The organism is Gluconobacter sp. Gdi, from assembly GCF_014132155.1.
Lineage (GTDB): Bacteria > Pseudomonadota > Alphaproteobacteria > Acetobacterales > Acetobacteraceae > Gluconobacter.
On record NZ_BLJQ01000010.1, the window covers coordinates 1 to 55942 of the forward strand.

At 61.5% G+C, this 55942-nt stretch carries 54 protein-coding genes and 1 pseudogene (1 of these 55 cut by a window edge); 18 read left to right on the forward strand and 37 right to left on the reverse strand.

Annotation, left to right across the window (positions count from 1 at the left end; all coding sequences use genetic code 11):
* Window positions 1-419: 419 nt before the first annotated feature.
* A complete protein-coding gene (locus tag JN414_RS16955; protein WP_237390073.1) occupies window positions 420-560 on the reverse strand; it encodes a hypothetical protein in 141 nt (46 codons plus the stop codon).
* 703 nt (window positions 561-1263) lie between these two features.
* Window positions 1264-2235, reverse strand: a pseudogene (locus JN414_RS13360) (aldo/keto reductase); the annotation flags it as partial.
* 113 nt (window positions 2236-2348) lie between these two features.
* On the opposite strand from JN414_RS13360, the gene JN414_RS13365 reads away from it, so the two are divergent.
* Entirely contained in the window at window positions 2349-3242 is an 894-nt protein-coding gene (locus JN414_RS13365) for a LysR family transcriptional regulator (protein WP_062454929.1), read from the forward strand.
* A gap of 280 nt (window positions 3243-3522) precedes the next feature.
* On the opposite strand, the gene JN414_RS13370 is transcribed toward JN414_RS13365, so the two are convergent.
* Together JN414_RS13370 and JN414_RS13375 are read right to left on the reverse strand one after the other, a co-directional pair.
* On the reverse strand, window positions 3523-4413 hold the full coding sequence (locus JN414_RS13370; protein WP_202208387.1) for an alpha/beta fold hydrolase: 891 nt from the start codon (window positions 4411-4413) through the stop codon (window positions 3523-3525).
* A 184-nt stretch (window positions 4414-4597) separates the two neighbouring features.
* Window positions 4598-5548 (reverse strand): LysR family transcriptional regulator, encoded by a 951-nt coding sequence (locus JN414_RS13375; protein WP_062454930.1) that lies wholly within the window; start codon window positions 5546-5548, stop codon window positions 4598-4600.
* 92 nt (window positions 5549-5640) lie between these two features.
* On the opposite strand from JN414_RS13375, the gene JN414_RS13380 reads away from it, so the two are divergent.
* The gene (locus JN414_RS13380) at window positions 5641-6582 is read left to right on the forward strand and encodes an NAD(P)H-binding protein (RefSeq protein WP_062454931.1); all 942 of its coding nucleotides are present in this window, start codon (window positions 5641-5643) and stop codon (window positions 6580-6582) included.
* 73 nt (window positions 6583-6655) lie between these two features.
* Here the strand turns inward: JN414_RS13380 and JN414_RS13385 are convergent, their stop codons facing one another.
* On the reverse strand, window positions 6656-7879 hold the full coding sequence (locus JN414_RS13385) for an MFS transporter (RefSeq protein WP_062454933.1): 1224 nt from the start codon (window positions 7877-7879) through the stop codon (window positions 6656-6658).
* A gap of 108 nt (window positions 7880-7987) precedes the next feature.
* Between JN414_RS13385 and JN414_RS13390 the strand changes: the two genes are divergently transcribed.
* The 6 genes from JN414_RS13390 to JN414_RS13415 all read left to right on the forward strand — a co-directional run bounded on the left by JN414_RS13390 (window position 7988) and on the right by JN414_RS13415 (window position 12755).
* Window positions 7988-8644: a TetR/AcrR family transcriptional regulator gene (locus JN414_RS13390; RefSeq protein WP_062454935.1), complete on the forward strand. Its 657-nt coding sequence runs from the start codon at window positions 7988-7990 to the stop codon at window positions 8642-8644.
* Window positions 8645-8781: 137 nt separating this feature from the next.
* Window positions 8782-9543: an SDR family NAD(P)-dependent oxidoreductase gene (locus tag JN414_RS13395; RefSeq protein ID WP_062454937.1), complete on the forward strand. Its 762-nt coding sequence runs from the start codon at window positions 8782-8784 to the stop codon at window positions 9541-9543.
* Between the two features lie 31 nt (window positions 9544-9574).
* Window positions 9575-10009 (forward strand): SRPBCC family protein, encoded by a 435-nt coding sequence (locus JN414_RS13400; RefSeq protein ID WP_202208388.1) that lies wholly within the window; start codon window positions 9575-9577, stop codon window positions 10007-10009.
* A gap of 14 nt (window positions 10010-10023) precedes the next feature.
* The gene (gene bdcA, locus JN414_RS13405) at window positions 10024-10737 is read left to right on the forward strand and encodes an SDR family oxidoreductase (RefSeq protein ID WP_062454941.1); all 714 of its coding nucleotides are present in this window, start codon (window positions 10024-10026) and stop codon (window positions 10735-10737) included.
* A 49-nt stretch (window positions 10738-10786) separates the two neighbouring features.
* Window positions 10787-11677 (forward strand): aldo/keto reductase, encoded by an 891-nt coding sequence (locus JN414_RS13410; RefSeq protein ID WP_062454943.1) that lies wholly within the window; start codon window positions 10787-10789, stop codon window positions 11675-11677.
* Between the two features lie 151 nt (window positions 11678-11828).
* Window positions 11829-12755: a LysR family transcriptional regulator gene (locus JN414_RS13415; protein WP_003618886.1), complete on the forward strand. Its 927-nt coding sequence runs from the start codon at window positions 11829-11831 to the stop codon at window positions 12753-12755.
* Here the strand turns inward: JN414_RS13415 and JN414_RS13420 are convergent.
* The 11 genes from JN414_RS13420 to trbB form a co-directional block, all read right to left on the reverse strand.
* Window positions 12709-12927 carry a DUF2274 domain-containing protein gene (locus JN414_RS13420; protein ID WP_003618883.1) on the reverse strand — a complete coding sequence of 73 codons (219 nt, stop codon included), beginning with the start codon at window positions 12925-12927 and terminating at the stop codon, window positions 12709-12711. The genes JN414_RS13415 and JN414_RS13420 overlap by 47 nt on opposite strands.
* A complete protein-coding gene (locus JN414_RS13425; RefSeq protein WP_237390074.1) occupies window positions 12924-14018 on the reverse strand; it encodes a TrbI/VirB10 family protein in 1095 nt (364 codons plus the stop codon). Before JN414_RS13425 ends, JN414_RS13420 begins: the two co-directional genes overlap by 4 nt.
* A 62-nt stretch (window positions 14019-14080) precedes the next feature.
* Window positions 14081-15067 carry a P-type conjugative transfer protein TrbG gene (gene trbG, locus JN414_RS13430; protein ID WP_202208389.1) on the reverse strand — a complete coding sequence of 329 codons (987 nt, stop codon included), beginning with the start codon at window positions 15065-15067 and terminating at the stop codon, window positions 14081-14083.
* Window positions 15067-15747, reverse strand: coding sequence for a conjugal transfer protein TrbF (gene trbF / locus JN414_RS13435; RefSeq protein WP_062454950.1), 681 nt, complete (start codon window positions 15745-15747; stop codon window positions 15067-15069). The genes trbG and trbF overlap by 1 nt, the downstream gene beginning before the upstream one ends.
* A 2-nt stretch (window positions 15748-15749) precedes the next feature.
* Window positions 15750-17009, reverse strand: coding sequence for a P-type conjugative transfer protein TrbL (gene trbL, locus JN414_RS13440; protein ID WP_062454952.1), 1260 nt, complete (start codon window positions 17007-17009; stop codon window positions 15750-15752).
* 4 nt (window positions 17010-17013) lie between these two features.
* Complete coding sequence (gene trbK-alt, locus JN414_RS13445) at window positions 17014-17286, reverse strand: putative entry exclusion protein TrbK-alt (RefSeq protein ID WP_062454954.1); 273 nt, start codon at window positions 17284-17286, stop codon at window positions 17014-17016.
* A complete protein-coding gene (gene trbJ, locus JN414_RS13450) occupies window positions 17286-18032 on the reverse strand; it encodes a P-type conjugative transfer protein TrbJ (RefSeq protein WP_062454956.1) in 747 nt (248 codons plus the stop codon). Before trbJ ends, trbK-alt begins: the two co-directional genes overlap by 1 nt.
* Window positions 18029-20455 (reverse strand): conjugal transfer protein TrbE, encoded by a 2427-nt coding sequence (gene trbE / locus JN414_RS13455; RefSeq protein WP_202208390.1) that lies wholly within the window; start codon window positions 20453-20455, stop codon window positions 18029-18031. Before trbE ends, trbJ begins: the two co-directional genes overlap by 4 nt.
* Window positions 20456-20462: 7 nt before the next feature.
* Window positions 20463-20729 carry a VirB3 family type IV secretion system protein gene (locus JN414_RS13460; RefSeq protein ID WP_062454959.1) on the reverse strand — a complete coding sequence of 89 codons (267 nt, stop codon included), beginning with the start codon at window positions 20727-20729 and terminating at the stop codon, window positions 20463-20465.
* Window positions 20729-21055: a TrbC/VirB2 family protein gene (locus JN414_RS13465; RefSeq protein ID WP_012553511.1), complete on the reverse strand. Its 327-nt coding sequence runs from the start codon at window positions 21053-21055 to the stop codon at window positions 20729-20731. The genes JN414_RS13460 and JN414_RS13465 overlap by 1 nt, the downstream gene beginning before the upstream one ends.
* A complete protein-coding gene (trbB, locus tag JN414_RS13470; RefSeq protein WP_062454961.1) occupies window positions 21052-22020 on the reverse strand; it encodes a P-type conjugative transfer ATPase TrbB in 969 nt (322 codons plus the stop codon). The genes JN414_RS13465 and trbB overlap by 4 nt, the downstream gene beginning before the upstream one ends.
* A 211-nt stretch (window positions 22021-22231) precedes the next feature.
* Here trbB and JN414_RS13475 point away from each other — a divergent pair, with 211 nt between their 5' ends.
* Window positions 22232-22402: a hypothetical protein gene (locus tag JN414_RS13475; RefSeq protein WP_202208391.1), complete on the forward strand. Its 171-nt coding sequence runs from the start codon at window positions 22232-22234 to the stop codon at window positions 22400-22402.
* A 34-nt stretch (window positions 22403-22436) separates the two neighbouring features.
* On the opposite strand, the gene JN414_RS13480 is transcribed toward JN414_RS13475, so the two are convergent.
* Window positions 22437-23084, reverse strand: coding sequence for an SOS response-associated peptidase (locus tag JN414_RS13480; RefSeq protein WP_062454963.1), 648 nt, complete (start codon window positions 23082-23084; stop codon window positions 22437-22439).
* 12 nt (window positions 23085-23096) lie between these two features.
* Window positions 23097-25199, reverse strand: coding sequence for an ATP-dependent helicase (locus JN414_RS13485; RefSeq protein ID WP_202208392.1), 2103 nt, complete (start codon window positions 25197-25199; stop codon window positions 23097-23099).
* Between the two features lie 156 nt (window positions 25200-25355).
* On the opposite strand from JN414_RS13485, the gene JN414_RS13490 reads away from it, so the two are divergent.
* From JN414_RS13490 to JN414_RS13500, 3 genes are read left to right on the forward strand one after another with little or no spacing between them, the layout of a single operon-like run.
* A complete protein-coding gene (locus JN414_RS13490) occupies window positions 25356-26120 on the forward strand; it encodes an ImuA family protein (RefSeq protein ID WP_062454965.1) in 765 nt (254 codons plus the stop codon).
* The gene (locus tag JN414_RS13495) at window positions 26035-27558 is read left to right on the forward strand and encodes a DUF6504 family protein (RefSeq protein WP_169795778.1); all 1524 of its coding nucleotides are present in this window, start codon (window positions 26035-26037) and stop codon (window positions 27556-27558) included. Before JN414_RS13490 ends, JN414_RS13495 begins: the two co-directional genes overlap by 86 nt.
* Window positions 27555-30731 carry an error-prone DNA polymerase gene (locus JN414_RS13500; protein ID WP_202208393.1) on the forward strand — a complete coding sequence of 1059 codons (3177 nt, stop codon included), beginning with the start codon at window positions 27555-27557 and terminating at the stop codon, window positions 30729-30731. Before JN414_RS13495 ends, JN414_RS13500 begins: the two co-directional genes overlap by 4 nt.
* Window positions 30732-30892: 161 nt before the next feature.
* On the opposite strand, the gene JN414_RS13505 is transcribed toward JN414_RS13500, so the two are convergent.
* Together JN414_RS13505 and JN414_RS13510 are read right to left on the reverse strand one after the other, a co-directional pair.
* Window positions 30893-32311, reverse strand: a complete 1419-nt coding sequence (locus JN414_RS13505; protein WP_202208394.1) for a DHA2 family efflux MFS transporter permease subunit — start codon at window positions 32309-32311, stop codon at window positions 30893-30895.
* 48 nt (window positions 32312-32359) lie between these two features.
* Entirely contained in the window at window positions 32360-32926 is a 567-nt protein-coding gene (locus tag JN414_RS13510) for a hydrolase (RefSeq protein ID WP_061487167.1), read from the reverse strand.
* 108 nt (window positions 32927-33034) lie between these two features.
* Between JN414_RS13510 and JN414_RS13515 the strand changes: the two genes are divergently transcribed.
* Window positions 33035-33691, forward strand: coding sequence for a TetR/AcrR family transcriptional regulator (locus tag JN414_RS13515; protein WP_042061684.1), 657 nt, complete (start codon window positions 33035-33037; stop codon window positions 33689-33691).
* Window positions 33692-33862: 171 nt separating this feature from the next.
* On the opposite strand, the gene JN414_RS13520 is transcribed toward JN414_RS13515, so the two are convergent.
* The 8 genes from JN414_RS13520 to JN414_RS13555 form a co-directional block, all read right to left on the reverse strand.
* Window positions 33863-34624 carry an SDR family NAD(P)-dependent oxidoreductase gene (locus JN414_RS13520; RefSeq protein WP_063908633.1) on the reverse strand — a complete coding sequence of 254 codons (762 nt, stop codon included), beginning with the start codon at window positions 34622-34624 and terminating at the stop codon, window positions 33863-33865.
* 102 nt (window positions 34625-34726) lie between these two features.
* On the reverse strand, window positions 34727-35626 hold the full coding sequence (locus JN414_RS13525) for a LysR family transcriptional regulator (protein WP_063908634.1): 900 nt from the start codon (window positions 35624-35626) through the stop codon (window positions 34727-34729).
* A gap of 178 nt (window positions 35627-35804) precedes the next feature.
* Window positions 35805-36860: an ArsO family NAD(P)H-dependent flavin-containing monooxygenase gene (locus tag JN414_RS13530; protein ID WP_063908635.1), complete on the reverse strand. Its 1056-nt coding sequence runs from the start codon at window positions 36858-36860 to the stop codon at window positions 35805-35807.
* Window positions 36861-36868: 8 nt separating this feature from the next.
* Window positions 36869-37567, reverse strand: a complete 699-nt coding sequence (gene arsH / locus JN414_RS13535; protein WP_061487269.1) for an arsenical resistance protein ArsH — start codon at window positions 37565-37567, stop codon at window positions 36869-36871.
* A gap of 23 nt (window positions 37568-37590) precedes the next feature.
* Window positions 37591-38886, reverse strand: coding sequence for an arsenic transporter (locus JN414_RS13540; protein WP_304599244.1), 1296 nt, complete (start codon window positions 38884-38886; stop codon window positions 37591-37593).
* Window positions 38886-39308, reverse strand: coding sequence for an arsenate reductase (glutaredoxin) (gene arsC, locus JN414_RS13545; RefSeq protein WP_086611968.1), 423 nt, complete (start codon window positions 39306-39308; stop codon window positions 38886-38888). The genes JN414_RS13540 and arsC overlap by 1 nt, the downstream gene beginning before the upstream one ends.
* Window positions 39305-39658, reverse strand: coding sequence for a helix-turn-helix transcriptional regulator (locus JN414_RS13550; RefSeq protein ID WP_035379755.1), 354 nt, complete (start codon window positions 39656-39658; stop codon window positions 39305-39307). Before JN414_RS13550 ends, arsC begins: the two co-directional genes overlap by 4 nt.
* 77 nt (window positions 39659-39735) lie before the next feature.
* Window positions 39736-40431, reverse strand: coding sequence for a VIT family protein (locus JN414_RS13555; protein ID WP_086611969.1), 696 nt, complete (start codon window positions 40429-40431; stop codon window positions 39736-39738).
* Between the two features lie 157 nt (window positions 40432-40588).
* On the opposite strand from JN414_RS13555, the gene JN414_RS13560 reads away from it, so the two are divergent.
* Together JN414_RS13560 and chrA are read left to right on the forward strand one after the other, a co-directional pair.
* A complete protein-coding gene (locus tag JN414_RS13560; protein WP_086611970.1) occupies window positions 40589-41194 on the forward strand; it encodes a cytochrome b in 606 nt (201 codons plus the stop codon).
* A gap of 150 nt (window positions 41195-41344) precedes the next feature.
* Window positions 41345-42565, forward strand: coding sequence for a chromate efflux transporter (gene chrA, locus JN414_RS13565; protein ID WP_202208396.1), 1221 nt, complete (start codon window positions 41345-41347; stop codon window positions 42563-42565).
* A 63-nt stretch (window positions 42566-42628) separates the two neighbouring features.
* Here the strand turns inward: chrA and JN414_RS17265 are convergent, their stop codons facing one another.
* Window positions 42629-43072: a helix-turn-helix domain-containing protein gene (locus tag JN414_RS17265; RefSeq protein WP_375781686.1), complete on the reverse strand. Its 444-nt coding sequence runs from the start codon at window positions 43070-43072 to the stop codon at window positions 42629-42631.
* Window positions 43073-43252: 180 nt separating this feature from the next.
* Here JN414_RS17265 and JN414_RS13575 point away from each other — a divergent pair, with 180 nt between their 5' ends.
* From JN414_RS13575 to JN414_RS13585, 3 genes are read left to right on the forward strand one after another with little or no spacing between them, the layout of a single operon-like run.
* Window positions 43253-43543, forward strand: a complete 291-nt coding sequence (locus JN414_RS13575; protein ID WP_086640368.1) for a hypothetical protein — start codon at window positions 43253-43255, stop codon at window positions 43541-43543.
* A complete protein-coding gene (locus JN414_RS13580; RefSeq protein WP_202208398.1) occupies window positions 43536-46010 on the forward strand; it encodes an AAA family ATPase in 2475 nt (824 codons plus the stop codon). Before JN414_RS13575 ends, JN414_RS13580 begins: the two co-directional genes overlap by 8 nt.
* Before the next feature lie 11 nt (window positions 46011-46021).
* Complete coding sequence (locus tag JN414_RS13585) at window positions 46022-48421, forward strand: hypothetical protein (RefSeq protein WP_202208400.1); 2400 nt, start codon at window positions 46022-46024, stop codon at window positions 48419-48421.
* Between the two features lie 247 nt (window positions 48422-48668).
* On the opposite strand, the gene JN414_RS13590 is transcribed toward JN414_RS13585, so the two are convergent.
* From JN414_RS13590 to JN414_RS13625, 8 genes are all read right to left on the reverse strand, one after another.
* Window positions 48669-49094, reverse strand: coding sequence for a CopG family transcriptional regulator (locus tag JN414_RS13590; protein WP_202208402.1), 426 nt, complete (start codon window positions 49092-49094; stop codon window positions 48669-48671).
* 5 nt (window positions 49095-49099) lie between these two features.
* Window positions 49100-51082, reverse strand: a complete 1983-nt coding sequence (locus JN414_RS13595; RefSeq protein WP_202208403.1) for a conjugal transfer protein TraG — start codon at window positions 51080-51082, stop codon at window positions 49100-49102.
* A gap of 205 nt (window positions 51083-51287) precedes the next feature.
* Complete coding sequence (locus tag JN414_RS13600) at window positions 51288-52094, reverse strand: hypothetical protein (RefSeq protein ID WP_202208404.1); 807 nt, start codon at window positions 52092-52094, stop codon at window positions 51288-51290.
* A gap of 5 nt (window positions 52095-52099) precedes the next feature.
* Entirely contained in the window at window positions 52100-52909 is an 810-nt protein-coding gene (locus JN414_RS13605; RefSeq protein ID WP_202208405.1) for a hypothetical protein, read from the reverse strand.
* A gap of 262 nt (window positions 52910-53171) precedes the next feature.
* The gene (locus JN414_RS13610; protein WP_202208406.1) at window positions 53172-54923 is read right to left on the reverse strand and encodes a DUF3363 domain-containing protein; all 1752 of its coding nucleotides are present in this window, start codon (window positions 54921-54923) and stop codon (window positions 53172-53174) included.
* 111 nt (window positions 54924-55034) lie between these two features.
* Window positions 55035-55172 (reverse strand): hypothetical protein, encoded by a 138-nt coding sequence (locus JN414_RS13615; RefSeq protein WP_202208407.1) that lies wholly within the window; start codon window positions 55170-55172, stop codon window positions 55035-55037.
* Window positions 55169-55870 (reverse strand): lytic transglycosylase domain-containing protein, encoded by a 702-nt coding sequence (locus JN414_RS13620; RefSeq protein WP_202208408.1) that lies wholly within the window; start codon window positions 55868-55870, stop codon window positions 55169-55171. The genes JN414_RS13615 and JN414_RS13620 overlap by 4 nt, the downstream gene beginning before the upstream one ends.
* Window positions 55857-55942, reverse strand: the 3' end of a protein-coding gene (locus tag JN414_RS13625) for a DUF736 domain-containing protein (RefSeq protein ID WP_202208409.1). 253 nt of this gene lie beyond the right edge of the window; the window shows 86 of its 339 coding nt (coding positions 254-339); its start codon lies off the right edge, out of view; the stop codon is at window positions 55857-55859. Before JN414_RS13625 ends, JN414_RS13620 begins: the two co-directional genes overlap by 14 nt.

The window sequence follows — 55942 nt, forward strand, 5'->3', positions numbered from 1 at the left end:
ATCTGTTCATCCGTCAGCCAAAACAGGTCGCTCATCTCCAGTCTCCTCACAGAGCCTGAATCAGATTTCCGTAATCAAATCAATGGGTCCTGAGCCTAAGGCCCCTTCCCCGCTGAATATTTTCACGAGAAAGGGCGATATCTTCATCAAGCGTTTTTTTTCCAGAACCTCGTTGCTGCATTTCTCCGCGAGGTCCATCCAGCCTGGCGCATGGCTTGAGCAAGTGCCCGTTGATGGATCGTAGATAGTGGCCATTGATAATGAAGTAGCTCTTCGACCACCATTGTGAAGTGATATGGTCCGTCTGAGAGGCAGCCCAGATTTCGAGCACTTCGGGCATCCGGGCGTCCAGCCGCTCCTCGAATGACGGAAGCTGCAGAGAAGGAGGAAGTGCTTGCTCCTGCTCTTCCCGTGGAGGGTCAATTCTGCTTCCGGGTCAGCAACGCCCCGGCCTCGATTTCTTCCCACGCTTTGCGTAGCCCGATGGGCTCCCAATGTGAGCGGGAGTAATGCTCCGCTAGGTTCTCCTGAGTGATCGCCATCCACCGACCTTGCATCACGTTGAAAATTTCAATTCGTTCGGGAAAGCATTTCCATCTACGGCTTTCCCTTGGCCATTCCCTGTGCTTTGCTTCACTATGAACCGGAGCGTTGCTGTGGAGCATAAGACTGCCTGCTGGCCTTAGCCCGAACATTCTTCCAGACATGGCCCGGATCACCAAAGTCTCGAACGGACAGCGGACAAAATTCCAGGATATTTCCTGTAGTGGCCAGACGCCACCGCCAGGTAATGATGCTCCATACCAAAAGACGGTCAGGTCAGTCTCTAGGTCATATCTAGTATTGCGTGCAGCTTGCCTGGTTTGGCCCCGACAATATTCTCACTGCGTTATCACGCATGATGATATTCTTCATTGGTTTCTACGTTTCGTTCTGAACGGATGTGAAAACTGTCTGAAGCGGCCCTGTTGGCCATGGCATAGCGTGAACGCGCGTAATCCCCCGGCCTTCTTTCGAAGGTCGGGACGCATGTAAGTATCTGATGAGCCAGTGTTTCATGGCGATCAGACGTCGATTGTGAGAGAATTATGATGGAAGTGGTTGCGGGGGAAGGCAGCCAACGATACTTGCGATTGGTGGATCGCGAGATACCCCGTCTTGCCGCGTGAGACAGAGATTATGCCAAAGTGTAAGCACAGAAGTAACCTCCGGCGAGGCCGTCCATCCCCGCTCGACGCAGGAACGGCCCTTCAACGCTCGACGAAGGGCCTCCATTACGGCGGGGTAACGCTCGCCCCGGAGGGTAATGGAGGAGAGACGCTTCTCGATCGTCCGAAGATCTTGCCCGGAGAGCCGGACATTCACTGCGCCTAGATCGTCTTCGAGATGAGCCAGCTTCCGTGCGCCGGGGATCGGCACAATCCAGGGCCTGCGCGCCAGCAGCCAGGCGAGCGCGATCTGCGCCGGTGTCGTGCCCTTGTTCCACGCGATCTCTCTGACCAGATCGACGATCGCCTGATTGGCCCTCCGGTTCTCCGTATCGAAGCGCGACGTCGCGTTGCGGAAATCGCCTGTCGGGAAGGTGGTCTTTTCGTTGATCGTGCCAGTCAGGAAGCCCTTGCCGAGCGGGCTGAAGGGCACTAAGCCGATGCCCAGTTCCTCCAGCAGCGGAATGATTTCCGTCTCGGGTTCGCGCCAGAACAGCGAATACTCGCTTTGCAGTGCCGCCAGAGGCTGCACCGCATGCGCCTTGCGGATCGACTCGCCCCCCGCTTCGGACATGCCGAAATGCCGCACCTTGCCAGCCGCGATCAGGTCCTTCACCGTCCCCGCCACGTCCTCCACGGGCACATCGGGATCGACGCGATGCTGATAAAGCAGGTCGATGGTGTCGGTACGAAGGCGCTTCAGCGACCCTTCCACCGCGCGGCGGATAGTCTCGGGGCGGCTGTCTGGCCCGTCCGCGATCACGCCGTTGCGGAAGCCGAATTTTGTGGCGATCACGACCTGATCGCGGATCGGCTGCAACGCCTCGCCGACGACGTCCTCGTTTGTGAAGGGACCATAGACCTCCGCCGTGTCGAAGAACGTGACGCCGCGATCATGCGCCGCACGGATGAGCCTGATCGCCTCGCCGCGATCTGTCACCGTTCCGTAGCTGTGGCTGAGGCCCATGCAGCCGAAACCGATTGCGGAAACCTCAAGGCCACTCTTGCCAAGTACACGCTTTTCCATCGCTTATTCTCGCTTCCGGGATGTCGCCTACAAATTCCTCCCCCACTCTAACCGCTGCCCTTTATGGCGACTATGGCGTAAGATCGGCATGAACCTGTGAGCATGACGCATCAATGTTGCGAGAGAACACGAACGACCTTCTGGCCTTCATGGCGGTCGCCCGCGAACGGAGCTTCACGCGCGCGGCCGCGAAACTGGGCGTTTCGCGATCGGCTCTGAGCCACACGATCCGTAACCTCGAAGAGCGTCTGGGCCTGCGGCTACTGGCGCGCACGACCCGCAGCGTCGGCCTAACCGAAGCCGGTGCGCGTCTGCTGGACACCATCGCGCCGCGCTTCGACGAGATCGAGGCGGAACTGCTCGCCATGAGCAGCCTCGGAACCAGACCAGCCGGCACCATCCGCCTCACGGCGACCGAGCACCCTACCTACACCATCCTCTGGCCTCGGGTGTCGGAACTGCTGCGGCAATACCCGGACATAAAGGTCGAGATCGTCGTGGATTACGGCTTGCGGGATATCGTCGTCGAGCGCTTCGACGCCGGCGTGCGCGTGGGCGAGAGCATCGCCAGGGACATGATCGTCGTGCCGATCAGCCCCGCTCTGCGCTCCGCCGTCGTGTGCAGCCCGGCCTATCTCGCGCGGCACGGCGTGCCCGCGACGCCGCAGGACTTGACGACGCACGCCTGCATCAACATGCGCCTGCCCACCCACGACACGATTTTCGAGTGGGAGTTCGAGAAGCGGGGCCAGTCCCTGAACATGCGTGTCGATGGCCCGGCAGTGGTCAACACGCTCGCACTGCGCCTCAACGCCGCACTCGACGGCGTGGGCCTTGCCTACATGCCGGAGGATTACGCCATGCCCCATATCGAGGCGGGCCGACTCGTCCGCGTTCTGGAGGACTGGTGCGATCCTTACCCCGGCTGTCACCTGTTTTACCCGAGCCGCCGGCAGATGACACCGGCTTTCGCCCTGCTGGTCGAGGCGCTGCGGTATCGGGCGTAAGTTGCCGGCATCCGGCGACCACACCCTACGTAATCCTGCAGTCCCAACTCTGATCGCTGATGTCAGGCAGACAGCATAGGTCGTGAGCGATCACGGTCGGTGCCCACGTGGCGGCCACGGACGTGGCCGGGGAACCGAAGACCTGGAAAGCATAGGGATGAGACTCCCGCCGCGACAATACTGTCGCGAAGTGAAGACCGATTATCGCGAGAACAAAAGAAAGCGGGCATCTTGATCTTCTTCTTCCAGGGCATATCTCCGGCTAGGAAAAGGCATCTGTTCAGAGAAAAGCGCCAATGCTCCTCAACAATTCCTCCGGCGCTTCTTCCTGGGGGCTGTGACCACAGTCGATAGCGTGTCCCCGCACATCCGTGGCTTTTTCGCGCCACGTTTCCACGACATCATAAAGTGCGCCGACGGTCCCTCGTGCGCCCCAAAGAGCAAGGAGCGGCGCTTCGACACGGCGGTCGGCATCCTCCGCGTCATGAACGAGATCAATGCCTGCCGCTGCACGATAATCCTCACACACGGCATGCCGCATCCGGGCATCGGCATAGCAACGGCGGTATTCCGCCATCACCCGAGGATCGACGGCCCCTGAAATCTTGATTTGTCCTGCTATATGGGTTTCCAGGAAGAACTCCGGATCGGCACCGATTAGCCTTTCAGGCAACGGATAGGGCTGGATCAGAAAGAACCACCAGAAATAGCGCCGCGCAAACTCCATGTCGGTCCGGGCGTACATTGTCGCTGTCGGCGCAATGTCGATCAGCACCAGCTTTTCCACCGCCTGCGGCGCATCGAGCGCCAGGCGATGAGCCACGCGTCCACCGCGGTCATGCCCGACAAGCCGGAAGCGCTCAAAACCAAGCGCTCTCATGACGCCAATCTGATCGGCGGCCATGGCGCGCTTGGAATAGTTGATGTGTTCAGGGCCGCCATCGGGCTTTGCGCTGTCACCATAGCCTCGGAGATCAGTCGCCACGACGGTAAAACGCTCCGCCATTACCGGCGCGACCTTATGCCAGGTCAGATGCATCTGTGGATGGCCGTGAAGAAGGAGAAGCGGAGGCCCGTTCCCGCCTATGGCGGTACGGATACGAGCTCCGTTCACATCGGTATCCTGCCACGTAAAGCCGGGCAGCAATTCCGGGAATGCCCTGACGACCATAATCCCACCTGATTTTTTCGACGACCACACCAGTAAGCGGGACGTTACAGGACTATCTCTTCGTCTTCGGGTAAAAAGCCGTTTATTTATAGTCTTTCGTCATTCTCGATATCCCCGCTCCTGTCGCGCGACATACCCGTACGCAAATTTCCGGGACGTATTATTATTGCAGGCGCGCCTCTGCTCAACCGGGCCCATCCGCAGCGTCTCGCCCACCGACGCCACCAGCCGCCTGCATCACCGGCCCGGACCGGCAATACCGTCCCAGAGCCGCCACAAGATGCCCAAACGCCGCATCGATCCGGCGGCTGTGACGCAGATCTTCATGCGCGACAACCCAGGCCTCGAGTTCGGCGACCACCACGCCCGGCAGCACACGCACCAGATCCCGCTCGCCGACCGGCACTTGCGTCAAACCGATCCCCAGTCCCGCGCGTACCATGGCAAGCTGGGCCGGATGACTGTCGGTGCGGAGCGCGAAATACAGCTTCTGCCCCAGCGTCTTTTGCAATTCCCGTGTAAAATCTTGATCCATCCGGGATCGGTCCGAGCCGATCAGCGTGTGCCGGGCCAGATCCGTCGCACCTTCCGGCACCCCATGCCGCTCCAGATAAGAGGCGGTCGCGAAAAACCCGAGCGGGATACGTCCCGCCCGTTTCGCCACCAGCGCCCCATGACGCGGACGATGCATCCGGATCGCGATATCCGCTTCCTGCCCCCGCAGATCGGCGTTCTCATTGCTCAACACCAGCTCGAGGTCGAGCCCCGGATGGCGCTCCCGCAGCGGAGCCAGCAGAAGCGGCATGACCTCGATGCCGACGAATTCGGCGACGCTGATCCGCACCGTTCCCGCAATCTCGCCCCCGGACGCGGACACAGCGCGATAGAAAGCCTCCGACGCGAAGGCCATACGCCGGACATGGATCGCCAGTTCCCGCGCTTCATCCGTCGGAACCAGCCCATTCACAGTGCGCGAGAAGAGCGGCTGACCGATCGCACCTTCCAGCGCCTCGATCCGGTGACGCACGGTCGGCTGGGTCAGGCCAAGCCTCCGCGCCGCCGCCGACAGGCTTCCCGTATCGAGAACAGCGAGGAAAGCCCGTTGGCCGTCCCAGTCCGGAGAAAGAGTGCTCATTATTTTTCAATGAGCAGCATGACGATCTTTGTCAATTTCCTTCATAACCGTCCCGGTTCATCCTCCCGGCGGAAACGCAGGGAGATCGCAGCATGGCGAAAACAATTCTCGTTCTGGGGGCAACCGGCGGCATTGGCGGCGCCGTCGCACGGGTCATGATGCGTCGCGGCTGGCAGGTGCGGGCAATGGTACGTGATCCAGCCCATGCCCGGGCGGGCTGGGGTGACGATGCGAGGCCCCACTGGGTGCAGGGCGATGCCATGCGCCGTGACGATGTGGTGCATGCCGCGACCGGTGTCGATGCAATCCTGCACGGCGTCAATCCGGCGGGCTACCGCAACTGGCAAACAACGGTGCTGCCGATGATCGACAACACGATCGCCGCCGCTAGGGCTGCCAGCGGAGCGCGCATTGTCCTTCCGGGGACGATCTACAATTATGACGCCGCCACAACGCCGGTGATCGACGAGACGACGCCGCAAAATCCGCCCGGCCGCAAAGGCAAGATCCGCAAGATCCTCGAACGCCGCCTGATCGACGCCGCCCCGGAGGTTCCGAGCCTGATCGTGCGGGCGGGCGACTATTTCGGACCTGGCGCGCGCCAGAGCTGGTTCGCTCAGGCGTTGGCGAAGGCGCCGCTGAAGCAGATCACCTATCCCGGCCTCACTGGTATCGGTCATGCCTGGGCCTGTCTGCCCGATCTGGCCGAGGCGATCGCGCGGCTGCTCGAACTGCCCCCCGGCATCCTCTTGCCCGTCGAGTGCGTGCAGTTTGGCGGGTTCTGGGACGCCGACGGCGCCCGGATGATCGACGCGATCCGCCGCGCGGCAGGCAGGCCGGATCTGCCGGTCCGGCGTTTCCCGTGGTGGTTGATGCGCCTTCTCGCTCCGTTCGGGGGTTTCCCCCGCGAGGTGATGGAGGTGCTGCCCTACTGGCGCTATCCGGTCCGGCTCGACAACACTCGCCTCGTCCGGTTGCTGGGATCAGAGCCTCATACCGACATCGATCAAGCCGTCAGAAACGCCCTGAACTGACCCGGAGTCTTAACGTCGCAATATTTGGCATACGCATTTTGGCTCGCGGGAGCAGAGCTGTCTGCAACTTTAGTTAACCTGCATCATGACTGCCCCCCTGCTTGAGTCGGTGGCCAGATCGAAATCCATGCGATCGCGCTGTCCATGCGATCAGGAAACCGACGGCGACGAGCACCATCACGGCCCATGGGAACGACGCCGCGCCCCATGTATCGAACAACACACCACCCAGAAGGCCACCTCCGGCTATGGCACTGTTCCACGCCACGACATTCATCGACAGCGCGACGTCCGCGCCAGCGCCGGCCGCATCGGCCAGCGCGGTCTGGAGCAAGGTTGCGGCCCCGCCGAATGTCAGCCCCCATATCGTGACACCAATCACGATCACAGTCGGCGACGCTGATTCAATGGCGAAAGCCACTGACACGACTGCGAATAGGGCCAGACTGAGCAGAACGGACAAGCGTAAAGCATGATCGACCGTGCGGCTGGTCAGCAAGATGCCCGCCAGCGCGGCAATCCCGAACAGCAGCAGAATGCGATCCGCCTGCCCTACTAGTCCGGCAGGTGCGATGAACGGCACAATGTAGGTGTAGAGCACGTTGTGCGCGAGCATCCACGCCATCACGACCCCCAGAACGGGCTTCACACCCGGCATGCCCAGAACATGCCGGAATGGCAGACGCTCGTGATGTGCAGCGCCCGGAAAATCAGGAACCTTTGCCAAAACCCACGCAATCAAAAGCACTGTCAGACCCGACATGATCCAGAACGTCAGGCGCCAGCCGACAACAGCCCCCAGCCATGTGCCTGAGGGAACCCCCAGAGAAAGCGCGATTGGTGTGCCTACCATAGCAATCGCAAGAGCTTGCCCCTGCTGAGCGCGCGTTACCATCCTGCGCGCGTAGCCGGCCAGCAACGCCCAGGCGAGACCCGCCGCCGCACCCGCTCCGTAGCGGGCCATGAGAGTCGCGCCATAATGCGTCGAAAACGCGGTGATGGAATTGAACACCACGAAGCCGATGATCGCCAGCAGGAGAACCCTCCTGCGCCGCCATCGCTGCGTGGCGAGCGTCAGCGGGATCGCCGCACTCAGAGAACCGACGGCATAGGCCGTCACCATCTGCCCAGCGAATGCCGGGGAAACATGCAGACCAGCGCCGATCTCGGGCAAAAGACCCGCCGGAAGAGTTTCTGTCATAATGCAGATGAAGCCGGTCATGGCCAGCGCGAGCAGACCGGAAACAGGCAAGCGCTCGTCGGTTTTTTTCGCGGAGGGTACGATGGTCGGTGTCATGAGCCACTCAATATATGGAACGAATGATACATATATATGCGGACCATAAAATCTTGGCAATAATTTCTGGATCGATTAATATGAAAGTCTTTTCAAAGGAGCACTAGCATGGCGCGGACTGGCCGTCCCCGTGAGTTTGACCGCGACAAGGCGATCGACGCCGCCACGGCGCTTTTCTGGGCGCAGGGTTATGAACCGACGTCCCTGACCCAGCTCAAGGCCACCATGGGCCATATCTCGCCCGCGAGTTTCTATGCCGCGTTCGGTTCTAAGGAAGCCCTGTTCCGGGAAGTCGTGCAGCATTATCTCGCAACGTATGGTCAGGTCATGGCCCCCTTATGGGATGAAAGCCTGCCGCCACGTGAGGCCATCGAACGGACGTTACGCGGCTCAGCGCGCATGCAGGCGGCCCGTACGCATCCGACCGGCTGTCTGGTCGTGTCCGGCGCCAGCAATTGCTCACCCGAGAACGAACCTGTCCAAGCCCTTCTCGCCGCAGAACGACAGCGTACGCGGGCAGGTATTAAGGCCTGCGTGGAGCGCGGCATAGCCAGAAATGAATTGAAGGCCTCCCCGTCAACAGATGTCCTGCCCGATATTCTCGCTACTTTTTTTCATGGCATGACATGCGAAGCGCGGGATGGAATGACTGTTGACACTCTGGATGCTGCCATCACATCCCTCCTTACGTTGTGGGATATCAACACGGTCAAACCTCTCAAAAATCGACAAAAAAACACCGAAAACACGGGGGTCAGACTGTAGCCTTCTACAAAAACCCCCAACTTTCATATCGTCCGGTCCACAATTCCTTGACGTCGCTTCATGTCCATATTATGGATCGGGTGATACGGAAGTTGGGTTCCCGAATAGGACGCCATCTTTCCGCGAGGAGTCCGTTTATGAACACACCCAAAATCGCCCTTATCACGGGTGCCAATCGCGGCATCGGCTACAGTATCGCGAGGCATCTGACGGATGCTGGCATTAATGTCGTCGGCACTTATCATGCCAATGAAGACGAGGCGAAAGCTGCCGAAATCGCCCTCAGCCATGAAAAAGCGAAGTTGCGTATGCTGCAACTGGACATCGCGAACCATACGTCGTTCACGGATTTTGCTCAGCGGGTGAAAGCCCTTCTCGCAAACGAGTTCGGGCTGCAGGGACTAAATTATGTTGTCCAGAACGCCGGCAACATCATTCACACGCGCTTCGATGCCGCCACTTCCGAACAACTCGACAATCAGTACAACATCCACTTCAAGGGCCCTTACCTGCTGACAGTGGCGCTCCTGCCACTGCTTCGCGATGGCGGCCGTATTCTCAACATCACCTCTGCCGCGACCCGCTTTTATCTGACGGATCATGGTCCCTATTCGGCCATGAAAGCCGCAACCGAGGTCATTTCGCTCTACATGGCGAAGGAACTGGGTGAGCGGGGGATTACCGTCAATGCCGTCGCACCTGGCGCGGTCGCATCGGATTTTGGCGGTGGGCTGGTCCGTGACGATGCCACGGTAAACAAAAGCCTTGCAGACATCACGCCGCTGGGACGTGTCGGGCAACCCGATGACATCGGAGCCGCTGTCCGTGCTCTTCTTTCTGACGACATGCTCTGGGTGAACGGTCAACGCATCGAAGTGACGGGAGGGCAGTCGCTATGATGGCCGGACAGACACGAACAGGAGCCGCATTATGATCCATGTGATGGCCAGCAGCGTTCTTCCTGCCTCCGTTTCGTCCGTCTGGGGGCTGATCCGCGATTTCGGCGCTCTTGGGAATTGGCTGCCAGATGTGAAAAGCTGCGTGATCGAGGGCGATGAGCCCGGCGACCGGGTGGGCGCGATCCGCCGTCTTGAAATGGGCGACGTTGGTGTGATCCGGGAACAGCTTCTCGCATTATCCGACGTGGATCATGCGGTGACGTTCTCGATTATCGAGTCCGCCCTGCCGATCAGTAATTATCGGTCGACAATCAGCCTTCTTCCCATAACGGATGGTGACCGCACGTTCATTCAGTGGCGGGGAGAGTTCGAAGCGCCCCTCGAACATGCCGCCAGTATGGAGGCCAGGATGCCGACAGGTATCTATCAGCCAGCATTCGACAGCCTGGCAAAAATCTTAGCGTAGCAGGAAATGCCGTCATGAACAATTTTGAGGGAAAATCCGTCCTCGTGCTTGGCGGCAGCCGCGGGATTGGGGCCGCCATCGTGCGCCGTTTCGCTTCGAAGGGAGCGAAGGTTCTTTTCACATATTGGTCTTCCCCGGACGATGCCGAAGTTTTGGCGGCTGAGACCGGAAGCAAGGCCCTCCGCGCCGACAGTGGCGACCGGGACACTCTCATCGCGCTGATCGCTTCGCTCAGTCCTCTCGACGTGCTGGTCGTCAACTCTGGAATTCTTGGCGCGGGCGATCCGCTGGAGATCCCCCCGGATGACATCGACCGGCTGTTTCGTATCAACATCCATGCGCCTTACCATGCCGCCATTGCTGCTGCCCGGACCATGCCCGCCGGGGGCCGCATCATCTTCATCGGGTCCGCCAATGCCGACCGTATGCCGATGACTGGCCTTGCAGCCTACAGCGCCAGCAAGGCCGCACTGAAAGGCATGGTCAAAGGACTGGCTCGTGATTTCGGAGCGCGCGGCATCACCGTCAATGTCGTCCAGCCCGGCCCCACTGATACAGACATGAACCCTGCCGATGGACCGCTGAAAGACGTGATGCACGACTTCATGGCGATCAAACGCCATGCCACGGGCGCGGAGATTGCGGGGCTGGTCGCGTATCTTGCCGGACCAGAGGCCGGCATCATCACGGGCGCCGCCTACAACATCGATGGTGGCTTCGCGGCCTGACGAAATGACTGATCCCTTAACCACCCGCTGGAAATAAGGACCGAGGACCATGACCGATACAGCTTCCAACGCTGCCAGCTCCGGCACCTTCACGATCGGCGGCGATCTCGCCGTTCATCGGCTCGGTTTCGGCGCCATGCGCATCACGGGCAAAGGCATATGGGGACCGCCCGCCGATCACGACGAGGCCATCCGCACGCTGAAGCGCCTTCCCGAACTCGGCGTCAACTTCATCGACACGTCGGACGCCTACGGGCCGGATGTTTCGGAATGGCTGATTAAAGAGGCGCTTCACCCATATCCCAAAGGTCTCGTGATCGCCACGAAGGGCGGGCTGACCCGGTCGGGGCCAGATATCTGGAAGCCGGTCGGACGACCGGAATATCTTCTCCAGCAGGTGCATAAAAGTCTGCGGAATCTCGGCGTCGAGCAGATCGATCTGTGGCAGTTGCACCGGATCGATCCCAAAGTCCCGGCGGATGAGCAGTTCGAGGCGGTCCGGTCCTTCATCGATCAGGGACTGATCCGCCACGCGGGACTGAGCGAGGTCTCCGTAGAAGAGATCAAAGCGGCATCGAAGTTCTTTGACGTGGCGACCGTCCAGAACCGCTACAATCTCGTTGATCGCAGCAGCGAAGACGTGCTCGACTACTGCACGCCGCAAAACATCGGATTCATCCCGTGGTTCCCCCTCGCGGCCGGCGACCTCGCCAAGCCGGGATCGATTTTAGACACCATGGCAGGCAAATACGGCGCTCACCCGAGCCAGATCGCTCTGGCCTGGGTCCTGAAGCGCAGTCCAGTGATGCTGCCAATCCCCGGGACCTCGAAGGTCGCGCATCTTGAGCAGAATATCGCCACTGCAGACATCACCCTGTCTGAGGAAGATTTCGCGGTGTTGGACGCGGAGGGACGCAAGGCGCTTCAAGCGGCATCTTGACCTCAATGTCGCACATCACCCGACGTATCAATTCATAAGAGAAGCCTTAAATCCATGGCCGGACGATATCTACACAATCCACGTGGAACACATGTCGGACAAGCACGGATGGAACAAATAGGAACCGAGGCAGAAAGGGATCATAACGACCATGCGCACTGCGGAACTCCGCTATTTTCTGGCTTCTGTTGAAGCTGGAAGTTTCGGGAAGGCCGCATCATCCCTTCAACTGCGAGTATCGACGGTCAGCCGAGCAATTGCTCGACTTGAGGATCAACTGGGTGTTGCGCTCTTTGAACGAACCTCCTCTGGCATTAAACTTACGACTGCGGGACGCATAGCATTACGCTGTGTCCGTCGCGTCCTGCGCGAGACAAATGCACTCACGGAAACACTCGACCGAAGTTCCTTCGGAGAAATCGGAGAGGTGCATCTCGGTTTTCATCTTCCACCTCTAAACGCCGTCCTGACAAGTTTGCTCGTCGAATGGCGGACAACCTATCCCGGCATAAGTGTCACACCACACGAACCGGGTGAAAGAACACTCCATTCCGCACTGATCGAACGTCATATCGACGTTGCCTTGCTTCCTGAATTAGCCCTTTCTCAACACCACCCGCATACTCCAATTTACTTCGAGCCCTTGATGGCGGCCGTGCCAAATACTCACCGCCTCGCCGAAAAAACAACAATTCAATGGACTGACCTCAAAAACGAAAATCTGCTTCTATGGTCGTGGGGAAAAGATAGGATCGGTCGTGATTTCTTTGCTACGCGGCTACCCGGCATTAATGTGCGCATTTTTGAAACGGGCAACATGACCCTGCTCGCTTTCGTGCGGGCAGGATACGGCGTCACTGTCGCAGCGCAAACTTATTCGACTCTCAACCTCCCCGGCCTGAAATTCATCCCAATCGACGAGGAAGATGCCGGGTTCAAGATCAATCTGGTCTGGCGTGCCGAAAGCGAAGATCCCGTCGTAGGAAAATTTGTCGCCTTCATGCGTGACCGGGCAAAGCCCTATTGGCGAGTTACCTCTCCCCGCGCAGCTTCCGAAAGCCCCTATCCGCCCCCATGAAACGAGCGAGCATTGGTGAGATCAGCTTCGCTACTGCGATCTCGGCCTGACCGCTCTCACGCGCCAGCAACCGCCCGTATTCAACCAGATCGCGATGTACGGTGGCCGGTAGCTCAATGGTCAGCCGCACCGGTTTGTCATTCTCAATCGGCCCAAGCCTGAGCTTTGTCATCGGGGAGCCTCCTGTCTGTAGGGGGAAAGAACCAGATCGCGATGCACCATGACCCGGACGGGAAAACCGCGCCGGATCGTATTGGTGGGCTGGATATTGAGCGAGCGTCCGACCATCTGCTCACCGATCTGGTTAAATCCTTGCGATCCGCCGGTGCGCAGCGCCTGGGCGATGCCATTGCTACCGCCAATATCGGCTTCTGAACCCACGCTCAGCATCGTCGAAACCAGAGCGGCCTTGAACACCTCCCCCCAGTGATTGTCGGTCTGGTCCTGCAACCCGGCGTAGCCCGCCGCATCGGCGGCAGGTTCGTTTTCTAATACGATCGAATCCCCGACCCCGCGTATCAGCCGGGTCCAGACCAGCAGCACGCGGGTCTGGCCGTAGGCGATCTGGGAGTCATAGCGGCCGATCAGTTTCGCGCCCTGCGGGATCAGCAGGATATGGCCGGTCGGACTGTCATAGACATTCTCCGTCACCTGCGCCGTGACCTCACCGGGCAGGTCGGAGCGGATGCCGGTAATCAGCGCGCCGGAAATGATCGATCCCGCCTGGATTACATACGGGCTGGGAGCAGGCGTCAGGCGCACAGCACTCACGGTACGCTGGTCAACCGGGCTATCGAGAAACACCTGGTTGCGATCGGTCGAATTAACGGGGAATGGAACTGTGGGCGGGTCGGCCGTCACCGAGGCAGTGCTGTTTCGCCCGACCTGCGTCTGGGTAAAGAGATGGCTGACCCGTGCGGCTTCCTGCTCCTGGGCCATGCGCTGCTTCTCGGGATCAGCCGGTGCGGCGGGTGTCGCCATGCCGGGAGCACCCACGCCTGCCTTGAGGAACGGCCTGCCGAGATCGCCGGGCAGCGGTGGCCCGAGGCGCGGCAGGTGGGTATAGTCTCCCGGCAGGTTCGCCAGCCCGTCCGGTGTGGTGCGATTGCCGGTATTATAAAGCTCGGCCTTGCCCGTTCGGGGTGCGGGCTTCAGCGCCACATAGAGCGCACCCCCGACACCGAGCACCGCCACCAGCGTCAGCCCCATGATCACCTTGCGCGACAATCGCGTGACCGGCGGTCGCGTGACGCGCAACCGCATCTCGCCCGGCGGCCTGACGGGAGGCGCCGGTTTTCCCGCTTCCTCCGCTCCGGTGCTCCCGCTCACGACCGACGGGCTCCATCGGTGCGCACGATGCGCACCACCTGCTGATGCTTCGCCCCCAGTCGCAATTCGGCTGCCGCGAACAGGCGATCGACGATCATCCGGTTGCCGCGCACCCGGTAATTCACCAATTGTCCGTCGCCCTGTGGGCCGATCACCCACAGCGGCGGCATTTCCCCCTGGGCGATGCCGGTCGGAAACTCGATGAACACCTGCCGCCCATCATCGAAGGCCCTCAATGGCCTCCACGGTGCCTCGTCACCCTCGATCCGGTAGCGGAAATTCAGCGCATCGAGATCGATGCCCGTCGCGACCGGAGTGCCAAGATCAGAATCCCGATCCTGGCCGCGCAGGGCAACGATCTGGTCCTGCGGATAGTCCCAGGATACCGAGGCCATATAGGTCCGCTCATCGGAGCGCAGTTCCAGATGATAGGTGCGCCGGTCGGTATTGATGACCAGGTTGGTCGTCAGGTCCGGACGGGTCGGCTTGAGCAGGATATGAATCCGTTTCGACATCCCTGCCCCGCTCTCGGTGTCGCCGATAATCCAGCGCACGGTATCGCCGGCGGCGACCGGACCCGAACCGACCAGCTTCTCGCCCGGCTGCAGCGCGATATCGGTGATCTCGCCGGGTGCGGCGTAGAGCTGATAGAGCGCGCCCTCAGAAAAGGGGTAGACCTGGATCGCATTCAGATAGCCGGCCCGCGTCGGTTGGATCCGCGCCGCACTGTTGGCGAGCTCGACCCGCTGATGCGGATCCGTCGGGTCCGGAGCCGCATGCCGAAAGGGAATCGGCTTGAGTTGCCCCGGCAGCGGCAAGGGCTCGGGCAGTGCGACCACCTGCACCGGCTTGGGCGGCTCCGGGGTGAGAACCGCCTGCCGGGGCGTATCGTCGTACCGGATGGCAGGCGGCTTCCATGAGGAGCAGGCTGCAAGGGGCGCCAGCAGGATCATGAACGGCGCGATGGTGTTGAAGGTGCGCATCAGCCGAGTTCCCTGGACCAGTTGAGGGCATGGATGTAGATGCCAAGCGGGTTCTTGCGCAGCCGCTCGGCATCGGTCGGGGTGTTCACAACAATGGTGAGGATCGCGCTCCAGCGCTCGGTGGCGGCCAGCGCGCCGTCGACATAGCGGCGCTCGATCCATTCCACCCGGAAGCTGTCGTCGGAAGCGCGGATGACGCTGGCGATCTCGACCGCCACCTGCATCTTGCCGATCCGGCTGAAGGGATCGTTGGTGCGGGCATAATCGTTCAGGGCCAGCGCGCCGCGGTCGGTGACGTAGTTGTAGGCGTCGAGCCAGTTCTGCCGCAGCACCACCGGATCGGCCGGGATGCCGCGCACCTCGGCGATGAAGCGTGCCAGATACCAGGCGATCTGCGGATCGGTCGGCCGATAGGCGGCCGTCGCCGGACCAACGGCCTGCGCCTGGCCGAGATGGTCGATCTGCACCACCCAGGGGGTGATGGTGCCGCGCGCCGACTGCCAGACCAGCCCGGCGGCGAGGCCACCGCTCAAAGCCAGGCAGCCGAAGAAGGCCAGCCGCCAGTTGCGCGCCTGGACACGGGCCGAGCCGATGCGGTCGTCCCAGACCTGTCCGGCCCTGTGATAGGGCGTCTCGGGTTCCGGTGTTCTTCCGAAACGCACATTGGGGCGGCGGAACATGGCTATTCTCCCTCCGAAAGATCGACGTCATGGCCGCCGCTGGGCCGGTCGCCGCCCTTGATCGCCTGCGCGGCCGCTTCCGCTCCGCCCTTGATCCGGTTGTTGCGCTGCATCCGGCTGGCCCAGGCCGGTGGCTTGCCGGCAGCACTCGCTCCGCCGCCGGCACCCGAGGCCGTGGCACTACCCGCGCCACCGGTCGCGGCCGCCCCGCCGGCCTGATAGCTGGTGCGGACACTGGCCATGGCGCGGCGCAACGGGCTGGCGGCGGCGGACAGTCCGGTTTTGGCCACTCCTGCCGCGCCGCCAGCGCGATAGGCGGCGGTGGTGCCACCGGCGACAAAGGCGCCGCCACGCACGGCCGCTGCCGCAGCGCCCACGGCCAGTCCGGCGCCAGACGCGGCGGCCACGCCGGCACCGACGACCCCAGCGGCTGTAGCAACCGCAGACCCGGCACCCAACTGCGGACCACCGGCAATCAACCCGTTGGCCAATGCCGGGCCGAACACGGTCAGACCGAGGAGCGTCAGGGAGGCGAGGATCAGGGTAAGTGCGTCATTGATCGTCGGCGGGTTGTTGAAACCGCTGGTGAACTGGCCGAACACGGTCGAACCGATGCCGACGATGACGGCCAGCATCAGCACCTTGATCCCGGACGACACGACATTGCCCAGCACCTTCTCGGCGAGGAAGGCGGTGCGGCCGAACAGCCCGAAGGGCACCAGCACGAAGCCTGCGAGGGTGGTCAGCTTGAACTCGATCAGCGCCACGAAAAGCTGGATCGCCATGACAAAGAAGCTGATGACCACGATCAGCCAGGCGAGCAGCAGCACTACGATCTGGATTGCGTTATTGAAGATGGCGACGAAACCGACCAGCGAGGAGATCGAGGTCAGGATCGGCTTGCCGGCATCAATGCCGACCTGTGCCAGCCGACCGGGCTGGAGCAGCTGCGCCTGGGTGAGATGGCCACCGCCGGCCTCGATGCCCAGCCCGGCAAAGGACTCGTAGATGATTTTCGCGAGCCCGTTGAAGTTGCCGATGATGAACGCAAACATCCCGATGAACAGGGTCTTGCGGATCAGCCGCGCCAGCACGTCCTCATCCGGCGCCAGCGCCCAGAACAGTCCGGCCAGCGTGATATCGATGGTAATCAGCACACCGGCGAGCCAGTGGACGTCGCCCTGCACCAGCCCGAACCCGGAATCGATATATTGGGTGAAGATGGCAAGGAAATTGTCGATGACGCCGGTGCCCTGCTGCATGGCGTCACCGTGCCGCGTCGGGCGCGAAGAAGCGCTTGCGGTTCTCGGCCCATACCGCTTCGCAGGCCGGATCACCGTCGGCCTTCATGCCCAGCGCCTGACAATGCGCCAGACCGGTGGCCAGCCAGTCACGCGATCCAGGTGGCCCGAGATCCAGCACACCGACGTCACGGGGAACGTGCCGGAGATGCAGGGTCGCGGCCACGATGATCAGAACAACCAGCCCGACGGCCACGAGCCGGAAGATGACCGGCGGGGAAAGGCGCGGCGGGCGCATCAGTGGAACATCTGTGCGTTGCCAGGCGTGTAGCCGGCCCCGTAATTCAGGAAATTCGCAAGCTGTGCCCTGCCCTGCTCCTCACTCTCCACCTGCCGGGCACCTTCCAGCGCCTGGGCGCGGCCCATCGCCGCCGTCACAGCGGTGAGGTCGGCAAGCTGGCGGGTTTGCAGCGCCATGAGCTGGTTGCCCGACTGCGCGGCCTGCAAGGCACCGGTCGCCCCCTGGCTCGACGTGACCAGATCGTCGATCTGACTGCCGGTACTGTCGAGATTCTGCACGGCACCGGTCTGCACGCGCAGATCGTCCAGATAGGCCCCCCTTGCATTCTGCCATCGCGTCTGCGCGTCACCGGTCATCTGGGCCGCCGAACCTGGGCTCGCAAGCGCCTGCGGATAGGTCTGGCTGAAGGCCTGATCGATGCTGGTCAGGTTATAAGAGAGCCCTTGCGCCTGGCCGACGATTGCTTCCGTCTGCGCGATCGACTGCTCCAGCGGTGCCAGCACGGAGAACGGCAGACTGGCGAGGTTGCGCGCCTGGTTCTCCAGCATGGTCGCCTCATTGGTGAGGCTCTGCGCCTGCTGGTTGACCTGCTGCAGTGCCCGAGCGGCAATCAGGACGCTCTGCACATGATTGGCCCCGTCATAGACCGCCCATTGCGCATGGGCCGGCACGCTCACGGCAAGCGGCAACAGAAGAACAGCACCGGACACGAAAACTGATTTCATTATCAGCCGATTTCTCATGACCCTGCTCCCGGATTGAGCATCTCCACCGCCCACTCGACGCCTTTGTGCACGAGCCATGCCGCCGCGAAACCATCGCGCCCGTCCCGGGCAAAGATCCGGTCGATGGCGGCCTGGTCGTCGGGCGACGACGCGGCGGTGAAGGCCAGCGCCACCTCGGACAGGCCGAGATCGAACAGCCTGTTGCCTCTGCGGGACTGGCAGTAATAATCGCGCTTGGGTGTGGCCCGGCTGAGGATCTCGATCTGACGGTCGTTCAGCCCGAAGCGGCGATAGATCGTGGTAATCTGCGGCTCCAGCGCCCGATCATTGGGCAGGAACACGCGTGTCGGGCAACTCTCGATCAGCGCCGGCGCGATCGGACTGGCATCGATATCGGCCAGCGACTGGGTGGCGAAGATGACGGAGGCGTTCTTCTTGCGCAGCGTCTTCAGCCATTCCCGGAGCTGGCCGGCGAAGGCGCGATCGTCCAGCGCCAGCCAGCCCTCGTCGATGATCAGCAGCGTCGGGCTGCCGTCAAACCGGTCCTCGATACGATGGAACAGATAGGACAGCACGGCGGACGCGGCACCCGAGCCGATCAGCCCCTCGATCTCGAAGGCCTGGATATCGGCGACGCCCAGCCGCTCATGCTCGGCGTCGAGCAGGCTGCCCCACGGGCCGCCAACACAATAGGGCTGAAGCGCCTGTTTCAACGCCAGCGACTGGAGCAGCGCCGACAGACCGGTGAGTGTCCGTTCCGCGACCGGCGCCGAAGCCAGCGAGGTCAACGCCGACCACAGATACTCCTTGAGGTCGGGCGCAACCGTGACGCCCTCGCGCTCTAGCAGCGTCGCCACCCATTCCGCCGCCCAGGCCCGCTCGCCCGGCTCGTCGATCCGCGCCAGCGGCTGCAAGGCTACGGGGTCGCTCATGTCCTGCGCCAGCGCACCGCCGAGATCGTGCCAGTCGCCACCCATCGCCAGCGTTGCTGCGCGGATCGAGCCACCGAAATCGAAGGCGAAGATCCGGGCACCGGCATAGCGGCGGAACTGCATCGCCATGAAAGCCAGCAGCACGGACTTGCCGGCGCCGGTCGGCCCGGCGATCAGCGTGTGCCCGACATCGCCGACGTGGAGTGCGAAGCAGAACGGGGTCGAGCCCTCGGTGCGGGCATAGAATAGCGGTGGTGCCGCGAAATGCCCGTCCCGCTCCGGCCCCGCCCACACTGCGGAGAGCGGGATCATATGGGCGAGGTTCAGGGTCGAGACACAGGGCTGGCGGACATTGGCGTAGACGTGCCCCGGCAGGCTGCCAAACCAGGCTTCGAGCGCATTGACGCTCTCGCGCATGCAGGTGAAGTCGCGGCCCTGGATGGTCTTTTCCACCAGCCGCAGCCGATCGGCGGCGACGGTCGGATCCTCGTCCCACACCGTGACGGTAGCGGTGACATAGGCCTGTCCGACCTGGTCGGTTCCGAGTTCCTGCAAGGCCGCATCGGCGTCGGCGGCCTTGTTGGCGGCGTCGGAATCCAGCAGCACCGAGGCCTCGTTGGTCATCACCTCCTTGAGGATGGCCATGATCGACTTGCGCTTGGCGAACCATTGCCGTCGGATCCGGCCTACCACTTTCGTCGCGTCGGTGCGGTCGAGACAGATCGCCCGCGTCGACCAGCGATAGGGAAAGGCCAGCCGGTTCAGCTCGTCCAGCAGCCCCGGCCAGGTCTGGGTGGGAAAGCCGGTGACGGTGAGCGTGCGCAGATGGGCGTCGCCCAATCGGGGCTCCAGGCCGCCGGTCAGTTCCTCGTCGACCAGGATGGCATCGAGGTGCATCGGGATCTCGGGCACCCGAACCCGCTGCATCCGCGTCGAGACGCAGGAATGGAGATAGGTCAGGGTTTCGCCGTCATCGAGCCAGTCTGCCTCGGGCATGAAGCCATCGAGCAGGGCCAGCACCCGATCGGTCTGGTCGATGAAACCCGCGACCACGGCCTGCCAGTCGGAGCCGCCACGGGCGCGGTTCTCGTAGAGCCAGGCCTCCGCGCGGGCGGCGTCGTCCGCCGGCGGTAGCCAGACCAGGGTGAGGAAATAACGGCTTTCATAATGCGCCCCCTCTTCCTCGAACTGCGCCCGGCGTTCGGCGTCGACCAGTTCGGAGGCTGGATCTGGGAACGGGCTGGAAGGATAGCCCCGCGCCTGGCGGCGCTGCGCTTCAACGAAAATGGCCCAGCCGGAGCCGAGACGGCGCAGGGCGTTGTTCAGCCGCGACGTGATCGCGACCAGTTCGGACGCGGTCGAGGAGTCCAGGTCCGGGCCGCGAAAGCGCGCGGTGCGCTGGAAGGCGCCATCCTTGTTCAGCACCACACCTTTGGCGACCAGAGCTGCCCAGGGCAGGAAATCGGCCAGCCGGTCACGGCGATGGCGGTATTCGGCGAGGTTCATCATGGCGCCCTCACCCGACCAGATGGGTGGGGTAACGCAGATGCCGTCGCACCACGTCGACAAAGGCGGGATCGCGTTTTGCCGCCCAGACGGCGGCGAAATGACCCACTAGCCAGAAGAGGCCGCCTGCGATCCAGAGCCGCAGGCCGAGCCCGATGGCGGCGGCCAGCGTGCCGTTGACGATGGCCACCGTGCGTGGCGCCCCGCCGAACAGGATCGGCTCGATCAGGGCACGATGCACCGGGGCGGTGAATCCGGGAATGCTGTCCGGCTCCATCAGGTCAGCGCCCCGCCCGCGAAGGAGAAGAAGGACAGGAAGAAGCTGGACGCCGCGAAAGCGATCGACAGGCCGAAGACGATCTGCACCAGACGGCGGAAGCCACCAGAGGTTTCCCCGAAAGCCAGGGTCAGGCCGGTCACGGTGATGATGATCACCGACACGATGCGCGCCACCGGCCCCTGCACGGATTCCAGGATCTGGTTGAGCGGCTCCTCCCACGGCATGTTGGAGCCTGCCGCGTAGGCCGGGGCCGACAGCAGGGCGAGCGAAAGGGTGGCACCTGCCACTTCGAGATGGCGGCGCAGGACAATCATGCGGGTCATGACGGATCTCCGGCGGGTGTGAGGATGTAATCGCCCTCCGGGGTCAGGCCCCGGACCGTGGCAAGTTCGGCCAGCCGACGCGCGCTGCCACGTCCGGACAGGACCGCGATGACATCGATGGTCTCGGCGATCAGGACGCGCGGGACGGTAACGACGGCTTCCTGGATCAACTGCTCCAACCGACGCAGCGCCCCGATCGCGGACCCCGCATGCAGGGTGCCGACCCCGCCGGGATGGCCGGTGCCCCAGGCCTTGAGCAGGTCGAGCGCTTCCGCTCCGCGCACTTCGCCGATCGGAATCCGGTCGGGGCGCAGACGCAGCGAGGAGCGCACGAGGTCGGAGAGCGAGGCGGCGCCGTCCTTCGTGCGCAGGGCCACCAGGTTCGGGGCCGCGCATTGCAGTTCGCGGGTGTCCTCGATCAGCACCACCCGGTCGCCGGTCTGCGCGATCTCGGCCAGCAGGGCGTTGACCAGGGTGGTCTTGCCGGTGGAGGTGCCGCCGGCGACCAGGATGTTCTGCCGCTCGACGACGGCGCAGCGCAGAAACGCGGCCTGTGCGCCGGTCATGATGCCGGCCGCCACATAATCGTCGAGCGAGAACACCGCGACGGCCGGACGCCGGATGGCAAAGCAGGGTGCGACCACCACCGGGGGCACCAGCCCTTCGAACCGCTCCCCGCTTCCCGGCAGTTCGGCGGAGACACGCGGACTTCCGGGATGCACCTCGACCCCGACATGATGGGCGACCAGGCGGACGATCCGCTCGGCATCGGCGGCCGCGATCCGGGTGCCGGTGTCCTCCATCCCTCCAGCCAGCCGGTCGATCCACAGCCGGCCATCGGGGTTGAGCATCATCTCGACGATCGACGGATCATCGAGATGCCCGGCGATCGCCGGGCCGAGCGCGGTGCGCAGCATGCGCATACCTCGAGCGACGGCTTCGGAGCGGAAGGGAGCGACGGTCATCGGAAACCCGCGATTGGCCTCCCGAGGGAGGCGATGGATCAGCGGGGTCGATTAGAAAGAGGCATGAACACGGAAGCGCAACAAGTCTCTTGGGTCATAGGGCGCCGGGATAGAAGAACTTGCATAGGAGTAGAGTGCGTTTGGGCGGTGACGGGGCGACAGGGCGCTGCTACCGTTTCCGGAATCGACCATCACATGGACCTGCGCCCGCATGAGCGAAGCCTTCATTGCCGCTGTTCTTCGGGACGTTCATCATCCACAAGACCAAGGCCGGCCAGACCGTGCGCTTCAAGGCCAGTCCGGTGCTGAAGAAGGTAGTGTGATCTGTCAGTCGGTCTCGTCGGCAGGTTCGAAAAAAGAGCCGGAAAGTCATAGAACTTGAAGATGGGGAGCGGACTGCACCCCCACCATAACTGTCATCCGAACGGACGCGGCTCTTCGACACGAGGCATTACGCCATCCGGCAAAGGCCGCTGAAGGCGCAGAGCCTCCGCCACCGGCGCGTTCATCCACACATCCAGCTCATCCGGCTGCGTCAGGATCACCGGCATGGCCTTCGGATGGATCGCGCCTACTTCCCGGTTCGCCTCTGTGGTCAGGAACCCGAACAGATCGTCCGTCGTTTCGCCATCTGCCAGTTTTCGCACTGAGGTCCACCGGCACCAGATCCCGGCAAAGAAGGCCAAAGGTTCTCCATCGTTGCGGGCAAACCACACGGGCCGTGATTTCCCGTCGGACAGACGCTCCGGTTCCGAGAACGCCGTCAGCGGCACCAGACAGCGATGTTGCACGCCTTCCCAGCGCTTCCACCATGTCGAGGTCGGATTGCGGATGTTGGTCACACCCCGATCGACCTTGTGCCCCTTGAGATAGCCGGGTGGGGTCGGCATGCCCCAGCGCGCCATGACCAGTTCACGGCCGTTCACGCCATTCCGCACGATCGATGCCATCGTGTTCGGATAAATCTCGGGCTGTAGCTGGAGATTCCCCGTGCGATCCTCAAGGACTTTCGCGATCTCGCGGATCGCCTGCGGGTTCGAGGTCATGGAATAGAGATTGCACATCGGCCTGCTCCCTTACGACCACATGCCGCGCAGGCGGGCGGCCATGTCGATCCGCACCGACTTCACCGCCTCCTGCCGCGCCTGGTCTTCCGGCTTCACGACCGGCCACGACACAGCCTCGAACAAGGGCAGCATGTCCCGGTCGATGAAACGGGTGCGGGAGGCATAGACATGCCGGTCGCCCCTGCTGTGCTGGCCATGCACATAGAAGCGCTGCGGCACCATGATATCGAGACTGTCCTTCGCCCGCGTCATGGCGACATAGAGCAGGCGGCGTTCCTCCTCGATGTCATCCTGCTCGCCGGTGGCCAGATCGGATGGAATGCAGCCGTCGACGGCATTCATGACGAACACGTTCTTCCATTCCTGCCCCTTGGCGGAATGAATGGTGGAGAGGATCAGATAATCCTCATCCAGCAGCGGCACGCCGGCCTGATCGGACGTGGCGTCCGGCGGGTCTAGCGTCAGTTCGGTCAGGAACTTCTCGCGTGACGGATAGCCCCCGCCGATCTGCTCCAGTTGCACCAGATCGGCCAGACGCGTGGAAGCATCCTCATGCAGCCGCTCCAGATGCGGCTCATACCAGTATCGCGCGGCTGCGATCTCGCCCGGCCAGCCGACCTGATGGCTGCCAAGAGCGGTGAGTGTATTCACGAAACCCGCCCAAGCGTCGCCACTGCGCTGCGGCGCTTTCACATCCTTTAACGCTTCGAAGGGATGGGCATTCTCGCCCATCGTATCCAGCACCCGCCGGGCCGAACTCGGCCCCACTCCCGGTAAAAGCTGCAACACCCGGAAGCCCGCAATGCGGTCACGCGGGTTCTGAGCAAAACGCAGCAGGGCCAGCACATCTTTTACATGCGCACTGTCGAGAAACTTCAGGCCACCGAACTTCACGAACGGAATATTGCGTCGGGTCAGTTCCACCTCCAGCGTGCCACTATGGTGCGAGGCCCGGAACAGCACGGCCTGCTGCTTCATTGGTGTCCCGGCCTCCCGCTCTTCCAGCACCCGATCGGCGATGTAGTTCGCCTGGGCGGTGTCGTCCCAGATGGTGACCAGTCGTGGTTTTTCCTCCGAAGCCCGCTCGGTCCACAGATCCTTGGTGAACCGCTCTGCCGCCTCGCCAATCACAGCATTGGCCGCATCCAGAATGGGTTTTGTCGAGCGATAGTTCCGGTCCAGCATCACGACGCATGCCGGAGGATCGAAGGACGCCGGAAAATCGAGAATGTTGCGCACGGTCGCGGCCCGGAAGGCGTAGATCGACTGCGCGTCATCACCCACCACCGTCAGGCCGCGTCCGTCCGGCTTCATGCCCAGCAGTATCTCCGCCTGCAGCCGGTTGGTATCCTGATACTCGTCGACCAGCACATGATCCCATTTGCCACCGATGTCGGCGGCCAGCACCGGATCGCTGACCATCTGCGCCCAGCACAGCAGCAGATCGTCGTAATCCAGCACGCCCTGTTCCTGCTTGGCTGTGACATAGCCGGCAAAGAGCTGTTTGAGCTGGGATTCCCAGCCCGCGCACCACGGATAGTGCTTCAGCAGCACATCGGCGAGCGGTGCGCCGGAATTCACCACACGGGAATAGACGGCCAGACACGTGCCCTTGCCGGGAAACCGCTTCCCGGTTTTGGAAAATCCCAGATCATGCCGGATGAGATTCATCAGATCAGCGGAATCCTCGCGGTCATGGATCGAAAAAGCCGGGTCCATGCCAATCTGCTGCGCATACTCCCGCAGCAGCCGGGCACCGATGGAATGAAACGTCCCAGACCAGGCCAGCGCGTCGGCGAGAGGACCGGCTTTGTCGCCGAGCACCGCCTTACAGATGCGCTCGACACGCCGTGTCATCTCGACACTGGCACGCCGTGAGAAGGTCAGCAGCAGGATCCGGCGCGGATCAGCCCCCGAAGCGATCAGATGGGCCACCCGGTGCGCCAGCGTGTTGGTCTTGCCCGATCCGGCGCCCGCGATGACCGGCAGCGGGGATGACTCCGCCCCGCCTGCCAAGACTCCGGTCCCATGCGTGACCGCCTGTCGCTGGGCGTCATTCAGACGGGACAGATAATCGTCGCTCTTTGGGATGGGAGAAGTCTCTGAATTCAATTCTTTAGCGCACTTTCATCAACGATTCCGAACCGGCATCGGACACCAGCATGGCGGATGCGGAGCGAATTTGCATTGACTTCCATAGCCCAATCGGAACAAATCAGGAACATATAATCATGAAATACTCCTGCACAAGGGACGCCGAGCCGTGACATGACTGCTGAAATCCATAAAAAACCCGGTCTGGAAACGCTGCGGGCCGCAATCAGCCGTCTCGAAGGACACAGCGACCGACGCCGCACGGTGCTGCCCTTTGGTGTGCGCGAGATAGACGCCCGTCTGCCCGGTGGCGGTCTGACGCTGGGCGCCCTGCATGAGGTTGCCGGCGGCGGCAATGACGCCCTGCACAGTGCGGCGGCCGGTCAGTTCTGCGCCGGCATAACAGCCCGCACGCGCGGCAAGGTGCTCTGGATTGTCACCCGTCAGGATATGTTCGCCCCCTCCCTGAAACAGGTGGGGCTGGCAGCACGGCGAACCATTTTTGTCGAGGCCAGTTCGGATGTCGATGTGCTGGCCTGCTTCGAGGAAGGTCTGCGGCATGGCGGCCTTGGGGCTGTGGTCGCCGAGGTGGCACGTCTGTCCATGACGGCATCCCGCCGTCTGCAACTGGCGGCTGAAACGTCTGGTTCGCTTGGCATCGCGATCCGCCGCTGGCGACGGCAGACGGATGCGGCGGATTTTGGCCAGCCGACTGCCAGTGTGACCCGATGGCGGGTGTCCCTCCTGCCTTCCGTATCGTTACCGGTGCCCGGTGTGGGCCGTCCCCGCTGGCTGCTGGAACTGATCCGTGCCCGTGCGGGCGAATGTGCCGATTTTGAAGTGGAGGCCTGTGATGGCAAGGGTCGTCTCTCTTTATCTGCCACTCTGGTCGACCGACCGGATCAGGAAGCGGCTGGGCAAAGACGCGCCCGCGCCTGAAACGCCGTTGGCCCTTGTCGGACGGGAAGGACGGCGACGAGTTGTCCGGTCGGTCGATCTTGCTGCCCGCAAGCTGGGGCTGCGCCCAGGCATACCTGTGGCCAAGGCTCAGGCGCTCTATCCCGATCTGGTGCTGATGGATGCCGATCCCGAAGGCGACCGGCTCGGACTGGAAAAACTCGCTTTGTGGTTCCAGCACCGTATCGCGCCCATTGTGGCGGTCGATACACCGAACGGCCTGGTTCTGGACACGACCGGGGCGGATCACCTGCATGGTGGCGAACTTCCCATGCTCAAGGATATGGTCCACCGCATGGCAGGAGCCGATTTTTGCGCTCGGGCTGTAGTCGCGGACACCTGGGGGGCGGCCCATGCGCTGGCTCGTTATGGCCGGTTAGCGATTGCGGCTGTCCCTTCAGATAAAACGACCTCTGCTCTGGCTGATCTGCCCGTTGAAGCTCTTCGCCTGCCCTCACCTATCATTGAGGGTCTGGCCACGCTGGGCGTATCCCGCATCGGACCACTGGCCGCCATGCCCCGCGCACCGCTGGCCTTGCGGTTTGGCCCCGACATCACCCGCAGGCTGGATCAGGCGTTCGGGCGTATTGGTGAAGCTATCGTGCCAGTCCGCCCGGTTGATCCGATCGAGGCCAGCCGGAATTTCGCTGAACCTATCGGCGCGGCGGAGACCATTGCCCGTTATATCGGTAAGCTGGTGCTGCTGCTCTGTCAGGGGCTGGACGAACGCGGCCAAGGCGTGCGCCGTCTCGACCTGCTGCTGCATCGCGTCGACAGCCGGACCGAAGCGATCCGGGTGGCCACGGCCATGCCGGTGCGGGACGTCAAACGCCTGACCCGGCTGCTGTGCGAGAAGATCGAGACCATCGATCCGGGGTTCGGCATTGAGCGCATGGTGCTGATTGCCTCTCTGGCCGAACCGATGGACCGGCGGCAGACCGTCTCCTCCCTGATCGCCGAGGAAGATGCCGATGTGTCCGACCTGGTCGACACGCTGGCCAACCGTGTCGGGACGCAGGCGCTCTATCGCTTTGCCCCGGTGGAAAGCGATCTGCCCGAACGCTCCTTTTGCCGCGTGCCCGCACTGGCTCCGGAGGAGATAAAGGACTGGCCTGAACATTGGCCACGTCCGACACGCCTGTTGGCGCGGCCCGAGCCGGTGCAGGCGATGGCGGAACTGCCGGACCAGCCACCGCTGTTCTTCATCTGGCGCGGCGTGCGGCGGAAAGTGAAATGCGCCGACGGGCCGGAGCGTGTCTTTGGCGAATGGTGGAAGAATGACGCTGAACTGACCATCGCCCGGGACTACTTCCGGGTGGAGGATACCAGCGGCGAGCGTTTCTGGCTCTACCGGGCGGGTGACGGCGAGCATGGCGAGACCGGCTCGCAGGGCTGGTTCCTGCATGGGATCTTTGGATGAACACCTCGGCACTGCGTTACGCCGAACTGCAGGTGACGACGTATTTCTCGTTCCTGCGTGGAGCCTCGTCGCCCATGGAACTTTTCGAACAGGCCAGGGCGCTGGGGATCGAAGCGCTGGGCATCTGCGACCGGAATTCCCTGGCGGGCATGGTGCAGGCATACGGAGCGGCGAAAGCGTCCGGCGTCCGGCTGGTCGTCGGCTGTCGCCTCGACCTGGCCGACTTTCCGCCCGTGCTGGTCTATCCGACCGACCGCGTGGGCTACGGCCGATTGTGTCGTCTACTCACCATAGGCAAGGCCCGAGCCGGCAAAGGGAAATGCCATCTGCTCTGGGAAGACTTGATCGCCTGGGGTGCGGGTCTGATCGTCGTCATGATCCCGGACACGGCGGATGATGCCTGCGTCCTGCATCTGCGCAAGCTGAAAGAAGCTTTCGTTGATCGGGCCTACATGGCGCTCACCTTGCTGCGTCGTCCCAATGACCAGATGCGTCTCTACGAACTGGCGAACCTGGCGCATCAGGCCCGCGTGCCGACCGTCGTGACCAACGACGCGTTGTTCCACACCCATGACCGGCGCATCCTGCAGGATGTCGTCATCTGTATACGGCATAACACCACCATCGACGAGGTGGGTTTCGTGCGCGAGCGCCATGCCGATCGCTATCTCAAGCCGCCGCAGGAGATGGCCCGGCTGTTCAGCCGTTACCCTGAAGCGGTCGCCCGCACCATGGAGATTGTGGAGCGCTGCCGTTTCTCCCTTGACGATCTGGCCTATCAGTATCCGGATGAAGTGTCCGTACCCGGCCAGACGCCGCAGCAGGCGCTGGAAACCCTGACATGGGAAGCCGCCGCACGCACCTATCCCGAAGGGATTCCGGACGAGGTTCGCAAAAGCCTGAACCATGAACTCGGCCTGATCGGGCGTATGGCCTACGCGCCCTATTTCCTGACCGTGAACAGCATTGTCCGCTATGCCCGCTCTCAGGGCATCCTCTGTCAGGGTCGTGGGTCAGCCGCCAACAGTGCGGTCTGTTATGTGCTGGGCATCACCGCCATCGACCCCGCCCGCAACTCCCTCCTGTTCGAGCGCTTCGTCTCTGAAGAGCGCGGCGAACCGCCGGACATTGATGTGGATTTCGAACATGCACGCCGTGAGCAGGTTATCCAGTGGGTCTATGAGCATTACGGGCGTGACCGGGCAGCCCTGACGGCCGTGGTCATCCGCTATCGCGCCAAGGGGGCCTTGCGGGATGTTGGCAAGGTCATGGGCTTGCCAGAAGACCTGATCCGCACACTCTCGGGCCAGATTCATGGTTGGGGGCGCAAACTGGACGATAACGCCCTGACTGACAGCGGTATTGATCTGTCAGACCGCCGTATCCGCCTCACGCTGGATCTGGCCCGCTGCCTGATTGGTGTACCTCGTCACCTGTCACAGCATCCCGGTGGTTTTGTGCTGACACATGACCGGCTGGATGAACTGGTGCCGATCGAACCGGCATCCATGGAGGACCGCCAGATCATCGAGTGGGACAAGGACGATATCGACATCCTGAAATTCATGAAGGTGGATATTCTGGCCCTTGGCATGCTGACCTGCATGAAAAAGGGGCTGGACCTGCTCGCGGAACACAAGGGCCAGCATTTCACGCTCCAGACAATCCCGGCCGAGGATCCGCGCACCTACGCCATGATCAGGAAGGCCGACACGATCGGGGTGTTCCAGATTGAATCCCGCGCGCAGATGTCCATGCTGCCACGGCTCAAACCGCGCGTCTTTTATGACCTCGTCATTGAAGTCGCGATCGTAAGGCCCGGACCAATTCAGGGCGATATGGTGCATCCGTATCTGCGTCGCCGCGAGGGCCTTGAGCGCGAAGACTATCCGACACCAGAACTGGAAGCGGTTCTAAGTAAAACGCTAGGCATCCCGCTGTTTCAGGAACAGGCGATGCAGGTGGCCATGATCTGTGCGGGATTCACCGCCGCCGAAGCGGATCAGTTGCGCCGGGCCATGGCGACCTTCAAAAATACCGGCACTGTCTCGCAGTTTCAGAGACGGCTCATCGAAGGCATGCGCGCCAACGGTTATGATGAGGATTTCGCCGAACGGATCTATCAGCAGCTCGAAGGCTTTGGCTCCTACGGATTTCCAGAGAGCCATGCCGCTAGTTTCGCCATTCTGGCCTATTCGTCGTCCTGGATGAAATGCACCCATCCGGATGTGTTTCTGGCCTCGCTCCTGAACTCCCAACCGATGGGATTTTACGCGCCAGCGCAACTGGTCCGCGATGCGCGGGAACATAGTGTGGAAATCCGACCCATTTGCGTCAATACCTCACGCTGGGACAGCACACTGGAAGGACCGGAAAGACCTGACGGGATGTTCGCCGTGCGGCTGGGCATGAGTCTGGTGAAGGGGCTGGCTAATGACGATGCCGCCTGCATTGTTGCCGCAAGGGCGTCACGTCCGTTTACCTCGGTCGATGACCTATGGCGTCGGGCTGGCGTGAAAGCAGCAGCTTTGAACCATCTGGCCGAGGCCGACGCGTTCCGCCCTTCGCTCGGGCTGGCACGGCGCGAGGCGCTCTGGGCGATTAAGGCCTTACGGGACGAACCGCTGCCCCTGTTTGCGGCAGCGGAAGTAACGCGGGAAGCAGAGGAGCCGGATGTGTTGCTCCAACCCATGCGGGATGGGGCAGAGGTGGTGCGGGACTATAATCGGCTTGGCTTGAGCCTGCGGGATCATCCCCTAACTTTTCTGCGCAAGGATTTACAGGAACAGGGCATCCTACCCTGCCGACAGGCCCTGAACGCCAAGGACGGCAAGCGTCTCACCGTAGCGGGACTGGTGCTGGTCCGGCAGCGGCCTGGCTCCGCCGAAGGTGTGGTGTTCATGACGCTGGAGGATGAGACGGCCAACATGAACGTCATCATCTGGCCGGATCTATTCGACGCCAACCGGCGCGTCGTGCTAGGCGGGCAAATGCTGGCCGTGAAAGGCATGCTGCAGAAGGAGGGCGAGGTCGTGCATCTGGTCGCGAAAGAGATCACGGACCTTTCCGGATTGCTGGCAGATGTTGGGAACCGGTGCCTGCATGAGGTCGGTAGGGCACAACAGGAAGCTAGATCTGAACGGATGACGGTGAAATCAAGAAACTTCCACTAGCCCCTGCGCTTACGTGATAATTCTGCTGGTCGACGATGTCGGCTTCCGCCCTCATGTCGGACAATCCGAAACACAAACGAATGACCGCAAAGCGGACGATGCAGGCCCATCTTGCCTGGGTGATTTTTATTCTCTCAGGCGAGTATCAATGCCCGCCAGATTCAGTTCGATCCGAACTGGCGTTTCTTTTCCGAAGGCCTGATGAAGCGCGTGGCGAGCAGCAGGACGCCATGAAATAACGCGAGCAGCCCAAATGTTTCGCCATAAACCTCCGATGCGACATGGGACGGGCCGACCGTCGCAAGCCGCCACCCAAGGAACGTGGCGCATGCTGTGATCAATGTCGGTCCTCCAATCCTTTGCATGATGTTCAGCGCGGTCGTTGCCATCGGGATATCCGCGCGTGCGATAGAAGCATATCCCGCGCTCATCGCCGGAATACCGACGGCGCCCCCACCTCCGCCACGCAGCAGCAACGCTATAGTGAGCAGGACGACGTTCAGACCGTTATAGGAGAGCAGCATCAGGATCACTGTTCCGACAAAGGACAAAAGAGCCCCGCAACCGGTCAGATCGCGCGCGTCAAACCGCTCACTCAGACGGCCAATGAGCGGATAGACGCACATCATCCCCAGACCCAGGGGTGCCATGAACAGGCCCGTCCGCTCGGGCGAGATACCGCAGGCGTGGATCAGCCATACGGGTAGAAGCATCTGACCAGCGAACGACACCCCGTTCGTCAGAAACATGATGACCGCCGACACCGAAAAGGCAGGCGCACGCAGCAGGCGCAGGTCGATCAACGCGTCATCGCCCTTGCGTCGCGCGGATCTGACATACAGGACGAACAGCACGAGGGACGCGCCTAAGGTCGCCTGTCCATAAGGCCGGGCGACATGATCCATGCCGTAGAGAAACGAGACGAGAGCGGGCGCGAGAAATCCGAGCCCTGTCAGGTCAAGTGGACGGGGGCGCTCGTCATGCCGATCGTCAGGGAGAAACAGGACGGCGAGGATAAAGGCCGCGAGCCCGACCGGAACATTGAGAAGAAAGATCCATCGCCAGGACGCGACGGAGAGAATGGCACCGGCGGCGACGGGTCCAAGAAGCGGCGCGAGCAGAACAGGTGCCGTCATTGCGCTCGCAACCCTCGGCATCTGTCGGCCCGCGACACGAGCAACCGTCATCTGCGCCATAGGGGCAAGCAGACCGCCCGCCATACCTTGCAGCAGACGGAATACGATCAGGGACGGCGCAGACCACGCCAGCGCACACAGGCCTGATGTCAGCGTGAAGGCACCGAAGCACCATAAATAGACCGCTCGCCCCCCGAGGCGGCTTACGAGCCATCCATTCAGGGGCAACGTCAGGGCGAGCGCCAGCAGATAGCCGCTGACCACCCATTGAATGTGCGAAAACGGCGCGTGCAGGGTCGTAACGAGATCGGGAAGCGACACATTGACGATCGTGGCGTCCAGTTGCGCCATGAAAGACCCTATCGCCGCGACGCTCACGATTTTCCAGATGCCCGGAGGCAGTTGATCCGGGTCTGAGCCTGGCGCCGACGTTCTGGCGTTCATGAATGATCTCGCCGGGAACCGCGAGACGCGCAGACATGAGCCATGCGTTTACGCATCCAGCGCGATCGCGTCGCTCGTCGTCACCCGGCCGAGGCGAGGAAAAATCTCCTCGCAGGCAAAGCGCTGCATGTCTTCGGTGAATGTGGACATGACATCCTCGACGAGCACGACGTTGTATCCATGCTCATGCGCCGCTCTGGCGGTAGATTCCACACCCAGATTGGTGGCGATTCCGCCGAGCACGATGGTCGTGATACCACGTCTCCGTAACTGAAGATCGAGATCCGTGCCGTAGAAGGCACCCCACTGCCGTTTCGTGATGCGCAGATCGGTTGGTTCGGCAAGCCCGTCGACCAGTTCCATCCAGTCGGGTGCAAAACCGCCTGGCGGCGAAAAGGAGCGATCGACGACCGTATGCACCGCGTCCGCAAAGTCCAGCGCGAACGCGACGTTGACCAGAATGACCGGAGCGCCGGCAGTTCGGAAACGCGCCGTGAGTTCTTTCGATCGCTCAACAATCAAAGCACCCGGTGTCGGAGCCAGGGGAAGCCCCGTAATGCCCTTCTGGAGATCGATCAGGACAAGAGCCGTCTTGGTGGCTTGAAGCGAAATCATGGAGAAACATCCCTGTCGGCGTTAGAACCGCCATCCCGAACCATTGTCCGGAACACGCGGTAACGTTAGTAAGTTGAGTAGACACTCAAGCAGGAGCATTATTTGAGGATGGACTCAAATTCGTCAAGGGGTAAAAGAACGTCTCTTCAGCCGCTGCGTGCGGCTGGGCGTCAGCGCGTTGAGGAATTGCTGGAGGCCGCGTCTGATCTCATGGCGGAACGAGGGTACGAGGCCACGACCATGGCGGAGATCGCCGCGCGCGCCGGGGCGAAGATCGGCTCGCTCTATCGTTTCTTTCCAAACAAGGAGGCGGTCGCGGACGCTTTGGTGCAGCGGCATATCGCCGTTCTGGAAGACGAATACGCGGCACTCGCCAAACGTGCCGCCACGCTGTCGCCCGAAGCATTGGCGGACGTCCTGATCGAGTTGCTTGTCACGCTTTATCCTCGCGTGAAATCCCTGTCCGCGCTGATGGAGGCCCGGACCGACAGGATGGAGATTCGCGAACGTGCACGAGGACATGCGATAGCTGGAATTGCGGCTGCGTTGCGTGTCTGTGCACCAGGGTTGGGTGAGATGCTGGCGAAAGACATTTCTGCGGTCGTTCTGAACACTATGAAAGTGTTGCGCGGTATGCTCTCGAAGGACGCGCCCACGATGCCAGGTGCGCCTGACGAATTGCGGCGGATGCACCGTCTTTATCTCGCGGACCGGCTGGAGCCGTTTCGGCGCACTTTAGACAGTATAACGGAGGCGGAGCCATAATTTCGCGGATTGGTGCAGTATTCGCCCCACGACCTAAGAGCCTTGGCGCTGTCCCGGAGAGCGAGATGTCATGGCAGCTTACGCCCTCATACCGGTCATCCGCTCGGTCGTAGCTTGTTCCGCAAAGCAGACGTTGCCATGACGAGTAGGGAGAAAGCGGAAATGATCTGGTCAGGCGGGAAGGATTACGCTTTTCCCACCGTCTGCCATTGTGATCGATCCGACCATGAAGCTGGCCTCGTCAGATGCGAGAAAGGCGATTACCTTCGCGATTTCCTCTGGTTGAGCAGCTCGTCCGATGGGGGCGTGTTTGCCATAGTCCGCAAGGGCCGATGGGCCGTCTGCATGAATATGATTGAGAATATTGGTCACGGTATCTCCCGCGCCCACTGCATTCACTCGGATCCCATGATCAATGGCTTCCACTGCGAGTGTCCGGGTGAACTGGGCAAGGGCACCCTTCGATGCGGCATACGCTGCGATTGATGGAAAGGTCTGAAAGCAGGCATAGGACCCGACATTGACGATAGCTCCGTTACCGTTCGGGATCATCGCACGCATCGCCTCACGTGAGTGCAAGAATACACCCCGAATATTTACGGCGAAGATACGGTCCCAGTCCTCAAGAGTCATGTCTACTACAAGCTTGTTAATGATAATGCCTGCGTTATTAACGAGAATATCCAGCCGACCGAACTGCTCGACCGCCGTTGCCACGGCCAGTCGGGCCGCGCCTTCTTCTGCTACGTCTCCGACGAGTGGAAAGATGCCAGGCCGAGCAAGGGCGCTGATACCGGGATCACGGTCTTCCGCAATAACCGATGCGCCACGCGCATGAAGTAATTCCACAGTTGCGCGACCGATCCCGCTTGCGGCGCCGGTAACAATCGCGACTTTGCCTGCAAAATTTCCTGCTGTGTTTTCCAGATTCATACAAACCTCCTGTGATGTCGAGAACATCATCTGGCATGGCCGTATCGTTATTTTAATACTGCATATTCTGGATGGGTTATGTGGCGTGGCAGGTACAATCTGTCACGGTTTATTCGCACCGCGCACGGCGGTAATGAAGGTCTTTACAGCAGTCGAGCGATGACGATGCGGGGGATAATAGAGCGCAAAGCCTGGAAAAGCGGCGGAATACTCTGTCAGCAGGGGAACAAGATGGCCGGCCGCGATAAGTGGCTGGACCTCGCTCTCAACCCATAATGCGATGCCGGCACCAGCAACGGCGGCATCAAGAGCCGCCCGCTGATCATTGAAGGTCAGCGGACCGGATACGGCCACGGAGAACCAGACGCCGTTTTCGCAGAATTCCCAGTTGTACAAGGCATCATGTCCCGGCCAGCGAAAACCGATACAGAGATGATCGCGAAGCTCACGCGGATGGAGTGGCGCCCCGTGTTGATCGAGGTAGGACGGGGCGGCAACGGCGATTTGTCGCAAACCGGGCTGAAGCGGGAAAGCAATAACATCCTGATCCAGCATCTCCCCAAGCCGTATGCCTACGTCGAACCGTTCCTGTACAATATCCACGCCAGCATCGTCGATCTGCACCTCGACGCTGATCCTCGGGAAACGTCGGACAAAATCGGGTAAGAGCGGTTTTAGAAAGAGCTCGTACCCAAGACGTTGCGCGTGAACCCTCACCGGACCAGCGATTTCGCCACCCATCGCACCGGCTTCGCTTAAAGCTGATTGGATTTCTCCAAACGCTACTCCGAACCGCGCAGCCAGACGCTCACCGGCGAGCGTGGGGCTGACACTGCGTGTCGTCCGGTTCAGAAGCTGAACGCCAACAAAGTTTTCCAGTCGGCGGATCGTTTCACTGAGCGCCGAACGCGACACGCAAAGTTCTCTGGCAGCGGCGACGAAACTGCCTTGATCAATAATACAGCACAGCGCGCGGAGATCAGAATAATAGCGGTCGGACATACCCCTCCCTAACACAAAACCGGTTTTTCTGGTTCGGTTTTCCGGCCGGTTTATGGGGCTACGGGCTATCGACCGTAGCAAGTCAGACGATCTGCCATTTGGGAGCATTGCCTACAGACGAAATCGCCCTCTTCTCGGCCGTGTTCAGATTTGCTCAAAGTTTCGATAAGCAGACCTTCTATATCGGCGACGCAAGCCAGGCCGCCAGTTGCCGGACCATGGATCTGGCGACACGGCCGGCGCCCAGCAGCGTGGCGGATGCGGGCCCACACCAGGAGCCATAACCCAGCAGCCAGAGACGTGGCTCCCTGACGGCCTGCTGCCCGTTAACACGGATCAAGCCGTCCGGCTCGATCACGTCGAGTGATGCAAATACACCGAGCGCGGGTCGGAAGCCGGTACACCAGATGAACCTATCGATGGCTTCTTCCCGCCCGTCGGGCCAGACGACGCCCGTCGCCGTCACACGTACAAACGGGCGCACCGCGTGGAGCACGCCTCGCTCCCTGGCGGCGCGCACAGGTGGGACCATGACGATATCGCCAAAGCCGCTGGTGGGCATGGCCGACGGGCCGCCGAGAACGCGAGCGGTCGCCCGCTCGAACAAGACCCGTCCGTCCACGTCATCGGGCAGAAAGATGGGATCATGCAGCGTGACCCATGTTGCCTGAGCGACAAGCGACAGCTCCGCCATAATCTGTGCCCCGGAGTTGCCCCCACCCACCACCAGTACACGTCGGCCAGCAAAGGGCGCGGCATTCCGGTAATGGCTGGAATGGAGTTGCGTCCCGCCGAAGAGGTCACGCCCCGCGACATCGGGAACAAAGGGGGCTGACCACGTACCGGTCGCCCCGATAACCGCACGGCCAAGAAAATCACCCGCGCTGGTTCTGACAGTCAGAAGTTTTCCGTTCGCGCGCTCCACACACTCGACCATGACCGGACGGCGGATCGGCGGCGCATAGCGCGCCTCGTAGCGGTGCAGATAGTCCAACACCTCGTCACGGGTCGGATAGCCGCCATCCGGCGTGTCTGGCATCGGCCAGCCGGGCAGCGAACTGTAGGACGCGGGTGAAAACAGATGCAGGGAGTCCCAGCCATGCACCCATGCACCACCCGCCTGCGTCCCGTTATCAAGAATGACGTAACGCAGTCCGGTCCGTCGTAGAAAATACGACGCGGCGAGGGCCGCCTGACCGCCTCCCACGATCACAACATCGAACTGTTCCGCCATTGCCCGGCTCACAGACTTTCCGGGAGACGGAATTCCGCCTTGCGTTCGCTGTAGCGATCAACGAGGTAGTCGGCCCGGTCGCGCAGCAGCCATGTGAACTTCATCAGCTCCTCCATGACGTCCACCATCCGGTCATAGAGGGGGGACGGTTTCATGCGGTCATCGTCGCCGAACTGCGTATAGGCCATTGGCACGCTGGACTGGTTGGGGATGGTGAACATCCGCATCCACCGACCCAGCACCCGCAGGGCATTGACGGAATTGAAGCTCTGCGATCCGCCCGAGACCTGCATGACGGCCAGCGTGCGGCCCTGCGTCGGACGGATCGAGCCTTCGGTCAGGGGCAACCAGTCGATCTGGTTCTTGAACACGGCAGTGATGTTGCCGTGCCGTTCGGGGCTGCACCAGACCTGGCCTTCAGACCAGATCGAGAGTTCCCGCAGTTCCCGCACCTTCGAATGACTTGCGGGCACGGAATCCGCTACCGGCAGGCCGGTCGGGTCGAACACCCGTGTCTCGGCCCCCAGCACCTTCAGGATGCGTTCTGCCTCAAGCACCAGCAACCGGCTGAAGGATCGGGGGCGTAAAGAGCCATAGAGCAGAAGGATACGCGGCGGATGGTCCACACGCGGTTGCGGTTCCAGCCGCGCGAGATCGACCTGTTCAAGATATTCGGGGTGAAGGGCCGGCAAGTCAGGTTCAGTCATTGTGATATCGGTCCATTCATGCATTACGGCTGGCTGATTAGAGGCAGCCACAGGGCCAGCGCCAGGAGTGTGACCAGCAGGACGGGAGGTGTGATCACCAGACCCACCTTCATATATTGCCCCCACGTGACCCGATGGTTCCTGGACGCCAGCACATGCAGCCAGAGCAGTGTCGCGAGACTGCCGATCGGCGTGAATTTCGGCCCGAGGTCGCAGCCGATGATGTTGGCATAGACCATCAGGTCGCGTGTCAGCGGCGTGATGTCGTGCGCCTGCTGGATCGCCAGTGCCCCGACCAGCACACTCGGCATATTGTTCATGATGGACGACAGAACAGCCGCCAGAAAGCCGGCGCCGATGGTGGCGATGAACGGCCCCTGATGGCCAAGCCAGACCAGTGCGGCCGCAAGGTAGTCGGTCAGCCCGGCATTGCGCAGCCCATACACCACCAGATACATGCCCAGCGAGAAGATCACGATCTGCCATGGTGCGCCCATCAGCACCTTGCGAACAGGGATCACCCGGCCATATCCGGCGACGAGCAACAGGGTTCCGGCGGCCAGACAGGCTACAACACAGACCGGGATATGAAACGGCGCTGTCAGGAAATAGGCCGCCAGAACGAGGACCAGCAGCGGAAATGCCGCCCGAAATACATGGTGGTCACGAATTGCCGCAGCGGGTGCTGGCAGTTCGGCGACGGGATAGGTCGCAGGCACCTGCCGCCGGTACCACAGCCAAAGCACAGCCAGCGTCGCGCCCAGCGCCACCAGATCGACGGGGACCATGATCGCGGCATAGCGATCAAACGCAATGCCAAAGAAATTGGCGCTGACGATGTTCACCAGGTTGGAAATGACAAGCGGCAGGCTGGTGGTATCCGCGACGAACCCAGTGGCGATAATAAAGGCCAGCGCCGCGCCATGGCTCAGGCGCAGTTGCGTCAGGATAGCGATGACAATGGGCGTCAGCAGCAGCGCCGCGCCGTCATTGGCGAAAACCGCTGCAATGGCCGCTCCCAGCACCACGATCAGCGGGAACAGCGTCCGGCCTCGCCCTTTGCCCCAGCGCACGACGTGCAGCGCGGCCCAATGGAAGAATCCGGCCTCATCCAGCAACAGCGAGATGACGATCAGCGCGATGAAGGTGAAAGTCGCGTCCCAGACGATGTGCCAGACGACAGGAATGTCATGCCAGTGGATCACGCCAGATGCCAGGGCCGCGGCGGCACCCGCCATGGCGCTCCAGCCGATGCCCAGCCCCCGAGGCTGCCAGATGACAAAAACCAGCGTGACAACGAAAAGCAGAAGAGCCAGCATCAGGAGATCCGCTTTCCGGATTCATCGACGATCTTCTCGCCGTCCTCTTTGACGAAAGCACCTCTCTGCGGGTTAGGCAGGATGTCCAGAACCGTCTCGGACGGACGGCAGAGTGCCGCACCGAGGGGGGTGACGACGATCGGCCGGTTCATCAGGATCGGATGCGCCATCATGGCGTCGATCAGCGCATCATCGCTCAGGGCCGGATTATCGAGGCCGAGTTCGTGAAAGGGCGTGCCCTTTTCCCGCAGGACCGAGCGCACCGGAACGCCCATACGGGCGATCAGACTGACCAGTTCCGCACGGCTTGGTGGGGTTTTCAGATATTCGATGATGCAGGGGTCCTCGCCGCTGCTGCGGATCAGCGCCAGCACGTTGCGCGACGTGCCGCAGGCTGGGTTGTGGTAGATCGTGATGGTCATGAGCAGGATTCCCGGGATGGGCAGCAGGAGGACAGGGTCGCGATCAGGGGCGCGCAGAGTTCGGGGTTGCCCGCACAGCAGTCTCTGACGAGGAAGAGCATCAGGTCGCGCAAGCGCGGAAGGCACGCACGATAGACGATCAGCCGGCTATGGCGTTGCGAGGTCAGCAGACCGGCGCGGGTCAGGGTGGCGAGATGGGCCGAGATCGTGTTTTGCGGGACACCGAGATACCGCGCGACCTCGCCCGCAGGCAGGCCGTCCGGTTCGTGGCGTACCAGCAGGCGGAAGATCTCCAGCCGTGTGGACTGCGACAGGGCGCTCAGGGCAGCGAGGGCGGATTCTGTATCCATAAATCGACGTTCACGGATATATTGGATGAAGTCAACACTACCGAGGGCATGCACCGTTCAGAGCTTGCAACGTGGTGTCACACGCCGAACAGGCGGCCGATTCCGCCCGTGACGATCATCGCAACAATACCCCAGAACGTCACACGCAGTGCTGGACGCAAAGGCGCCGCACCGCCGGCAAGCGCGCCAACGACGCCCAGAACAGCGAGAACCACGACGGACGTCAGGGACACGCCCCAGGACACCCATGCCACAGGGGTCAGAACCGCCGCGAGCACGGGCAGCAAGGCTCCAGATGAAAAGGCGGTTGCCGAGGCGAATGCCGCCTGTATGGGTCTTGCCGCCGTGGTCTCGGACAGACCCAGTTCATCCCTGGCATGGGCGCCGAGTGCATCATGCTTCATGAGGGCGACGGCGACCTTGCGCGAGAGATCTCTATCCAGTCCTCTTTTCTGATAGATCCCAGCCAGTTCGGTGACTTCCCCCTCCCAGTCCGTGGCCAGCTCCTGTTTTTCGCGGGCGATGTCAGCGTGTTCGGAATCGGCCTGGGAACTGACCGAGACATACTCGCCAGCCGCCATGGACAGGGCGCCCGCGACAAGCGCGGATAGTCCCGCGATGAGAATGCTGCCGCGTGTCGCATGAGAGCTGGCAACGCCGACGATGAGGCTGCCGGTCGACAGCGTTCCGTCATTGGCGCCGAGAACGGCCGCGCGCAGCCACCCCAGTTTCTCGACGGCATGGCGTTCGGCCAGAGGATGGAGACGCGACATAAGGTGACCTGTTGCTTCTGATAAATACAAACCAGATTTAGGCCCCTGTTTTTGCCACGGCAATAGGCATTTTATTCTGATATTGCGAGCTATTTTCAATAGTATTTATATTTTCGTAAAATATTCTCTGTTCAGAATCCTGTCAGGTAAGCATGATATGGAAGTGAATCCAGGGTTCCTTTTCACCGAGACGCATATGCCTTGTTCAACGCCGGACATTACCGACACCCTGCGCTACGACAGGCCGACGATCGTCCTTCACTGGACCACCGCCTTTCTGGTGCTGCTTCAGTTTGCTCTTGGCGAAACCTGGAACTGGCCGGCAAAACCCGTCCATCATCTGATGGTGGTCGCGCATCTGACCGTCGGTATCCTGCTGACGGTGATCATGGCGTTCCGCATAGTCTGGCGTCTGACGAAAGGCCGGCATCTGTCGGACCTTCTCCGTCCAGTGGACCAGGTATGCGCTCTCGGGGCGGAGTACACACTCTATGGGCTGCTTCTGGCGGAAATTTTGCTGGGCTACTTCTGGCGATGGGGTGCCGGGCAGACGATGAGTTTTTTCGGCCTTCTGATCCCATCCCCGTTTGCACGGTTCCCGGCGGAAACCGTGACGTGGCTTCACACGCTGCATGAGTGGAACGCCTGGCTGATCATGGGCTTTGCGACAGGCCATGGCGCAGCGGCACTTTTTCATCAGTTTGTCCTGAAGGACAAAGTGCTTGGACGTATGCTGCCGCAGTGTTCCTTGCCCCGTCAGTGAGGTCCTGTCCGTATGACTGGGCACACCGTGATGCTGGGCCGCCAACAAGCCAGAAGTGATGATTGCCTGTTGTCATCGGCAGCCACACATGAATGCCGGTGCATGGGAATTGTCTCCTGTCGAACGGGAAAATAAGAAAGTAACGACCGAATGACGATCGTGCCGCGTGGCGTGGGACCAGAAAGACCGGGGTCGGTTCTTGAGGTGCTCCTGATCTTCCTCAGACTGGGCGTCACCTGCTTCGGCGGGCCGATCGCGCATATCGGGTATTTCCGGGACGAATTCGTCGTCCGGCGCCGGTGGCTCAATGAGCGCGCCTATGCCGATCTCGTCGGGTTGTGCCAGTTCCTGCCCGGTCCCGCGAGCAGCCAGGTGGGATTTTCCATTGGCCTGATGCGGGCCGGTTATGCAGGCGGTCTTGCGGCGTGGGCGGGATTCACCCTGCCTTCGGCGCTTATCCTCATTCTCTTCGCCTATGGCGCGAACGCTGTTGCCGGTCCGAATGCCGCAGGACTTCTTCATGGATTGAAACTCGTTGCCGTCGCAATCGTGGCACAGGCCGTCTGGGGCATGGCGCGCACGCTGTGTCCGGACCGGGCGCGTGCTTCGATCGCGGTCACGGCCGCGCTCATCGTTCTGTTCGCCATCTCACCGCTTGCCCAGATCGCGGCCATCGTTCTCGGGGGCCTCGCCGGCCTGTGGCTTTGCCGCTCTGTGCAGACGTCAGATGGTGAGCATATTACAGTGCCCGTATCGCATCGTGCAGGGATCGTCGCACTGGCTCTCTTTCTGGCGCTGCTCTTCGGTCTGCCCGTTCTCGCCCGCCATGGCGCACCGGAGAGCGTTTCCCTGTTCGACGCCTTCTACCGGTCAGGCGCGCTCGTGTTCGGTGGCGGTCATGTCGTGCTGCCCTTGCTGCACGAGGCTTTCGTGACATCGGGCTGGGTCAGCGACGACACCTTTCTCGCCGGTTATGGCGCGGCACAGGCGGTTCCGGGGCCGCTTTTCACGTTCGCGGCCTATCTCGGTGCGATCGTCAGCCAATCTCCCCACGGTGTTGCCGGTGCCGCTTTCGGTCTTTTCGGCATCTTTCTGCCGGGCATCCTGGTCCTGATCGGAGCTTTGCCCTTCTGGGACACCTTCCGCAGCCAGCCGGCCGTTCGGGCGACGATGCGCGGCGTCAATGCAGCGGTCGTGGGCCTGCTGGGGGCGGCGCTCTATACACCGGTCTGGACGAGCGCGGTCAGGTCGGTGGCGGATTTCGGGATCGTGCTGGTCGGTTTCGTCCTGCTGACCGTCTGGCGGGCGCCACCCCTGGTGGTAGTCGGTATCAGCGCGCTGGGAGGGGTCGTCATTGGGCAGGTGGCATAATGAAATGTTCAGTCAGCGACCAGCATCGACGCGTGATCGCCATACCGTTTTTCAACGCACACTTCAATCATGGCGCGTCGTTATAAGGGCCATGCTTCGGCCGTTTCGTGTGTAAGTCAGCCAGAAAACGGACAGGCAGTTTACCCCCCACGCCTGCGCCATTGAGCGCAACGACCAATGCGTGGCATCGCGCGGTGTTTCTTCCGGGGTCATGCCGATCGTCTCTGCGATCTCCTCGTCGCCGATCGAACGCGGCGTCCCCGGCCGGGGTTCATCGTAAAGCCCGTCCAGATGGACCGTCGCAAAACGCCGGCGCCACTTGCCAACCGTGTTGATGTCCGCGCCCGTCAGGTCACGGATCGCTTTGTTCTCATGCCCATTGGCGGCGGCAAGGACAATACGGGCTCCCCGCGCAAGCGCCTGGCCCGTCTTACGCGCCCTTGCCAGAGATTCCAGTTCCTGACGCTCCAATGCCGTCAGTTCGATCGCAACCGCCGTGCGTCCCATTCGATTGCCCCTGCCATCAGGATAATCATCTAAACGTCTCGATCAGGACACTAGTTAGCTGATCGGATTGGTGCGGAGACTATCGCTTTCGCTCCGCCCCAAATTAGCTAGTCTTCCCACTAGGGTGGAGGGGCGGTACGGTGGTTTCTTGCTTAATTCGCGGGTGAGCAGGAGGGGGAATTGGTGGACGAGGACGAGACAGCAGCACCGGAGGAGGCGGTGGCGTTCGAAATGATCGCGGCCCTTGCCGGGCCGGAAATGGATGTGTTGGAAACGCCAGACGCGTTTCTGACCGGGGTCGCTGCTGCGCTCAACGCCTCCGATGATGTCGATGCCGATTTGGCCGCGATCCTGACGGATCATCTGTTGACCGTTATGCCGCACGAAAATGTGATTGCGAATGCCAAGGCGGCGATCCTGATGCTGGCCGCTGAGCGCGCGGCCACGGCCGAGGAAGCGGCCGATGGCTGATCCGACGCTGTTTCACTCCCTGACGCTCGAAGGCTTTCGCGCCTATCTTCAGCCTAAGACCTTCGACTTCAGCAAGAAGCCGAGCCTCGCGATTTTCGCGCCCAATGGTCTCGGCAAGTCGAGTGTCATCGACGCGCTCGAATTCCTCTTCTCCGAACACGGCACGCTCGATCGGCTCGGGCAGCGTGCGCTCAATAACCAGGCCGGCCCGTCCGCGCTGGTCCATAATGGCGCGCAGGCGGCAGGGGTCGCGCCGGTGGTCAAGTTCACGACCATCACCGGCAAGGCCATCGCTGCGGGAAGCCGCACGGCGCTGGGCAATCCACGCCCGATCCATGCGGCAGCCACCGCAATGAAAGCCGGGTTCGTCGTCGCGCCGATCATCCGCGGTTATACGCTGCGGACTTTCGTCGAAGAGCAGAAGGCGGAGACCCGCTACAGCGACGTGGTGAGCTGGCTGCAGCTCTCGCCGCTGGTCGAGGTCCAGAAGAATCTCCGGCTGCTGCGCCGCGAGGTCAAGGCCGCTGCCGAGAGCACGACTGAGCAGGTTCGTCTCGTCGGGCAGCTACGCACCGAGACCGCCCAGGCCGTCCAGGCATGGGACGACGCGGCTGTGCTCGACTTCGTCAACACAAACGTCATTGCGCCACTCGATCCCGCGTTGACGATGGCCGCGCTCGATGCCGCAGACGCCGGCTATCTCGATATCGGCAAACGCGTCGCGGCCGAGGAGAAGAGCGTCGGCCTCGCCGGTCTGCGACAGGTCCGCAACTCGGTTATCGCGCTGTGGCAGAAGATTGTGCCCGAGGACGGCAGCGATCCCGAATATTCGGGCGCTATTGCCGCCTTCGACGAAGCGCTGGCGGTGCTGGCCGATGCCATGGCCACCGAAGCCAACGAGCGCGACAAAGCGGCGGACACGGTCTTCCGGTCGGTGTGGAAGGAAGCCGAGAAACTGTTTGCCGACGATGCTGCGGCTCCGGACAAATGTCCGGTCTGCGCGACGGTGATCGGCGATACCGCTGCCGGAAGCGTCCCCGCGATCCGCGATCTTCTGAAGACCCACCTCGATGATCTGCAAAACTACAACGACGCCAAGACCGCGCTGGACGACGCCGACAAAGCCACTATCAAGGCGCATAACCAGCTGATCGCGCGGCTTCCAGCGATGATCGATCATCTGTCCGAAGATGATCCCGACGGCTTCAGGGCAGCACTCATCGAGTATCAGGCCGGGGTTGTCGCATGGCCGGCCGCCGCCGCTCCTGCGTCCGCCGCGATCACCGCCGAGCTGGAGGCGCGCCTCGCCGGTCTCGACCAGGACATCGCCGACATCGAGGACAAGCAGGGCGAACGTACCTGGGTGAAGGCAAAGGCGAGCATCGACCGACTGGTGAAGCTCCAGACGGATGTAGCGCTGGCGACACGGACGACCGAGGAACTCACCGCGCTGCACGAGTCTCTCGGCACCCAGGCCACGCTCGTCTCGGGCAAGATTCGCGAGAAGATTCAGTCGCTGCTCGACACCCTCCAGGCGCCGATGAACGACATCTACAAGGAAATCCAGGGCGACAAGGCCAGGCCGATCCGGCTAGAGCTGCCCAGGGAGGACGATACCAATCAGCAGCGCATGCATCTGGTCATCGACTTCGCCGACAATCGTCAGGGCGTTGCGCCTGGCGGCTATCTGAGCGACTCCCAGATTCACTCGGTGGCGCTGGCGCTGCGCCTCGCGGCGATCAAGAAGTTCAACAGAGCCGCCCCGGTGATCGCGCTCGACGATGTCGTTACCTCCTATGACGCCGACCATCGCCGCGCGATCGGCGCGCTACTCGCCAAGATGTTCACCGACTGCCAGATCATCCTCGTCACCCATGACGAGCGGTTCTTCAATCACTTGAAGGATCAGCTCGCCGCGAAGGACTGGCAGTTCACGCGCATCATTGGGCTAGACCCGGCATACGGCCCGCGATTCGCCGACCATAAGGTGACAGACGAGATGATCGCCGATCGCTGGGACAAGGGCGAATCCGCTGCCAACGAGATGCGTCAGGCCGAGGAGGAATGGCTGCTCGGCATCGCTCGAGGCTTCGGCGTCAACGTCCGCATCCGTCAGCTCGAGAAGGCCTATTCCTACGAGCGATCCGAATTGGCCTCGGCGATCGGCGGCTTCCTCAGCGATATAAAATTGACGCCGGCCGACGTGCCCGGGGTCAACAACCGATTCATCACCAGCTTGGTGAAGGGCGACATCGAGAATTTCGGCAGCCACTTCCAGGATGCGCCCTATGGCTATGGCTCGATCGGCGACGAGAAGACACGCTGGGGCGAATTCAAAGCATTCTGCGGTCAATTCGAATGCGTGTGTGGCCGAACGAAGTATCAGAGGCCTTTCGGTCTTAGCAAGCCGGTCTGCGCTCACAATAAATGCGAGACACAATTCGAGTTCAAACCGCTTGTCGTGTGAGGAAAGCAAGGTTGAAGCGCTCTGCTATTGATGAGGAAAAACCGAGGAATGCCGACCTATTTCTTCACCGGGGGCAAGGTGAGGGTGTGAGAACTGTGCGCAGTCAAATTGAAACTACGGAACGCGATCCACGTAGCGCGCAGGGCCCCTGGAGCGATCTCGCGCTTCACACGATCGGTTGGCGCGCCTTTCAGGACCTTTGCTCGCAAGTCTGCGAAGTGGTCCTAGGGCGCCCCGTCGAAATATTCCGAGAAGCGCAGGACGGCGGTCAGGATGCGGTCTTTCTCATACCCTCGCCAAATGGCGAGCAGCTCATCGGCACGATCCAGTGCAAGCACACTTCGGACGCCGGCAAAGCGTTGAAGCTCAGCGACCTCTCCGCTGAAATCGGTAATGTCGAGGAACTCGTTAAAGGCGGCCAGGCAGACACATACATCTTCATGACCAACATGAGCGTGGATGCGCCGGTTGCGGCCGCCATGCGCGCCAAACTGCGCGAGTTCGGCGTTCGCAAGCCGCATATCCTGGGCCGCCAATACATCGTTCGGGTCATCAAGAGCAGCGCACGCCTGCGCGCCCTCGTCCCGCAGGTTTATGGTCTAGGGGATTTGACAGCGATCGTCGATGAACGGCTTAGCGAGCAGAGCCGCGCGCTGCTCGATAGCTGGATTCCGAAACTTCGTACCTATGTTCCAACTCAGGCGCATCGCGACGCCGTCAACGCCATCTCGGACCACGGCGTGGTGCTTCTGCTCGGCAATCCTGCGAGCGGCAAATCGGCGATCGGTGCGATCGTTTCAACGATCGCTTCGGAAAATCCCGACAACACCGTGTTGGCGCTGACCAGTCCACGCGATTTCGAGGCTGGCTGGAATCCCAACGATCCCGGGCGATTCTTTTGGATTGATGACGCTTTTGGCTCGAACGTGCTGCGCGACGATTACGTACAGGATTGGGCGTCGGCATTTTCGAAGCTGCGCGCAGCAATCAAGCACGGCAACCGTTTCCTGCTAACATCGCGCAAGCATATTTACGAAGCAGCTCGGCGCCGACTGGGGCAGCGTAATCTAGCGCAATTCGCTGATGGCAGCGCCGTGGTCGACGTCGGTGAACTTACCTTCGAAGAGAAGGCACAAATCCTTTACAACCACATCAATTTCGGCGAGCAGAGCCAAAGCTGGCGTTCGAACGTCAAGCCGCATCTAGCCGCCGTTGCCGCCGTCGAAGAGTTCTTGCCCGGAATCGCTGAGCGGCTTGGCGACCCGAACTTTACCAAGGGACTGACGCCGCGCGAAAGTTCGCTCGTCCGCTTCATGGAGGAGCCGACCGAGCACCTTATCGACACGGTCAGCGCACTGGACGAGCAACTCCGGGCCGCGCTCTATCTCATCTACGTCCATCAAGCCGGCTTCGATCCCAGCGATCATGATGCGGCGGCAGCGCAGGCGGTTTCGGACTTGACCGGTTTCACCCTAGCCAAGATCCAAGATTGCTTCGCCGAATTGAGGGGATCCTTTCTCAAGCTATCCGGCACCAAATGGACCTTCGCGCATCCGACCATCTCCGATGCTCTGACAGAGGTTTTGCGGCAAAAACCTCATATGATGGCCGCACTGATCCGCGGCGCACCAATTGATACGATCCTCGGCAGCTTCACCTGCGAGGGATCGCCGCTCATTCGGGATGCCTTGGTGATTCCGTCCACGCTGGACGAAGCGCTGGTAGCGCGTCTCAGCCACACGCCGGACGAAAACCATCGAAATTGGATGCTGTTTCACTTCCTGTCCTACAGGGCAAACGACGCGGTTTTCGCCAAACTAATCGGACAGTTCCCGGAGCTACTCAGGCGCTACTGCTGGCAGTCCGATCCCCTCGCCAATGACCCTCGGTTTCGTACCTACGGCCGCGCCCATCAATTCGGTCTACTCCCGGAAGATTTGCGGCGCGAGGCCGCAAGGAGCCTCGAATCCGCAGCGCTCTCTGACCTCGATATGTCCTTCTTTGCCGAGAGGGGGATGCTCGCACTCATATCGCCGCTTCGTCTCGTCGGATTAGGCTTGGCGCTGCGAACCAAGCTTCTGCCCGCTCTTGAAGAGAAGATCGACGAGATCGCCGCAGATGCCGATCTGGATGAAGAGCCCGACAGCCACTTTAAGAAATTGCTCGATGCGCTCGAGCGCATCGAGGAGATGGGCGTCGAGCTGGATGACGATGCGGTTGGCTTGGTCGGCGACGCGCGGGATCAGGTGAATCGGGCGGTAGACGGACTTGAAGAACGCAAGCGGGAGCGCGACGAAGATAACGAAGACGACACGGACTGGACCTATATCGTCACGCAGAAGAAAGAAGAGCCGTCACCGCCGGAACTTGCGGCTACGAAGCGCTCGGTCTTCGACGATGTCGATAAGTGACGATCACCAGATGGGACGATCGGATACAGGCGTATAACATCCGCAACTTCGGCAACTCCTGCCCAGCGGCCGGAAGCAGCCTGAATGACTGCTCTTGTGAGACTACAACGTTCGTGCAGCCAGTAACGAACGTCTCAATCTGGTCGTTAATCATCATAAACGTGAGCACTGCGAATGGCAGCTTTCGATCACTCCTCCCCGATAACCGACATCCCGCTTTCCCCCCTTTAGGAGACGCTCTACCGACTCAGGTATCGTGCCCTTCCACATCAGATCCCACGTCCAGCCTGACCTCATCATCCAGCGTCGTCCCACGCGCCAACCTGCGTCCGACAGCCTCGACAAAGCCGTCATACCGCTCCCGCCCCTTGCTCTGTGCCGCAGCAAGAGCGGCATCCGGCAATGGCGGCGTGCTGGTCAACCAGAACCGCACGAACACGGCCAATGATTCGTTCGAAATCGTGACCCGTCGCTCCATGCGCTCCAACTGCCGCGTCATCCGGTCCAGCCGCCGAGCCAACGCCGCTTCCAACCGCTCCGGCCCGTCCGGCGACAGGAACGATGCCAGCGCCGTCTCAACGATCAGCGCCTGCGGCACCTTCTTGCGGGCAGCGTAGGCAGCGAGCCTGTCGCTGAGATCGGCGGGTAGCCGGATCGTGTGTTTGATCCGCATGGCGCTCATAGTCCCAACCGATCGCCGGGATCGAGCGAAACCTGACGCGCGAGAGCCCGTTCCCCGCGCCGCAGGGTCTGTGCCCGTGTGGTATCGTCCTCGGATTCATCCTCGGGCGGGTCGAACTCATGCACCGGTTTCCTCGGCGCCTGCACCACCTCTTCCTGTTCGGGCAGTTCCGGCTCACGGCGGATGCCGGCATTGGCGGGATCATCATCCCCATTGCTGGCAGGAGGCGGCTGCACCACATCGGCCCAGTCCCCCGGCGGCTGCGGTCCGATGGGTGGCGTTCCTTCCGGGGGCGGCGGCGGTTCGAACCGGGGTAGCGGCAGGATGCGTGCGGCCAGTTCGGCGTCCTCGAAATACCGCGCCTTGCGCGCCCGGATCGGCGGGCAGCCGGAAACCAGCACCAGTTCCTCGTCGGGGGAAAGCTGCATGATCTCGCCGGGCGTCAACAGCGGCCGGGCGGTTTCGTGGCGCGTCACCATCAAATGCCCGAGCCACGGCGACAGTCGATGCCCGGCATAGTTCTTCGCGTCACGGATCTCGGTCGCGGTGCCGAGCGCGTCGGAAACCCGTTTGGCGGTCCGTTCATCATTGGTCGCAAAACTGACCCGGACATGACAGTTGTCGAGGATCGAATTGTTCTGGCCATAGGCTTTCTCGATCTGGTTCAGGCTCTGGCCGATCAGGAAGCTCTTGATCCCATAGCCTGCCATGAAGGCCAGCGCACTTTCGAAGAAATCCAGCCGCCCCAACGCCGGGAACTCATCAAGCATCAGCAGCAGGCGATGGCGGCGCTTCGCCTCCAGTTCCTCGGTCAGCCGGCGGCCGATCTGATTCAGCACCAAGCGGACCAGCGGCTTGGTGCGGCTGATATCCGAGGGCGGCACCACCAGATAGAGCGTTGCCGGATGACTGCCGGCGACAAGATCGCGGATCCGCCAGTCGCAGCGCCGCGTCACATGCGCCACCACCGGATCGCGATAGAGGCCAAGGAACGACATGGCGGTGGACAGCACGCCCGAGCGCTCGTTATCGCTCTTGTTGAGCAGTTCCCGCGCCGAACTGGCGACCACCGGATGCACGCCCTTTTTGCCGAGATGAGGCGTGGCCATCATGGCGCGCAGCGTGGTCTCGATCGCACGCTTGGGGTCGGAGAGGAAATTGGCCACTCCGGCCAGGGTCTTGTCCTCCTCGGCGTAGAGGACATGCAGGATGGTACCGACCAGCAGGGCGTGGCTGGTCTTTTCCCAGTGGTTCCGCTTCTCAAGGGCGCCCTCGGGATCGACCAGCACGTCGGCGATATTCTGTACATCACGGACCTCGCGCTCGCCACGCCGGACCTCCAGCAGCGGATTGTAGGCGGCACTAGCGAGGTTGGTCGGATCGAACAGCAGCACCCGGCCGAAACGGGCGCGCCAGCCGGCCGTCAGTGTCCAGTTCTCGCCCTTGATGTCATGGACGATGGCAGCGCCCGGCCAGGTCAGCAGCGTCGGCACCACCAGGCCGACGCCCTTGCCCGAGCGGGTCGGCGCAAAGCACAGCACATGCTCCGGCCCGTCATGGCGGAGATAGGCATCGCCGGAGCGGCCCAGCACCACGCCATCGGGCGCAAGCAATCCAGCGCGGCGGATCTCGCGCGGTTCGGCCCAATGCGCCGAACCATAGGTAGTGGCGCGTTTCTTCTCGCGGGCACGCCAGACAGACATTGTGATCGCGACGACGACAGCGGCAATGCCGCCCGATGCCGCGATGTAACCGCCCGTGGTGAAGATGTCCGGCGCGTAGGCGTCGTAGGCAAACCACCACCAGAAAAACTCGGGCGGATAATAGACCGGCCAGCCGAGCAGCGTGACCCACGGCGCGCCAAGCTGCGCCTGAAAGCCGAGCCGCCAGGCAGTCCACTGCGTCGCGGCCCAGGTGAAGGCGAGGATCACGGTGCTGACCGCACACACCGAGCCCCAGAGGATCTTGGTCTGGTTCATGACGACCACCGATCAAGGGGATGGATCGATGTAACAGCAAGTCGAAAATTGCTTCGATCGTGCGCGCGGCTAACTTGGGATAAACAAAGGACGTAATGCCAATCATTGATGGCTGGGCGAGATTATGGCGTCCTTCTCTAATATCCGCCCCAGAGCCAGAACATTATAATTTCAGCTGAATATAAAATTATTCTGACGGTACTGCTCAATTTTTCTGCACGGCACTCGCTTGGATAATATTTTCAGTTTTAGGAGGTGTCGGAGGGGCGGCCACACTAGAGTCCAGATCGTCACTATCTTCATTCTTTTGATCGTGACCGTTCTTTCCTGTCGCCTTATTGGCGCCATAAATAGTTTCACTGTCAGTATGAAAAACCGGTTCCTGTACGCCAGATTCTTCTGTCATATGTTTCTCTTTATCCGCAGGAACCTCGTGCCGTACGTGAAGCAACGACGGTGTAGGATGCACCGGATTACAGCGTTTAAGATCAATAACCTTCTGCGCCAAATCTTTCTGAGAACCGTCGAACCCTTCGCACCATTCTTCATAGTTCAGCAAGGGCATCCCCTTGCCACCATCTAGTCCACGCTTCTTGCCGGAATCGAAAGTATGAAAGGCATCCACTGCAACCCCGTAGTTCTCGATAAGGTGGATGCAAGAGGCCAACATTATAGCATCCCCGGTTCCGAGTTTTCGTTCGCCGCCCGTTTTCCGATAGGGCAAGTCCTTTAATCGAGCAGCCATCAACATGACGTTCGGGTTTAGATCCACGAGTCGAACAGCGTTACGGAAATCGCGCAGAAATTCTTCAAAACTCCCGTGTTTTCCGCCGATGAACGCGCTTGGGACTACTTCGGCAAGAGCAACGGAGCAGGTGTAGATGACTACCGATCCAGCCTTCGCTTCCGCTATATATTGTTCGACACCACTCAAATCGTACGCCGCAGTATTATTGCTAAAATACGCGTAGAATATACACGAATCCCAGAAGAGGTGAGCCTTTTCCCCCATGCCCATTACCATTCCTCATCCATGTCATCGTACGGAGCCGGCTTAAAAGCTCCCTTCCATTTCGTTAGGTCGCCCATCTCTTCAAGCCTATTGATACGACGTATCTCCAAACGCACCGGCAATGGATGACGACCATCATAATGAGCGGCAGCATCAACCGAAACTCGCTGATTGAACTGCTCGCGCAAGGTCGGGATCTCATCCCTATTCAATACGCAGTCGAGTTCTACGCCTCCATTCAAGATTAATTTGCCGCGCAAAAGTGTGCCGCGGGCATCAAGCTCCTGAAGAACACCTTCAAATGTTCCATAGGCTGTTCCAAGAAAGTATTCTGGGGATACAATAATATTATCATTTGCAATGGCACTGACATCTCTCACTCGATCAGCTAGGAACTCGTCAATCCGAATAATCCGTCCATGCGGAAAAGTGAGCTCTGCGTGGGAAAACGCTTTGGAACTACCACTAGTCAGCCGCCGCAGATTAGCAAAAATCTGTTTTGGCAGATTCAATTCAGACACCGAATCTCCGTCATAAACTGACGAAATAATGTCAGAGAAAGAATCTATACTTGAGGAACTTCCTTTATTGCTTCTGGTGGAAATTTTTTCCCTAATCGTAGCGAGAGCACTGCCAATCTGGAGATCAGTGATAATATATTGGTGACGTTTTTTCTTGTTATTTAGACGATCAATACGCTTCAGAGAATCTACTACCGCACGCAATTTCATGACGAACACATCGGCCCTCACCAGGTCGTTATCGACCTCGAGCCCATGAATCTTCAGCGTTATTTTGTCTTTATCGCCCGACACAATCTGCGTTTACCCAACTCCATATCTCGTTAAGCATATCTTGAAGCATCCACTCGGTCGAGTGTCATAAATCTAAATGTGATCGGACCGATGCCGGGAACCCGCCAAAAACTTGAGGTGTGCCATGAAAACCGGGGTGCGGAACGGGCTGGTCTGTGATTGCCCGAAATTTGGTTCTTTGAGCATGGTACACGTCGTCCCGAGTTCATGCGCAATCTGTGCAGAGAGATCGGTCTCGCGATTACAAAATAGTCGCTCGCTTCTAGATCCCGAGCCCCCGCTTCCGCCCGAAATTCCAGTCCACCGATCCACCCGGCGACAGGGTGCCGGAAACCTGCCGTCCGAGCTTCTGCTCCAGCGCCGGGCGCCACGGCACGAGCTGGAAGCCCAGCCCGTCATCGACCATGGCGAACCGGCCGGAGGACAGGTTGACCCGCTGGCGATAGACGCCCGAGACAATCTCGCCTTCCTTCGCGGGCCGATGCTCCAGCCCGGTCTGCGCCGCCAGCCTGGCCGTCGCCTGATCGAGATCGCGCTGGCGCAGGATGCCGATCAGGTCGGGCGCGAACACCACCCGCTCGCCCTGCCGCCGGGCCAGCCCCTCAGATTCCAGATGGTCGATCCGTTGCGTCATCGCCTCGTGGACCTCTCCGCCGAAGCCCGCATTGGCCAGCGCCGGATCCTTGGCGAGCAACTGGCGATCGAGCCAGGTCGCGCCCGGTGCCGTCACCTGCTCGGCCAGCGTGAAGTCCGAGCGGGTCGCCAGTGACAGGCGCTGCTGGCCCTTCGTGTCCTCCCAGCTCCGGGTCTCGACGACCGCGCCCGTCTTCGCGTCACCGGTCATGTCCAGATTAGGAAAGCGGACATGATGCGTCCGCCCGTCGGTCCCCGCGATGACCACGTAGCCCGAGCCCTTCAACTCGTCATCCAGCCCGCGCTCGACCAACCGGCCTATGACGGGATCGGCCAGCGTCTCGCCATGGATCGCAAAACCCGCAACATCGGGTTCCGCCCCGCCGCCGGACATGGCGCGGTGCATGGTCTTGATGATGTCGCCCCGGATGGAGAGATCGCGCAGGGTCGCCTCCAGCCCCGGCTTGAGGGTCCAGCGTGCCACCCCGACCGGTTCGGCGAGACCAAGCCCTTCCAGCTTGGTCGCCCGGCCGACCAGCAGGCGCCGCAGTTCCGGGTCTTCACCGCCCGCGCCCGGCCGCAGATCGACGATACCGCCCCTTTCGTCGCTGATGTCCTGCAACGCGCGATCGAGGCTGGTCCAGCGGTCGGCGCCGATCTCGGTCTCCAGGGCGGTGCGGATTTCCTGTTCGCTGCGCGGGCCAAGTTCCAGCGTCACCCGTTCGGCGGCGCGGTCGCGCAGGCCCTGGCTGATATAGGCGCGGCTGATGACCAGATCCTTGCCATCATCAGCGACACCGCGCACCAGGATGTGGACGTGCGGATTGTCGGTGTTCCAGTGATCCACCCCCACCCAGTCCAGCTTTGTGCCGAGGTCGCGCTCCATGTCCTGCATGAGTTCCCGCGCGAAGCCCCGCAGATCCTCCATCCGTACCGCGTCCTCGGGCGAGATGATGAAGCGGAAATGGTGACGGTCATCTTCACAACGTTCCGCGAAGGCCTTGCTGTCCGCCTCATCAGACCCGGCATCGAACAGATGGGCCCTGGCCCCATCGCGGGTGACGCCCTCGCGCCTGAGATAGGCGATATGCCGGGCGAGAGGCGCGGAGCGGAAGCGCGAGCCCTGCTGGCGGACGACCCGCGCCTTGACCACGACGCGGCGGGCATTGCTTCGGAGCCGCATGGACAGCGCCGCGCGCCGCCCGCGGCCGAAACGGGAACCGCCGCCTCCCCTACCCTTCGCGCCGAACCGGGTCCCGGTATGACCGGCCCTTTTCGCGGCACGCATGACCTCGCCGACGAAGGATTTCGGACGCGCGCCCTGATTGCCATGCTGGATGCGTCCGGGCCGGACAGTCAGGCCGTCATCGCGCGTCGCCATGGCCCGCTCTCCGCTTCGATGTGTGCCTGACGGCGCCCGGATCGTTGAAAAGATTAGGAAAAATGCCCGGACAGCCGCAGGCGGTGCGTGGTGAGAGGACAAATTCCCCAATCAAACCAACCACATGCAGCCCCGAACGGGCACTGCTTTTACCTTGCCGTCCTTCCCTCCGTTGCCTGCCTCCCCCAGCACCCCATCCCCAAGGCACCCATAGGCCGCCAGCGCCCGATGGACCGGAACGGGGATCATCGGCGCGCCTCCCCATGTCCTGACGCGATAAACAGCCCGGCTGACTGCGGTGCGAGCGCCGTCCAGTCAGTCGGGCGGGAGCCAGATGAACGTGCCGGATCGTGCGCGCTTTCGGCAGGCCGGGACGCATCGCCCATGCGCAGGAATGAGGCCGGAAAGAGGGAAGAGTCCTGCCATGATGGTGCAGCCAGAGCGCCGACCGCGATGTTATCGGCGAGTGGAAGAGCCAGCCGCGCGCTGACGGATGCGACGTAGTTCCGCGTCTCGGCAGGCAACGGTCGGCCGGTTGCCAGATGTTCGTCATAGCGCGCGGGACCGGCATTATAGGCGGCCAGAAACCCGGCCTCGCCGTAGCGATCCCGCATCCAGCGCAGATAGGTCGCACCCGCCAGAATATTGTCGTGCGGGTCGAACGGATCCTCGCCAAGGCCAAGCGACGTGCGCAGGCTGGCCCATGTGCCGGGCATCACCTGCATGAGCCCCATCGCGCCCGCCGATGACACGGCCCGCGCGTCGCCCCTGCTCTCCGCATGCAGGACGGCAGCAATCCATGAGGCCGGAATCTGCGCGCGCGTGGCCGCCTCCGTGATCATGTCGGCGTATGGATCAGCGTCCGCCATGCGAACGGGTGATACTGCAACCAGCACTGCAACCAGTGCGTTCGCGACAAGATCGCGAACCTTCCTACCGCCGATCATCGCGCTTCACCGGCCGGTTCCAGACCAGATGGAAAGCACGCCCCTGACGGTCGGACTGGAACAGATTAGCGC

What these genes read in the sequence shown, in the direction of transcription:
- JN414_RS13365 (WP_062454929.1), top strand. Translation starts at nt 2,349, where the DNA reads ATGTTGCGAGAGAACACGAACGACCTTCTGGCCTTCATGGCGGTCGCC.
- JN414_RS13370 (WP_202208387.1), bottom strand. Translation starts at nt 4,413, where the DNA reads ATGGTCGTCAGGGCATTCCCGGAATTGCTGCCCGGCTTTACGTGGCAG.
- JN414_RS13375 (WP_062454930.1), bottom strand. Translation starts at nt 5,548, where the DNA reads ATGAGCACTCTTTCTCCGGACTGGGACGGCCAACGGGCTTTCCTCGCT.
- JN414_RS13380 (WP_062454931.1), top strand. Translation starts at nt 5,641, where the DNA reads ATGGCGAAAACAATTCTCGTTCTGGGGGCAACCGGCGGCATTGGCGGC.
- JN414_RS13385 (WP_062454933.1), bottom strand. Translation starts at nt 7,879, where the DNA reads ATGACACCGACCATCGTACCCTCCGCGAAAAAAACCGACGAGCGCTTG.
- JN414_RS13390 (WP_062454935.1), top strand. Translation starts at nt 7,988, where the DNA reads ATGGCGCGGACTGGCCGTCCCCGTGAGTTTGACCGCGACAAGGCGATC.
- JN414_RS13395 (WP_062454937.1), top strand. Translation starts at nt 8,782, where the DNA reads ATGAACACACCCAAAATCGCCCTTATCACGGGTGCCAATCGCGGCATC.
- JN414_RS13400 (WP_202208388.1), top strand. Translation starts at nt 9,575, where the DNA reads ATGATCCATGTGATGGCCAGCAGCGTTCTTCCTGCCTCCGTTTCGTCC.
- bdcA (WP_062454941.1), top strand. Translation starts at nt 10,024, where the DNA reads ATGAACAATTTTGAGGGAAAATCCGTCCTCGTGCTTGGCGGCAGCCGC.
- JN414_RS13410 (WP_062454943.1), top strand. Translation starts at nt 10,787, where the DNA reads ATGACCGATACAGCTTCCAACGCTGCCAGCTCCGGCACCTTCACGATC.
- JN414_RS13415 (WP_003618886.1), top strand. Translation starts at nt 11,829, where the DNA reads ATGCGCACTGCGGAACTCCGCTATTTTCTGGCTTCTGTTGAAGCTGGA.
- JN414_RS13420 (WP_003618883.1), bottom strand. Translation starts at nt 12,927, where the DNA reads ATGACAAAGCTCAGGCTTGGGCCGATTGAGAATGACAAACCGGTGCGG.
- JN414_RS13425 (WP_237390074.1), bottom strand. Translation starts at nt 14,018, where the DNA reads ATGCGGTTGCGCGTCACGCGACCGCCGGTCACGCGATTGTCGCGCAAG.
- trbG (WP_202208389.1), bottom strand. Translation starts at nt 15,067, where the DNA reads ATGCGCACCTTCAACACCATCGCGCCGTTCATGATCCTGCTGGCGCCC.
- trbF (WP_062454950.1), bottom strand. Translation starts at nt 15,747, where the DNA reads ATGTTCCGCCGCCCCAATGTGCGTTTCGGAAGAACACCGGAACCCGAG.
- trbL (WP_062454952.1), bottom strand. Translation starts at nt 17,009, where the DNA reads ATGCAGCAGGGCACCGGCGTCATCGACAATTTCCTTGCCATCTTCACC.
- trbK-alt (WP_062454954.1), bottom strand. Translation starts at nt 17,286, where the DNA reads ATGCGCCCGCCGCGCCTTTCCCCGCCGGTCATCTTCCGGCTCGTGGCC.
- trbJ (WP_062454956.1), bottom strand. Translation starts at nt 18,032, where the DNA reads ATGAGAAATCGGCTGATAATGAAATCAGTTTTCGTGTCCGGTGCTGTT.
- trbE (WP_202208390.1), bottom strand. Translation starts at nt 20,455, where the DNA reads ATGATGAACCTCGCCGAATACCGCCATCGCCGTGACCGGCTGGCCGAT.
- JN414_RS13460 (WP_062454959.1), bottom strand. Translation starts at nt 20,729, where the DNA reads ATGGAGCCGGACAGCATTCCCGGATTCACCGCCCCGGTGCATCGTGCC.
- JN414_RS13465 (WP_012553511.1), bottom strand. Translation starts at nt 21,055, where the DNA reads ATGACCCGCATGATTGTCCTGCGCCGCCATCTCGAAGTGGCAGGTGCC.
- trbB (WP_062454961.1), bottom strand. Translation starts at nt 22,020, where the DNA reads ATGACCGTCGCTCCCTTCCGCTCCGAAGCCGTCGCTCGAGGTATGCGC.
- JN414_RS13475 (WP_202208391.1), top strand. Translation starts at nt 22,232, where the DNA reads ATGAGCGAAGCCTTCATTGCCGCTGTTCTTCGGGACGTTCATCATCCA.
- JN414_RS13480 (WP_062454963.1), bottom strand. Translation starts at nt 23,084, where the DNA reads ATGTGCAATCTCTATTCCATGACCTCGAACCCGCAGGCGATCCGCGAG.
- JN414_RS13490 (WP_062454965.1), top strand. Translation starts at nt 25,356, where the DNA reads ATGACTGCTGAAATCCATAAAAAACCCGGTCTGGAAACGCTGCGGGCC.
- JN414_RS13495 (WP_169795778.1), top strand. Translation starts at nt 26,035, where the DNA reads ATGGCAAGGGTCGTCTCTCTTTATCTGCCACTCTGGTCGACCGACCGG.
- JN414_RS13500 (WP_202208393.1), top strand. Translation starts at nt 27,555, where the DNA reads ATGAACACCTCGGCACTGCGTTACGCCGAACTGCAGGTGACGACGTAT.
- JN414_RS13505 (WP_202208394.1), bottom strand. Translation starts at nt 32,311, where the DNA reads ATGAACGCCAGAACGTCGGCGCCAGGCTCAGACCCGGATCAACTGCCT.
- JN414_RS13510 (WP_061487167.1), bottom strand. Translation starts at nt 32,926, where the DNA reads ATGATTTCGCTTCAAGCCACCAAGACGGCTCTTGTCCTGATCGATCTC.
- JN414_RS13515 (WP_042061684.1), top strand. Translation starts at nt 33,035, where the DNA reads ATGGACTCAAATTCGTCAAGGGGTAAAAGAACGTCTCTTCAGCCGCTG.
- JN414_RS13520 (WP_063908633.1), bottom strand. Translation starts at nt 34,624, where the DNA reads ATGAATCTGGAAAACACAGCAGGAAATTTTGCAGGCAAAGTCGCGATT.
- JN414_RS13525 (WP_063908634.1), bottom strand. Translation starts at nt 35,626, where the DNA reads ATGTCCGACCGCTATTATTCTGATCTCCGCGCGCTGTGCTGTATTATT.
- JN414_RS13530 (WP_063908635.1), bottom strand. Translation starts at nt 36,860, where the DNA reads ATGGCGGAACAGTTCGATGTTGTGATCGTGGGAGGCGGTCAGGCGGCC.
- arsH (WP_061487269.1), bottom strand. Translation starts at nt 37,567, where the DNA reads ATGACTGAACCTGACTTGCCGGCCCTTCACCCCGAATATCTTGAACAG.
- JN414_RS13540 (WP_304599244.1), bottom strand. Translation starts at nt 38,886, where the DNA reads ATGCTGGCTCTTCTGCTTTTCGTTGTCACGCTGGTTTTTGTCATCTGG.
- arsC (WP_086611968.1), bottom strand. Translation starts at nt 39,308, where the DNA reads ATGACCATCACGATCTACCACAACCCAGCCTGCGGCACGTCGCGCAAC.
- JN414_RS13550 (WP_035379755.1), bottom strand. Translation starts at nt 39,658, where the DNA reads ATGGATACAGAATCCGCCCTCGCTGCCCTGAGCGCCCTGTCGCAGTCC.
- JN414_RS13555 (WP_086611969.1), bottom strand. Translation starts at nt 40,431, where the DNA reads ATGTCGCGTCTCCATCCTCTGGCCGAACGCCATGCCGTCGAGAAACTG.
- JN414_RS13560 (WP_086611970.1), top strand. Translation starts at nt 40,589, where the DNA reads ATGGAAGTGAATCCAGGGTTCCTTTTCACCGAGACGCATATGCCTTGT.
- chrA (WP_202208396.1), top strand. Translation starts at nt 41,345, where the DNA reads ATGACGATCGTGCCGCGTGGCGTGGGACCAGAAAGACCGGGGTCGGTT.
- JN414_RS17265 (WP_375781686.1), bottom strand. Translation starts at nt 43,072, where the DNA reads ATGGGACGCACGGCGGTTGCGATCGAACTGACGGCATTGGAGCGTCAG.
- JN414_RS13580 (WP_202208398.1), top strand. Translation starts at nt 43,536, where the DNA reads ATGGCTGATCCGACGCTGTTTCACTCCCTGACGCTCGAAGGCTTTCGC.
- JN414_RS13590 (WP_202208402.1), bottom strand. Translation starts at nt 49,094, where the DNA reads ATGCGGATCAAACACACGATCCGGCTACCCGCCGATCTCAGCGACAGG.
- JN414_RS13595 (WP_202208403.1), bottom strand. Translation starts at nt 51,082, where the DNA reads ATGAACCAGACCAAGATCCTCTGGGGCTCGGTGTGTGCGGTCAGCACC.
- JN414_RS13600 (WP_202208404.1), bottom strand. Translation starts at nt 52,094, where the DNA reads ATGGGGGAAAAGGCTCACCTCTTCTGGGATTCGTGTATATTCTACGCG.
- JN414_RS13610 (WP_202208406.1), bottom strand. Translation starts at nt 54,923, where the DNA reads ATGGCGACGCGCGATGACGGCCTGACTGTCCGGCCCGGACGCATCCAG.
- JN414_RS13615 (WP_202208407.1), bottom strand. Translation starts at nt 55,172, where the DNA reads ATGATCCCCGTTCCGGTCCATCGGGCGCTGGCGGCCTATGGGTGCCTT.
- JN414_RS13620 (WP_202208408.1), bottom strand. Translation starts at nt 55,870, where the DNA reads ATGATCGGCGGTAGGAAGGTTCGCGATCTTGTCGCGAACGCACTGGTT.